Below are 55,395 nucleotides of genomic sequence, written 5' to 3' on the forward strand. Positions count from 1 at the left end.
CCACGACACCGTCGCCGCGACCATCCAACGCCTGGCGCGCAACGTCCGCCTCGTGTTTGACTACCTACGCATGACCGAGAACTCCCGCCGCCGCCCGCGGCCGTTCCCAGCACTAGCGGGCTAGAACGGATCTCCCGTGGCCCCGAGGCGCTGCCCTATTGCGGCGACGCCAAGCGTCTGGCCTATATCTACGCGCGGGCGCGTAACCGGTACAAGGACACGCCGGTGTTGGGCAAGGATGTCGGCGCCAAGGTCCGTAGCTTCTGGATCTATACCAAACTGGCCGAGAAGGACCGGCTGCATCGCCAGGTACCGCGCAAGCAATTCGTGGACGGCGAGGGCTTTCTGTATCTGCGGCGCAGCCATCGGCTGAAGTTGGTCGATGAAGAGGCGCTGGCGCTGAAGCTCGCGAACGGCCGTTTTGCCCTGCGCCGCGATGCCCTGTCCCGGTGCCCGCGAGCACTTCATCCGCTGGTACAGTGAGCATGCACGCGCCTGGCTGGGGGGCCGGGTCGCCGACGATCAGTCGCGCATGGAAGTGGCACCTGCCGGCGTGAAGGTGCAGGACCTGGGCTACCGCTGGGGCTCTTGCGGCAAGGGTGATTGGTTATACTTTCACTGGAAGCCCATCTTGCTGCCGGCGCGCATCGCGGAATAGGTGGTGGTGCATGAGATCGCCCACCTGCGCGAGCCGCACCACACACCCGCATTCTGGCTGCGCGTCGAGCGCGCCATGCCTGATTATGTCCAGCGCAAGACCTGGCTGGCTGAACACGGAATCGAGGTTGAAGGGATCTGAGGTTGATCGTGCAGCGAATTTCCAACCTGCGACTAGCGGATGACGGAGGGTTTCATGAAGTCTGACAACGAACGTGGGTCGACGATCGGGCGCCGGTCCGTGCTCAAGGGGGTGGGTGCACTCACCCTGGCCCCGTTACTCTTGGGGCTGGGCGGCGATAAGGGGTATACCCTGTCCCCGGCGGTGGATGCGGACCGAGACATGGCAAAATACCGCACCAGGCTCGTGCTCCTGGGCACGACCGGCGGTATGACCTGGTGGCCGGGCTCGAAACGCGCCAGCGCCTCGCAGGTCCTGATGGTCGGGGACGCGATCTATATCATCGATCTGGGGTTCGGCTCCCTGGCCCGCTTGGCCGAGGCCTTCAACTTTGGGCAGTTCATCACCTACGAAGGCCACCCCATGCAGTTGGAGCTCAGCTCCTTTCTCACCAATCTGCGGGCGGTCTTCTTCACCCACATGCACATGGACCACCTCGGCGACTACCCGACCTTTCTGGAGATCGGGGCCAGAGCCGGTTTCGGCTCCAAGGAGAAGCTCCCGATCATCGGTCCGGGCAACCGGGGGCGGCTCGAGGAAAACCACTCCGGCTACACTGGCACCATCATCGAAGCGCAAAGCCGCGACCCCGCACTGGTCACCCCCAGCCCCGGCATCAAGCGGACCACGGAGCTCCTGTTGCAGGCCTTCGCCACGACCTTCAATGACAGTGCCCGCGACGAAGGGTATCCGGATATCCCGAAGATCATTGATGTGCGAGAGATCGGCGATCCGAAGGTCATCCCCTGGCCACCCGGCTTCAAGGTTCCGGACCCGGGCAAGCCCTGGTCCAGGGACGACACCTGCCCCGCCATGGAACCGTTTGAGATTTATCGCGACAACCTGGTCAAGGTCAGCGCCATCCTGGTGGATCATTACCAGTTGTATCCGACGTTCGCCCTGCGCTTCGACACGGCTGACGGCTCGCTGGTGATCTCCAGTGACACCGGACCGGACACCAAGGGCAATCTGCAGAAGTTGGCCAAGGGCGCGGATGTGCTGGTGCACGAGGTCATCGACGAGGCCTGGGTGGATGTCGCGTTCAAGGGGGTCAAGGAGGGGGACCCGGCGTATGCGCTCTACCACCACGCGCTCACGGCGCATACCCCGATCAAGGACGTGGGCAAGGTCGCCGAACAATGTGGGGCCAAGACCTTGGTCTTGAGCCATATCGGTCCGGCCAATACACCCATGGCGCGACTTAAAGAGGCGCAGCAGGGGTTTTCCGGAAAGCTGATCATCGGCGAGGATCTATTGCAGGTCGGCGTGGGCAAGCCGCGCGGCTGAGGCAATTTCGGTCGCGCACCAACGAAGCCATTGCCTGCGTCATCAATTGATGGGCCTGCGAGTCATCTCTCAGGCCCTTTTTTTGGCGCGCTGATCTTGCGCCGATGGGCGCTCCAGTTCATGCGCCGGGGTCCGGACTGCCGGGTCGGGTATCATCGCGCACACGCCGCTTCCCCACCCCTGGAGTACCGCTGATGCGACGCCTGATGATCCTGCTGTTGCTCTGCTGCTGGATCCTGCCCAATGCCAGTCATGGCGCCACACCCGGCCCCGCAGCCTACCCGCGCATCGGGCTGGTGTTGAGCGGCGGCGGCGCGCGCGGGGCGGCCCATGTGGGGGTGCTTAAGGTGCTGGAGGAACTGCGCATCCCCATCAGTGTGGTGGTTGGCACCAGCATGGGCGCCCTGGTCGGTGGGGCCTTCGCGAGCGGCGTGAGCCCGGCGCAGATGGAGCAGCACTTGAGCTCCGCGGACTGGAACCACCTGTTCGTCGATGACCCGCCGCGGGCCGATTGGCCCATCAGGCGCAAGGAGCAGGACCAGCAACCGGCCTTCGACTTCAGCATCGGCGTGAATGCCAACAAGCGCCACTTACCCAAGCACACCGTGACCGGGCAAGCGCCCCAAAAACCGGCCGGGACCTTCTTGAGCGACCTGATCCAGTTGCCCCAGGGCGCCCTGGCCGGCCAGAAGGTCGAGCTGTTTTTCAGCGACCTGGTGAATAACGCGCAGGGGGTGCGGCGCTTCGATGACCTGTCGATCCCGTTCCGCGCCGTCGCCACGGACCTTGAGAACGGCGACATGAAGGTCTTCGACTCCGGTGCGCTTCCGGAGGTGATGCGCGCCAGCATGTCGGTCCCCGGGGTCTTCGCCCCGGTGGAGATCGACAACCGCCTCTATGTGGACGGCGGCCTGGTGCGCAACCTTCCGATCGATGTCGCGCGCCGATTGGGCGTCGATCTGGTGATCGCGGTCAATCTGGGGAGCCCCCATCTGCCGCGTCGGCAACTCAATTCGGTGGTCGGGGTGATCGGGCAAATGGTGAGGCTCTTCACCGTGCAGAATGTGACTCGCTCGCTCAAGACGCTACGCCCCGGCCGTGACATTTTGATCTCACCCGACCTGGGTGACATTGGCGCCGGCGACTTCGCTCGCGCCACCGATGCCATCCGCATCGGGGTCGCCGCCGGACGCGCCGCTGCCACGCGCCTGCGGCACCTGAGTCTGAGCCCGGAGGACTGGGCCGCCTGGCGGACGAGCCACCGGCTTCCCGCCCCGGATAGCGCCCCGATCACTGAGGTGACGGTCGCGGGCCTGAACCGGGTGAATCCGGCGATATTCAAGGCGCTCATCGAGCACCAGCAGGGGCGGCCACTGGCGCCGGCGCAGTTGGATGCGGACATCTCCGCGATCTATGGGCAGGGTGACTTTGCCAACATCAACTATCACCTGGATCGCCAACCTGGGCGGCCGGGAGAGGTGTCCGGGAACGCCAACCGCCTGATCGTCAATGCCCGTGAGAAGCCCTGGGGACCCGGCTATCTCACCTTCGGGGCCGGGATCATGACTGATTTCGAGGGCTACACCGCGGTCGGGTTGCATGGGACCTATCGGCGCGCCTGGGTCAATTCACTCGGTGCCGAGTGGTACACAACCGCCCAGCTCGGCAACACGGCCGATCTCTACAGCGAGTTCTACCAACCGCTCGGAGTCGCCGGCCGGACCTTTATCGTGCCGAGCCTGGGGATCACCAGCACCCCGCTCAGCGTCTTTGCGGGCAATTCACGCATCGCGCGCTATGACGTGACCCGCAGCACACTCGCTCTGGATTGGGGGATGAAGCTGTTCGGCCCGAACGCGCAACTGCGCCTGGGCCTGGCCCTGAGCACGGTCATCACCAGGAAGGACACCGGCACCCCCGTGCTCCCCGAGGCGACACGCAACGAGAGCGGGCTGCGCGGGCGCTTTGTCTATGACACCCTGGACAACGCCATGTTCTCCCGCCACGGGAACCGTCTGGTCTTTGATTCATGGGCGCCCCAGCGGGCTATGGGGGCGAATCAGACCTTTAACCGGGTATCGGGTTCCTGGACCGCGGCCGTCAGCCGGGGGGCCAATACCCTCAGCACACAGGTCATGGGCGGCGCGGCCATCGGCAACCCCATGCCCTACTACGACCAGTTCGCACTGGGTGGCTTCCTGCAATTGTCCGGTTATCCCATCGAGCAATTCCGCGCCAACCGGTTCGCCTTCGGCTCGCTCGTCTACGCGCGCAAGATTGCCAGCCTGACACCGCCGCTGGGTCGCGGCATCTATCTCGGCGGCTCGTTGGAGGTCGGCACACTGGAGCACACCGATGCAGGATGGACCCGCCCCGGGACCCGTTTCGGCAGCAGCCTCTTCCTCGGGGCCGATACCTGGCTTGGCCCCGCGTTTCTGGCCCTGGGTATCGCCGGGGACGGGTCCACGACTACCTACATCATGGTCGGACGACCCTGAGCCCAAGACTGCCCCGTGAAATCCATCCAGCATTTGGCCTCACCACTGCTGCGCTGATATGAGCGGTCGGTCCTTGGACATTCATCCGGTCAGATCCCGGCTGACATTCGTCGCGGCCTGGGGGCCGCTCCGACGGCGTAGGAGCGGCCCCCGGCCGCGACCAGGCACCGCGAGGTTGGCGGTCAGAGTATTAGTCAAAGCCATCCCGTCCAGGGGTCGGGGTTCGCATCGCCGGCTCGGGTATCATCGCGCAGATGCGCCCTTGCGCCACCCTGTCCCTGGAGTACCGCTGATGCGACGCCTGATGATTCTGCTGTTGCTCTGCTGCTGGCCCCTACCCAATGCCACACATGGCGCCCCTCCCGGCCCCGTCACCCACCCGCGCATCGGCCTGGTGTTGAGCGGCGGCGGAGCCCGCGGCGCGGCCCACGTGGGGGTGCTCAAGGTGCTGGAGGAACTGCGCATTCCAATCAGTGTGGTGGTCGGTACCAGCATGGGCGCGCTGGTCGGTGGAGCCTTCGCGAGTGGCGTGAGCCCGGCCGAGATGCAGCAGCGCCTGAGCTCCGCGGACTGGGACCAACTGTTCGTCGATGACCCGCCGCGGGCCGATTGGCCCATCCGGCGCAAGGAGCAGGACCAGCAACCGGCCTTCGACTTCAGCATCGGCGTGAATGCCGACAAGCTGCGCCTACCCAAGGGCGCCTTGACCGGGCAAGCACCCAAGCAAGCGGCCGGGGCCTTCTTGAGCGACCTGCTCCAGCTGCCCCAGGGCGCGCTGGCCGGTCAAAAGGTCGAGCTGTTTTTCAGTAACCTGGTGACTGGCGCGCGGGGGGTGCGGCGCTTCGATGACCTGCCGATCCCGTTCCGTGCCATCGCCACCAACCTGGAGAACGGCGACATGAAGGTCTTCGACTCCGGTGCGCTGCCGGAGGTGATGCGTGCCAGCATGTCGGTCCCCGGGGTCTTCGCCCCGGTGCGGATCGACCACCACCCCTATGTCGATGGCGGGTTGGTGCGCAACCTCCCCATCGATGTGGCGCGGGGCATGGGTGTGGACCTGGTGATCGCGGTCAACCTGGGGAGTTCCTATCTGCCACCGGAGCAATTGAATTCGGTGGTCGGGGTACTCGGGCAGATGGTGCAGATCCTCACCCAGCAGAACGTGGATCGCTCGCTCAAGCTGCTGCGTCCCGGCCGGGATATCTTAATCTCACCCGACCTGGGTGACATTGGCTCAGGCGACTTCGATCGCGCCACCGATGCCATCCGCATCGGGATGGCCGCCGGACACGCCGCCGCCGCGCGCCTGCGGCACCTGAGCCTGACCCCGGAGGCCTGGGCCGCCTGGCAGGCGAGCCACCGCCACCCCGCCGCGGATACTGCCCCGATCACCGAGGTGACGGTCGCAGGCCTGCACCGGGTCAATCCGGCCGTGTTCAAAGGGCTCACCGAGCACCAGCAGGGACGGCCACTGGATCCCCAGCAGTTGGACGCGGACATCTCCGCGATCTATGGCCAGGGTGACTTCGCGAACATCAACTATCACCTGGAGCGCCAACCGGGACGCCCGGGAGACCCGCCCGGCAACGCCAACCGTTTGATCGTCAATGCCCGCGAGAAGCCCTGGGGACCCGGCTATCTCACCTTCGGGGCCGGGATCATGACTGATTTCGAGGGCTACACCGCGCTCGGGGTGCGTGGGACCTATCGGCGCACCTGGGTCAATCGACTCGGTGCCGAGTGGTACACGACCGCCCAACTCGGCAGCACGCTCGATCTCTACAGTGAATTCTATCAACCACTCGCGGCCTCTGGAAGCACCTTTATCGTGCCCAGCGTCGGTATCGCGAGCACCCCGCTCAGCGTCTTTGCGCGGGACACACGCATCGCGCGCTATGATGTCACCCGTACCATACTCGCCCTGGACTGGGGGACGAAGCTGTTCGGCCCGAACGCGCAACTGCGCCTGGGCGCGGCCCTGAGCACGGTCGTCAGCCGGGAAGACACCGGCACCACCCCATTCCCCGAAGGGACGCGCAACGAGAACGGACTGCGTGGGCGCTTTGTCTATGACACCCTGGACAGCGCCTTTTTTTCCCACCACGGAAACCGTCTGGTCTTTGAGGCATGGTCGCCTCATCGCGCCATGGGGGCGGACCAGAGCTTCAACCGGGTGTCCGGGTCCTGGGAGGCGTCCGCCAGCCGCGGGGACAACACGCTGAGCCTGCATGTCATGGGCGGCGCGGCCATCGGCAATCGGATGCCCTACGAGGACCAGTTCGCACTGGGTGGATTCCTGCAATTGTCCGGCTATCCCGTCGAACAATTCCGCGCCAACCGATTCGGCTTCGGCTCGCTCGTCTACGCCCGCAAGATTGCCAGCCTGCAAGCGCCGGTGGGCCGCGGCATCTATCTCGGCGGCTCACTGGAAGTCGGCCGACTGGAGCATACCGATCCCGGCAGGACCCGACCCGGGACCCGTTTCGGCAGCAGCCTGTTCCTCGGTGCCGATACCTGGGTTGGCCCGGCGTTTCTGGCCCTGGGTATCGCCGGGGACGGGTCCACCACCACCTATGTCATGTTCGGACGACCCTGAGGCAAAGACAATGAGCATCAAAGAATACCGGACGGCAATCCAGGCCCGCGGCGGACTCCTGGTGGTCAAGGACGCCCCGGGTATCGCCTTCGGCGACCGGGTGCGGATCGAGAACCACGCGGGCGCAGTGCGCAACGGGCAGGTGATCCGCAGCGCCGACAGCGAGGTGCTGATCCTGGTCTTCGAGGGCACCGACGACCTGGATCTCGACCATACCTGGGTGCGTTTCCTGGACGAACCGGTAGAAATAGCCCTGTCACCCGAGCTGCTGGGTCGTGAGTTCAACGGCCTGGGCGAGCCCCGCGACGGCCGCCCGCCGATCCTCGCCAACCTGCGTCGGCCGGTGAGCGGTTCCGCCATCAACCCGGCCGCCCGCACCTACCCGCGCGAATTCATCCAGACCGGCATCTCGACCATCGATGGGCTCAACAGCCTGGTGCGCGGCCAGAAGCTGCCGATCTTCTCCGGCTCCGGGCTGCCCCACAACCGGCTCGCCGCCCAGATCGTGCGCCAGGCCAAGCTCAAAGACGAGGACACCAGCTTCTCCATCGTTTTCGCCGCCATGGGTGTCTCTTACGCGGACGCCCGCTTCTTCCGGGAGGAGTTCGCCAGCTCCGGCGTACTGCGCAATGTCGTCATGTTCATCAACCTGGCGGACGATCCGCCAGTGGAGCGCCTGACCCTGCCACGCACCGCGCTCACCGCCGCCGAGTACCTGGCCTATGATCTCGACCGCCATGTACTGGTGGTGATGACCGACATGACCTATTACGCCGAGGCCCTGCGCGAGGTCGCCACCGCCAAGGGCGACGTGCCGGCACGCAAGGGCTATCCGGGCTATCTCTATTCCGATCTGGCCGAGATCTATGAACGCTGCGGGCGCATTCACGAGCGCCACGGCTCTATCACCATGATGCCGGTGGTCTCCATGCCGTCGGATGACATCACCCACCCCATCCCCGACCTTACCGGCTATATCACCGAGGGTCAGATCGTACTCTCGCGCGAATTACACAATCAGGGGATTTACCCCCCGGTGCATATCTCACCGAGCCTGTCGCGCCTGATGAAGGACGGCATCGGCAAGGACGACACCCGCGAGGATCACCCACGGGTCGCTGGCCAGATTTATGCGCTCTATGCCCGCGCGCAGGAGACCCGCAACCTCGCCTCCATCATCGGCGCGGATGAACTCTCCGAGCGCGACCGCCGCTTCCTCGCCTTCGCCGACGCCTTCGACCAGCGCTTCGTCGGCCAAGGCGAGTCCGAGGACCGCTCCATCGACGCGACCCTGAACCTTGCCTGGGAACTGATGAGCGCCTTCCCGCGCGACAGCCTCACGCGTATGAACGAGACCGATCTGGCGAAATATTACACGGGGACGGATTGAGCGCCCCGTGCCGCTTGCCCCCCACGGGCATCTCAAGCCCCGAAGGGGCGCGACATAGCAGCCCAGGGCAACGCCCTGGGGTAACACCAGCCAACCCATCAGCCCTTAAGGGGCGTGACATTTGGTGTCGAACATGACCCTGGTCCCAACTCCCATCACGATCAGCGACCTCTACGAGATCGACTTCAGCCGGTGGCTGTTCGAGAACGCCGCCCTGCTCCGCCAAGGGCGATTCGCCGAAGCGGACATCCCCAACATCGCCGAGGAGTTGGAGTGTCTTGGACGCGGCGAAAGACGGGCCGTCGAAAACCACCTCGTGGTGTTGCTCCTACACCTGCTCAAGTGGGAGCTTCAGCCCGAGCAGCGCAGCCGCAATTGGCGGGCCTCGATCTACAATGCTCGGGACGGTGCCAACGACCTGCTCCGGGACAGTCCGAGCCTGGTCAGCCGCGTCCCCGAACTGGTTGCGGAGAGTTATGAGGAGGCCCGCGACAACGCTATCCTGGAGACGGAGTTGCCGGAGTCCTCTTTTTCGGAGGTTTGCCCCTATACTGTCGAACAAGTGTTGGACGAGACATTCTGGCCGGGGCCGGGCGGGGCTGAGCTACCATAAGGACCAGACACGAAAAGGCCACGAATTGCCGCAGCATGAACGCTGGAAATTACTATGCTTCGAGTGCTCTTCTGGAACATCAACGGCAAACCGCTGGCCGAACCGCTACGGCAACTGTGCGATGAACACGAGGTCGACCTGCTGGTGCTCTCGGAATGTAACATGCCGGCAGAAATCTTGTTGCCAACACTCAACCGCGATAGTCATCGCACCTTCTGCGGTGTCTTCAGTTTGTGCGAGCGAATTTCGTTGTTCAGTCGGCTTCCGCCCGAGGCGATCATGCCGGTTTCGGATGATAGGCGCTACTGCTCGATCCACGCCGTCGCTCCGCCATTCGGGAAAGAAATTCTGCTCGTGGCCGCGCACTATCCCAGCAAGTTGCATATGTCCGATTCAGATCAGTCACACCTGATGCCGCGCATCGCCATGCAGCTACAGGAAGCCGAAGCGCGCCGCGGCCATACCCGAACAGTCCTTGTCGGCGACCTCAACATGAACCCCTTTGAGACGGGAGTCTGCGGCTCCGAAGGACTTCATGCAGTGATGTGCAAGCAGATCGCAAAAAAGAAAACGCGCAAAGTTTACGGCGAAGAACGCAGGTATTTTTACAATCCGATGTGGAATTTTCTCGGCGACGAGACGCGCGGCCCGCCCGGGACATATTATTACGATTCGGGCCGGCCCACGAATTACTATTGGAATATCTTTGATCAAGTCCTGTACCGGCCCGCCTTGCTGGAGGACTATCGCGATCATGACGTCAGTATCATCACCGCTGTCAACGGCGCAAGCCTGTTGCGCAACGGGCGACTAGCAAAGGAGTTTTCCGATCATCTGCCTATCACCTTCACCGTCAGAACCTAGAGCGAGGCCAAGACAATGACCCAAGCAGTTACCCAAACGGTAACCCCGGACAGTATCCGCCCCGTTGCGAATCTTTGGGGGGCTCTCCCCGAGGTCTCACCGGTTCTTGCCCCTGTCGCGATCCTGCGGGAACAGGGGCAAATGCTGGCACAGGCGACGAAAGGCTTACTGTATGCTGACGCCCGAATTCAGGCCGACCGTTCTGGTTTTGAGGTGGCGATGCGCATCGTCGCACCGAGCCTCAATAACTACACCTACGAAATCCTCCGAGTCGGACATGGCGTTGAACTTTACCCTGCCTGGGTAACAGCCGACGCCGAGCCAATCGAATGCCGCGACGAACGAGCATTTGAAGAGGCCGTGGCAAAGGTTCTCCAATCGGATCGCGTCCGCCGGGCGATTTCCGGACTATTGGCACAGATCCAAGCGAACTGATGTATATAGTCGTGACCCAGTGCGCACTATGCTCGATCCGGTCTGAAAATACGTAGCGTTGCAGCGTAGCGACCTCTAATCCATGCCCAAGACACCCGACGAACTCTTGTCTGCCGCGCCGCAGTCCCCCATCACCTGCGACACCTGCGCCGCCGTCTGCTGCCGGCTCGAAGTGCTGTGCATCACCGAGACCGGAGTCCCTCGCCGTTTCACCCGCTCGAACCCGGGGGGCGTCGCGTCGATGGACCGCCTGCCGGACGGCTGGTGCGCCGCGCTGGATCGCGACACCCTGCGTTGCCGCATCTATGCGCAGCGCCCGCTGATCTGCCGCGAATTCGATGAGGGCGGACCTGACTGTATTGATGAGCGCGCAAACTGGGCTGGCGACTAACCGCTGCATCACCGCCGAGACACCATGACCCAACCACTGATCAAAGTCCCACCCACTAAGAACACCCTGCTCAAACTCAAGAAGCAGGTCACCTTCCTCGAGAACGGACACGATCTACTGGAACGCAAGCGCGAACTCCTCACCCGCCTGGTCTACGAACGCATCGGCGAATACCGCAGCCTGCGCGCGCAGGCGCAGGAGGCACTGGCGGGTGCCTTCCGCTGCTTGAGCCTCACCCACCTGCGCATGGGCAGCCGCGGTATCCGCCAAGCGGCCTTCGGGGCCGAACCGGCGCTCAAGGTAGACATACTCCCGCGGCGCGCACTGGGCGTGGAATACCCCGCGGTGACGGCGCAGCGGTTGCCGCTGAAACCCGTGGGCCTGCTCGGCACCGACGCGAGCTTTGACACCAGCCGCGACAACCTGGCCAACGCCGCCGTCCTGCTGGCCCGCCTGGGGGAGGTGGAGACCGCCCTGCACCGGCTGATGGAAGAACAGCGCAAGGCGCAGAAGCGGGTCAACGCGCTCAAGTACAACATCATCCCGCGCTACCGCCGGACCATCCATTTCATCCAGTCGGCCTTGGAGGAGGATGAGCGCAACACCCTGTTCCAGGTGAAGCTCCTGCGCGAGCGAACCAGCGCCTGAGGTTCACAAGCAGGACGGCAATCCGTCGGCCAGACTCGGATAGCGCAGGCGCAGCCCCAACTCCTCGCGCAGCTTGCAATTGCTCAGTCGCCGAGACTCGGCGAGATAGGACAGCATCGCCGCCGAGACCTGGCCCGGCGCCTGCGCCAACGGGATCAGGGGCGGCCGCGGCAGGCCGGCGGCGTCCGCGATGGCAAGGAAATAGTCGGTCATGCTGCTCGGGGAGTCGTCACAGGCGTTGTAGACTGCACCGGGTTGGCCGCGCTGCATGGCGAGCATGCAAGCCGCCACCAGGTCATCGACATGGATACGGTTGCTGAAGGGCGAATCCTCCGAACGCACCATGGGTACCCCCTGACGGATGCGCTCTAGCGGCAGGCGCCCCGGGCCGTAGATCCCGGCGACCCGCAGGATCACGAGTTCACCCCCGCTCACCTCACTCCAGCGCCGCAGGGTCTCTTCGGCGTCCCAACGGCGGTGCGACCGGTCCACACCCGGGCGGGCGGGCCAGGACTCGTCGACCCAGGCCCCGCCGCAGTCCCCATAGACCCCGGTGGTACTGATATAGACCAACCGCCGCGGCTGGCCGGCCCGGGCGAAGGCGTCGACCAGGCGGCGCGTGCGCAGGTCCTCGCGCCCCTGATCCGGGGGGGGTGCCAGGTGGAAGACCAACGCACCATCCAACGGCAGCGCGTCCAGGTCGTCGCCCGCCAGGTCGGCGCGCCAGGCCGTGATCCCGGCCGCAGCGAGCCGCTGCGCCCCCGCCTGGGTCTGAACCACGCCGAGGACCGGCTGACCAAGCCCCAGGTATTGGCGCGCGAGCGGCGTGCCCACATATCCACAACCAACGATGATCATCTTGCTCACTCAATTCACTCCACAGCGCCGACCGCCTTGCTTTCGATGCCCTGAAGCGGTCAAACTCGTCGCCAGACCGGGGGTTGCCCCGACCAAGTCCTTAAGGATCGACCCGATGCGTCCAGCCCGAACCGGCATCGCCCTCTTGTTGATGTCCCTGCTCGTCGCCCTCCTGGGTGGCGGCTGCTCCTCGACCCCCATCGTCGCCTCCTCCTGGAGTGACCCCACGGTCACCCCCAGGCCCTACCGCAACCTGCTGGTATTCGGCATTGCCGCGAACGCTCGAGTCCGAGACGCCTATGAAAACAACTTCGTCGCCGCGCTGCGCCAACAGGGGGTCAAGGCGCGCGCCGGCCATCGCCTGCTACCCGCGGGCGGTCTGGGCGATGTCAAGGCGGTCAAGAAGGTGGTCGAACAATCGGGGGCCGACGGGGTCATCGTCACCCACCTGGTTGGCGCACGCGCCCAGACCGTCTATATCCCGGCCGGCACCTATGTGAATCCGAACCTCTACGGCAGCCTCTACCCTTATTACCAACGGGTCTATAGCTATGTCACCGAGCCCGGATATTACGCCACCTACCCGGTGCTGCAACTGGAGACCAACCTCTACGACGTCCCCCGTCAGAAACTGCTCTGGTCCACCCGCTCCGAGACCATGGACCCGGGCTCCGAGAAGACCACCATCAACGAGGTGATCGAGTCAGTGACGGACAGCATGGACAGGGCCGGCTACCTGCCCCATTAGTACCGCGAAGCGGAACTCCCGGTCCCACTTCGTCGGTCGAGCGGGCGGCGGGAAATTGGACTGGATTAACAGGATTGCGCAGGATTAACAGGATTCCCAGCTGCAATGCCCAGCACGAGCAGTTCCTGTAAATCCTGTTAACCCTTTCTATTTCTTGATCTCACGCTGACTCCCGGATGGTAGCGGGATCTGCGCTTCACTGTCTTCGTTCACACCTGCTCAACCGCTGGCAGCGCGTTGAGATCGAGCGGCGCACCAAGCGCCACCCCGTCGAACTGCACCTGCCCGTCGCCCCCCAGCCGCAGTCGTCCCTGCGCGAACCAGCCGACCGTGCGCGGGTAGAGCCGGTGCTCCTGCACCAGCACCCGCGCTGCCAGGGTCTCGGGCGAGTCCCCCGGCAGCACCGGGAGGCGCGCCTGCATGATCACCGGGCCACCGTCCAACTGCGCGGTGACAAAGTGCACACTTGCCCCATGCGCGCGCTCCCCCGCCTCCAGTGCGCGGCGGTGGGTGTGCAGACCGGGGTACTTGGGCAACAGTGACGGGTGGATGTTGAGCAGGCGCCCAGGATAGCGGGCGACGAAGGCCGGCGTGAGGATGCGCATGAAGCCGGCCAGCGCCACCAGGCCGGGGTCATGGCGGTCGATCGCCGCGGCCAAGGCCAAGTCATAGGCCGCCCGGTCCGGATAGGCACGATGATCAAGAACCTGCGCCGGGATACCCGCCGCGCGCGCCCGCTCCAACCCCCGAGCCCCGGGCTGGTTGCTGATCACCGCGACAATCCGATAGGGCCAGCGCGACTGCTCCGCGATCAATGCGCCCAAATTGCTGCCGCCCCCGGAGATCAACACGACCACCGGCAGCAGAGCGGCAGCCGCCTCAGTCATGGTCGGCCGCGTCACCGTAGACCACCCGCGGCGCCCCCGTGGCGGACTCGATCTCACCCAGCACCCAGGCCTCCTCCCCGGCAGAGCGCAACATGGTGAGCGCGGTATCGGTATCCTCACGCGCGACACAGAGCACCATGCCGATGCCGCAATTGAAGGTGCGGCGCAGCTCCGCCTCGGTGATGCCACCCTGGGTCTGGAGCCAATCGAAAACCGCCGGGCGCCGGAAGCTCGCCATATCCACCCGCGCCTGGGTCCCCGCCGGCAAGACGCGCGGCAGGTTCTCGGTGATCCCGCCGCCGGTGATATGGGCCAAGCCATGCACATGCAGCGCCCGGGTGAGCGGCAGCACCGAGCGCACATAGATGCGGGTGGGGGCGAGCAGCCGCTCACCCAGGGTCGCCCCGTCCAGGTCCGCTGCCAGATCCGCCCCGCTTACCTCGATCACCTTACGGATCAGGGAGTACCCGTTGGAGTGCGGCCCGGAGGCGGCGAGCCCGATCAATTGGTCCCCCGGGCGGACCCGCTCGGGCAGGATCAACGCCGAGCGCTCGGCGATGCCCACACAGAAGCCCGCCAGGTCATAGTCCCCGGCGCTGTACATCCCGGGCATCTCGGCGGTCTCCCCGCCGGTCAGGGCGCAGCCCGCCAGTTCGCAGCCGCGGGCGATGCCGGTGATTACCGCGGTGGCGACCTCCAGTTCCAGCCGGCCGGTCGCGTAATAATCCAGGAAGAACAGCGGCTCTGCACCACTCACCAGGATATCGTTGACACACATGGCCACCAAGTCGATGCCGATGGTGTCGTGGCGCTTCAGCGCGATGGCCAGCCGCAGCTTGGTACCCACCCCGTCGGTCCCGGAGACCAGGACCGGCTCCCGATAGTCCCGCACGGGCAGTGCGAAGAGTGCCCCAAAGCCACCCAGGCCGGATACAACCCCGGGGCGGGTGGTGGCGGCGGCCAGTGGCTTGATGCGCTCGACGAGGGCCGCACCGGCGTCGATATCGACGCCGGCATCGCGGTAACTGAGTGATCGGGAGGGTTGTGGTTCGGTTTCCTGGGACACGCGGGGGCTCCGGTGGGGTACATGGTGTGATTCTACCCGCAACCCGCGCCCGTCACCGCCTTGGACAGCGCGGCCCCATCGGGCTAGCATATCGCTTTAGAGCCGATTACCGGCGCCATCGGTCTATCCAACGTGAGGCCCAGCGACATCCCAAACATCATCAGTGCGTTGCGCCTGGTCGCCGTGATCCCGGTGGTGTGGCTGTTGCTGACCCAACAATTTGGCTGGGCACTGGTGCTGTTCGCGGTCGCCGGTATTTCCGATGGGGTCGACGGCTTTCTGGCGAAAGGCTACGGCTGGCAGAGCCGGTTGGGCGGAATCCTCGACCCCTTGGCGGACAAGGCCCTGCTGGTGAGCTGTCTGCTGGTCTTAGGCTCCATGGGCCTGATCCCGGTGTGGCTGGTGATGGCGGCCATCTTTCGGGACCTGCTCATCGTGGCCGGGGCACTACTGTACAACTACCGGGTCGAGGAGCTGGAGGCCGCACCGACCCTGAGCAGCAAAATCAACACCCTGTTTCAGATCGTGCTGGTGATCGCCGCGATCACGGACGCCGGACCCATGCCGATGCCCAACTGGGTGATCACGGCCCTGACCTGGGCCTGTCTGATCACTATCCTGGTCAGCGGCGTGCAGTATGTTCTGGTATGGTCGGCCAAGGCCCGCAGCCATGGTTGGCGGGAGGAGTAGACGGCGCTCCAGAATCGCGTGCGGGCTCACCTCCAAGAGGGCGCTGTCGTCGGCCATCAGAAGCGCAGTCGCACGAAGAGCCGCTCCGGGAGGTGGCGGATAATGAGCATGATCCCGCGCCAGAACCAAGGCGTGTAGATCACGGAGCGCCCCCGATCCATGGCCCGGACGATGTCTTGGGCGACCCGTTCGGGACTCGCCCACAGCGGCCCCTTGGCAAAACCCGCCGTCATCGGCGTGTCGACAAAACCCGGTTTGACCAGCAGCACCTGCACGCCGCTCTTATGCAGGCGTTGGCGCAGCCCCGACATGAAGATCTCCAGCGCCCCTTTGGCGGCCCCGTAGGCATCGTTGGCCGCGCGGCCGCGATCACCGGCCACCGAGCCGATGGCGACGAGCTGACCGTGGCCCTGGCGCTCGAAGTAAGCGGCGGCCGCGTTGAGCACCACCATGGCGCTGATGGCGTTGACCTCCAGCGTCAGGCGCAGCAGCGCCGGATCGGTCTCGACCTGGGTCTGATCCGGCAGCAGGCCGGCGGCAAACAGTACAGTGTCGAGGCTGCCGAGGGCTTGGGCGGCACGCGCGACGATACCGTTCAACGCGGGACGGTCGATGACATCGAGTTGCTCAATCGCCACTTCAGCGGCACCGCGAATCCGCAAATCCGCCGCGATCACTGTGAGTCGTTCGCCGCTACGGCCGGTGAGATAAAGTGATGCGCCCCTCGCAGCCAGGTGACGCGCCAAGTGCTCAGCAATCGCTGAAGTTGCTCCCAAGACTAACACGCTTGACGCACGCTTCAGACCAGAGATGCCGTGTAATCTCTTGTGATTTCCGCCAATGGCGATAACATTATGACGGTCATTTTTCATTAATTGAACCTCTGCACGCGCTCAATACTCGGATGATGCGCGAAGACGCGGCAAGAATCCCCGCGGATGTGTTCTGACAGACCGAAGACTAAAGCGGGTTGTGCCATACCTTTGCCTGTTGCAGTGGTCACGGCGCAACCCAGAGCGTGGCCAGGATGACAATGCCGGCGCTGAGTGCACCAATGAGGAGGCTCACGGGATCACGCAACGCGAACACCACCGGGTCATCGTGCATCTCGCCGCGGTGGGTCTTGAACCAGAGGCGGCTGATCCAGTAGAGCAGCAGCGGACAGACCAGCCAGAGCGCCTCGGGGGTCGCATAAAGGCGCTGCGCCGGGGCGCTGTCGATATAGAGCGCCAGCACCAGCACACAGGCCAGGCCGGCAGAAGTCCCCAGGCTTTGCACCAGCGGCAGGTCATCGACGTGCCAGCCGCGCCCGGCGGCGGTCAACTCACCGCGTTGCGGCAAACCCTGCAGTTCCGTGTAGCGCTTGCTGAGCGCCAGGCTCAGGAAGATGAACATGGAAAAGGCGAGCAGCCAGAAGGAGGCCGGAACCGCCACCGCGGCGGCGCCCGCAATCACCCGCACCGTATAGAGCGCAGCCAGCAGCATGACATCCAGGATAGGTTTGCGCTTGAGTCCAACGGAGTAGGCGCTGCTCAACAAGACATACCCCCCGAGTACCAGAGTAAAAGCCGGCGGTAAGACCAGCAGACTCAGGGTCGCGGCGGTCAACAGCAGAAGCGGCGTGAGCAGCAAACCCCAGGCCAGCGGCAGGTCACCGGCGGCGAAGGGGCGGCGGCACTTGCGCGGGTGGCGCCGGTCGGCGGCCAGGTCGAGCAGGTCGTTGAACAGATAGACCGCGGAGGCGCTCAGCCCGAAGGCGAGGAAGGCGAGAGCGGCGGCGAGCAGACGCGCTCCGTCGGTCGCCGCGTGCGCGGCAACCAGCGGCAGAAAGAGCAGCAAGTTTTTCACCCATTGGTGGGGCCGCATGGCGCGCAGCAGCGCCGTCGCGCGACCGTGCTGCGGCGCGAAGACCCGCTCGACCTCGGCCACGCGGCGCGCCGCGCGCTCCAACCCAGGCCCACCCACGACGATGGCCCGACGCGCCTCCCGCCACACCGGCAGGTCGGCATGGGAGTCTCCGACATAGTCGAAACCATCCTTGCCAAAGCGTTCAACCAACTCGAACGCCTTGGCCTCGCCCTTGAGATTGCGCCCCGCCTCGGTCGCCAACACCGTGTCGAACAGACCCACGCGCGCGGCCACCGCCTCGGCGATCCGCCGGTCGGCGGCCGTTGCCAGCACCAGCCGACGGCCGGCCGCGCGTTCGGCCTGCAACCAATCCAATAAGGGGGTATTGAGCGGTAGCACCGCGACGTCCAGTCGTGCGCTGTCGGCCACCCAGCCCTTGAATGCGGCACGTCCCCGCGCCAACCTCAGGACCCCGCGACCCAACGCCAGGGGGCGCTCACGCATCAACAAGAACAGCGATTCGAGCAAGCTGTCGGTGCGCAGCAGGGTGCCGTCGAGGTCAATGGCCAGAACAACATCGGTCATCCGTTCGTTACCTCATACTCCGTCATGGCAAGAAAAATGCCGTAAGGCGCTTGCGAAAATCCGCGTCTGATCGCAACGCCGGCTTGCGGAGCGTCCAACACACCCATCACACCGCTGGAGCGGTGGTCGTGAAGGAGAGCGAGAGCGGTTCACGAGGACGAAATCCACACAACCGCTAGGAAAACCGCTGGGAACCGCCAACAGCGGGGACTGCCCACCCCCGCCACCGGTACATCCACAGCCCCAGATACTCCCTGAGTGCGCGGGTGCTGGCGGCCAGTGCGTCGGCATCGGGCAACCAGCGCAGCAAACTGGGCGGTTCGGGCATCACCTCGAAATCGGTGGGGGCCGGGATCGCCTCGATCCCCACCGCCCGGAAGCTTTCCAGCGCGCGTGACATGTGCAGGGCCGAGGTCACCAGCAACACGCGCTGAAAACCGCGCGCGCCGATCAAGTCGGCACTGTAGAGCGCATCCTCGCGGGTACTGCGACTACGCCCCTCCAACAACACCGCCTGCTCGGGTACCCCCAACTCGACCAGGAAGGCACGCGTGGCCTCGGCCACCGAACCGCGCTCACCGCTCCAGGGCATCGTGCCACCCGTCACGATCACCCAACGGGCCTTACCGGCGCGCGCAATCCGTGCCCCTTGCCACACCCGATCGGCGGCCGCACCCAAGTCCGGATAGGGCCAGTGGGGCGGTCCGACGCTCACCCCCCCGCCCAACACCACCACCACATCGGCCTGCGGCAACCCGGCCACGGGATTGTTGGCAAACCGCCCCTCCAGCGACAGCCGCAGTGCATTGGAAACCACCGGCAACGACCAAGCCCCTAACCAGAGCACCGCGACCAGCACCGCACCACCCCCCAACCGCCGTCGTCCGAACACCAACAGCAGCAGGGCCAGCACGCACAGAGCGAGCGACAGGCCCAACGGATAGGCCAGCTGCGCAATCAGTTTATCGAGATAGAGCATCAACACCAGGCTCCCGCCAGTCCAAATCAAAGCGACATCCGTGCCCCGTGAACCTCAGTTCCAGACACCGCGTCGGCACCGCCCGACCGAACGCCGGATGCCACACGCTGGACGCCAGGCCAGCGTGACCACCGGTGAGCTGCCAGTCCACCAAATGACCGCCCGGCAAGCGCAGGCACCCCCGCCCGCCGTCATCCGCAATCTCGGCAATCACCTCTGGATGCAGATGGAAACGGGCCACGGCCGCGCCGCACTCACCCTCGATCGCATCGGTGACCGTCAGCCGCTCCGATGTCAATTCCCAGGTGCGCCGATGCAACGGCCGCCCCGGCAGGCGGCGATAACCGTCGTGGGCGGCGCAGACCCTCAGCGCGCGCTCCGCGGTGAACTCGGTGCGCGTCCCAGACCGCCGTGCGCCGCGGTCAAGCTCCGGCACCGAGTCCACCCGCACATCCAGGGGCCGCGCGCGCCGCGCCACCCGGAAGCCACCCCAGACCTCGCTCGAATCCGCGCCGTCGATCTGCACCGTACTGTGCGCCGCAGTGCCCCGCTGGGCCAAGCGCTCCGGACCGCTGCCGTAGCGCGAGGTCCCGCCGTTGACGATCACCCGCTGCCCGAACAGCGACAGCTCGAACGACAGCGTATCGGCGTGGGCATGACCCGGCAGATAGTCAGCTCCAAGCGGCGCCACGTCCAGCAGCGCCACCGCTGAGCCGGCCTCAAGACGGCAATAGCCGGAGTCACGCAGCCAGACCACTGCGCCATTGCTGGACATCGGGACGCAGAGCGTCCGCCCGACGCTCCCACGCTGGAGCGTGGGAGCGCGAGTGGCGAGCGTGGTCGCGGCGCCATCGAGACCCAGCCGCTGCCGATAATCAACCAACTGCGCCAGCGTCGGGGCAATGCCCAACGCCGCGTCGTTGAAAAAGCCGATCTCGCCATCGGGATGGCACATGACGGTGAGCCAACGCGTCATGGACTGCACACACTCACGGTATAAGCCCAGCATTGCCGGCACCGCCGTCTCCGGATAGGCAGCGACCAGATTGATCAGGTCCAGCACATCTTCCAGCACGATGGCGTGGTACATGGGGCTGCGCTCAAAATGCCCGCCGTCGGCCAGGGTCTGTTCGCGCAGCTCACGCGCCAGCAACCGCTCTGCACGGGCACGCCACGACTGCGCCTGCGGCCCAGCGAAAAAGGCCCCGGCAAAGGCCAGGGCCTTGGCATTCGCCAACAGATGGTTACCGAGTAGATGATGCTCCAGGCGTCGGCGCAGCCAGCGTGCCTGCACCGCCAGGCTCGCCACACACTCGGGTGGTAGCGCATTGCCCGCCAGCGACCACTTGACCCAATTGACGATGCGCAGCGAGGTCGGATAGGGCTCCCAACCGGTGCCGACCCCCGGCGGATTCTCCGCCACCCAGCGCCGCAACAGCCCCTGCTGCCAGGCGACCCGTTGCGGCCCAGTGGCCGCACTCAGGTCATCGAAATAGTGCAGGTTATACAGCCACAGCTTGTCACGGGCGGGATTGTTCCAGGCCCCCGGCCCAAGGAGTGCGTGCGTCTCGTTCAGCAAGCGCAAGCTCGCCGGCCCCAGCAGCGACACCGGCCGCAGCGCCGGGGCAACCCAGTGCGACTGCGCTCGCCGCAGCGGCGGGGCCGGGCGCGTATCAGGATGGGGTCGGTACAACCGAAACCAGACGCGCCCATAGAACTGCACCGGACGCAAATGGCGCAGCGTATGAAAATACCGCCGCAGCATCAGCCGCCCCGCGCGCCCACCACGCCTTTCAGCACCACCAACATGCGCCGCGCCAGCGCCGTGCGGTCATAGTGGGGCGCGGCCTGCAGACAGCGCGCACGCAGGTGTTGGCAGAGCATGGGGTCTTGGGCCAAGCGCAGCACGCCCGCGCACAGGGCCTGCGCATCCTCCGGCGCCAACACCAGGCCCACGCCCTCACGTTCGACGATCTGGGCAGACTCGCCCGCCACGCCGTGTAACACCGGCAGCCCCATGCCCATGCACTCGAACAGCTTCGAGGGAATCACCTTGGTAAAAGTATCACACTTTTTCAGATGGATAATCGCCACATCCAGCAGCGACCAGTAACGCGGCATATCGGCCTTCGGCACCGAGTCAAGAAACAGGACATTATCCAACCCCATCCGCGCGGCGGTCGCCTTCAGCGCCAGCTTGCGCGCACCGTCGCCCAGCAGCACGAAACGCACCCGAGCGCCCTGCGGATGCGCACGCATCAGCGCCGCCGCCTCCAGCACCGTCTCCAATACATGCGCCATCCCATGCGTGCCGATGTAGCCGGCGACAAAGCGACCAGTCAGCCCGAACCGCTGGGCCAACGCCGCATCCCGCTCCACCGGGTGAAAACGCGTCAGATCAACGCCATTGGTGACGACATGGACCTTGCTGCCGTCAATGCCGCGCGCGATCAAGTTGCGCCGGAACGACTCGGTCACCGCCACCACCGCGGCCGCTCGCCGATAAAGAAACAGCTCCACGCCCTCCACCAACCAGAGCAACGCAGGGTCCTTCATAGCCCCGACGGTCTTGATCGACTCCGGCCAAAGGTCGCGCAATTCGAACACAAACGGCCGCCAGTGGAACACCGACAGCATCCAGGCCGCACAGTTGGTGAAGAACTGCGGCGAGGTACCCACGATCACATCCGGCCGCCGCTGCGCCAACCCGACCAGCAAGCCCATCACCATAAAGGACAGATAATCGAGCGTCCGCCGCGTAAAACCCGCGTTGGCGATCATGTAGGTCCAGCCCCGTATGACCTCAATGCCGTCCATCGTCTCGCGCTGCCACAACCGGTTACGGTAACCAGGAAAGACCTTCCCGGTGGGAAAATTCGGCACGCAGGTAATCACCGTCACCCGATGCCCCGCCCGCACCCACTCGCGGCAATGCTCAAAGGTGCGTGACGCCGGGGCATTCACCTCCGGCGCAAAGTTATCGCTCAGAAACAGGATGTGCACGTCCACTCCGCAAGATCGGTTGAGTGTTAACTTTTCTTGGTGTTAACTTTTACAATTCGAGTACCACTTGCCGCCCGAGCGACAAGGATCACATCCCGTGGATGGGGTCATCCCAACTGGAATGACGGACGGCGATGAACGCCGTTGACAATTAAGCCTCAACCGCTAAGACGTCCTCAAGCCCTGCCACAATCCGTGCCCCCGCCCGCCCATCCCAGAGCGCCGGAATGCCGCCCCGCGGCCAGTCCCCGGCGAACAGCCGCTCCAGCGCGGGCGCCAGCTTAGCCGGGTCGGTGCCGATCAATGCATTGGTACCGATACTCACCGTTTCCGGCCGCTCGGTGCTGGCGCGCAACGTCATGCATGGCACGCCCAGCACCGTCGTCTCCTCGGTGATGCCGCCGGAATCGGTGATCACGGCCTTGGCGTGCCTGACCAGATAATTGAACTCCAGATAAGCCTGGGGTTCAACCAGCTGCAGGCTCGTCGGCAGGTCCGCCAATGCACGCAACGTCTTCGCCGTACGCGGATGTACCGGAAAGATGACCGGCAGACCCCGTGTACCCTCACCGATCGCCCCCAGCATCTGCGCCAGGGAATCGGCCGAATCCACGTTAGCCGGTCGATGCAGCGTAACAACAAAATAGCCGCCTGGCCGCAACCCCAACACCTCCCAGAATGCCGGCGGCCGCAGCCGCTCCAGGTTGGTCAGCAGGGAGTCGATCATGGTGTTACCGACAAAAAAGATCCGCTCCTCCCCCACCCCCGCGCGGCGTAGATTCGCGTTGGCGAATTCACTGGTGGTGAAGAACCAGTTGGTGATGGCATCCGTCACCATCCGATTGATCTCCTCCGGCATGCTCCAGTCTCCGGAGCGAATTCCCCCCTCAACGTGCGCCACCGGGACCCCGAGCTTTTGCGCCGCAATCGCACAGGCCATGGTCGAGGTCACATCGCCGACGACCAGACACAGGCGGGATGGCGCCGCCAACAGCAGCCGCTCGTAGCCGAGCATGATCGCCGCCGTCTGCTCCGCCTGGGTGCCCGACCCTACCTCCAGATTCACATCCGGCTGCGGGATGCCAAGCTGGGAAAAAAAATCGCCCGACAAGCGGGCGTCATAGTGCTGACCGGTATGCACCAACCGGTACCTCAGGCGCCCGCCCGCCGCTGCCCTGGCCTCTAAGGCACGGATGATGGGCGCGATCTTCATGAAATTCGGACGGGCGCCAGCGATGATGTCGATCAGCACAATTTCAGAATCTTCAGTGTCAACGATTCGTGATTATACCGCGGCTGTGCTAAACAGCTTGTGAACCGTGCAGCAAAGTACGGCAGGCAGCCGACAGCGCTAGCCTTAGGCGGCCACCTCAAGCGTCACCCGACTGACCTCCAGGATCTCCGCCAGCGGGATCGGCGCCGACCCGCCCGTGCGCAGGGCCGTCACAAAGGCTGCCGCGCAGGCACGCTGGCCCTTGTCCTGGCGCCATAGATTGAGCCGCTTGAAACCCGGCCAACCGAAACCGGTCAGGCGACGGAAATTGTCGAGTTGCAGCACCCTCCCGGCGGCGAACACCTCCAGCCGCTCCTTGGGAAAGGCCTTACTGCCGTTGGCCAGATAGTGGATGGTCCCGAGCGAGCCGTCGTCAAAACCCAGGCTGATGCTCACGCAATCCCCCGTGGCCGAGTCCATGACCAGCCGTTGTGCCCGCACGATCGGCACCCCGGCCAGAAATCGCAGCAGGTCGATAAAGTGACAGGCCTCGCCGATGATCCGCCCACCGCCCACCGCCCGGTCCTGGGTCCAGTGCCCCGCCGGGATGGCCCCGGCGTTGACCGTCATCACGAAGGCCTTGGGCCCGGTCACGCCGGCCAGCAAGGACTTGATCTTCTGCACCTGGGGCGCGAAACGGCGGTTGAAACCGACCATCAGCAAAGGCGCCTCGTTCTGGCTCCCACGCGCCAGCGTGGGAGCCAGCGCGGACGCTCCAGCGTCCAGTTGGATGGGAGCGACCGCCGCCTCAATGCGACACAACTCATCAAGGGTCAGACACAGCGGCTTCTCCACAAACACCGCCTTGCCCGCGGCCAGCGCCTGCAACACCAACCGCGCATGACTGTCATGCCGCGTGGTAATCACCAGCGCGTCGGCCTGCGGATCGGCAAATAGCCCCTCGGTGTCCGTCGTGGTGTGCGCAAAGCCAAACTTGCGCCCGGCATGCACCCCGCTCACCCCGCCGCTGGAGGCCACCGCCACCAGCCGTGCGCCCGCCGCCTTGAACGCCGGGATCAACACCCCGGTCGCGTAATTTCCCGCACCGATAAAGCTCACCGCCCCAGCCGCTGCCCCCACGCCGGGGTGCAGGGAGGCCGGGGTAACCTGCACGGTGCGCGCGCGTAACCGCTGCTCCTCCCCGCCCGGGTACTCCAGCACAATCCCCAGCGACGGCTCGGCCCCGCCGACCACCGCGTAGGCGCGCGGCGCATCCGCCAGCGCGAACCGATGCGAGATCAGTGGCGCCACATCAAGGCACCGATCGGCCAGCATATCCAGCACCGCCTCGAAATTGCGCTGTTCGGTCCAGCGCACAAAGCCCACCGGATAATCCTGCCCCTGCTCCTCATAGCGCGGATCATAGCGCCCCGGCCCGTAGGAGCAAGAGACCTGAAAACTCAGCTCTTTCTCGTAGAAATCCGCCCGCGACAGCTCCAGCCCCACGACCCCGACGAGCACGATCCGCCCGCGCTGGCGACACATCAGCGCCGCTTGGTGCACCGGCTCATTGCTGCGCGTGGCCGCCGTGATGATCACCGCATCGACGCCCCGCCCGCGCGAGAAGGTGTGCGCCACCGCCACCGGGTCCTGCCCAGCCTTGAGATCGACCGTCTCGGCACCGAATTGGCGGGCCAGCTTGAGCTTCGCCGGGTCCATATCAATGCCCAGCACCCGACACCCCTGCGCGCGCAGCAGCTGCACCGCCATCAGCCCGATCAGCCCGAGCCCGGTCACCACCACCGCCTCGCCCAGCGACGGTGCCACCAGCCGAATACCCAGCAACGCGATCGCCCCGATCACCGTAAAGGCCGCTGACTCGTCCGACACGCCATCCGGGATGCGGGCACACAGGTTCACCGGCACGCACGCCATCTCCGCGTGCCGGCCGTTGGAGGCCACCCGATCACCCACCGCGAAGCCCGTCGCCCCGGCACCCAACTCGGCCACCACCCCGACGTTGCAGTAGCCCAACGGCAACGGCTGACCCAGCTTGTTGAGCACCGCCTCCACGGTCTGCACCAGGCCGTCGGTGCGCACCTTCTCCAGCACCTGCCGCACCTTGTCCGGCTGCTGGCGGGCCTTCTCCAGCGGATTGGCCTTGCCGAAATCCACCAGCATCCGCTCAGTCCCGGCGGAGATCAGCGTGCGGGTGGTGCGGATCAACAGTGCACCGCGCCCCAGGCGCGGGCACGGCACCTCCGCCAACTGGGTGTGGCCGTCCTTGAGATTCTGCAGAATTTGTTTCACGGTACAACCTAGATCACATGAACACCCACCGACGGCAGCCGTCCTGCGGCCACGCGACAGATGCAAGAAATCGGGATGAGTGGCCGCCGTCCTTCGGGTATCTGAGCGTCCCAGCCGGTTGGCACGGACTCAGATCTGGCCGCCACGCCACAGCACGCAACCCACAACTTGAACGTGTATCCCTTGATCTGCGCGAGGGACCGTCTCGTCCGGATAGCGCTCGCGATTTTCGGAGCGCAAGATGAGGCATCCATCATAGCGGCGATAGAGGCGCCGCACCCGCAACTCGCGGGCGTAGCGAAGCGCGAAGATCTGTCCATCCCGGACCGCGCGGTCACCGAGATTGACGAGCAGCACATCACCCTCATGGATCAACGGCGCCATGCTGTCTCCCTGGGCGTCAATGACAGCAGCATTGTCCACGCTCAGTCCGATCCGGCTGAGCCAGTCAGCGTCAAATGCCAGTGGGGGCGTCTGCGGCTCAAACACCAGCTCGCCGCTGCTCGCGGAAAACACTAACCGCCGCCTGGGAATCAGCACCGAGCGATCGGTCGGCACGTCCCCCGATGCCAGGGAACGACCGCGCGCATCCGGATCTGCGGTAGCCACCTGGCAGCCACTCACGGGCTCCGCAATCGCCGGCCCAGGCGCGCACTCGGTTGCCGGCGGCGAGGTGATCGAGCACGCGGCGTCGTCAACGAGCAGGTGGTCCAGGGTCCAGCCGAGCGCGTCGGCGACCAGCCTTTGTCTGGTTCTGGGGAGCCCTCGCTTCTTCCAGTTATTGAGGTCCTGACTGCGCACGCCGATCCGCGCCGCAAACGCGGACAGGGATTCACCCCGCGCCCGAAGCGCCGCCTCCACTTTGATCATGGCTGTCATGGACCCTCAGTCTAAACAGTCTGCACACGGCAGCAACAAACATCATGTTTACATTATAAACACAATGAGATGATCTAAGACCGGCCGCTTCTCTCGCCCCCCTCATGGAGGAGGGTTGGGGTGGGGGCTGAACGGTCACGTGGCGTCCAATCCAGGTCCGTAAGGCGGATGGCATCGTCTCAATCGCCTGATCGAGGCGGTCAGTTCCAGGTCGGCAGGCACCCAACTCACTCCAGACCAATGACAATGCGGACTTACTTCGGCGCAACCTGGCGGGCAGCGGCGCGGTTGGGGAATAAATTGGCGAACGCAGGCCCCTTCGGCAGGCCTACCCGCACATCTGCCGATTCGGTATGGACGATGTTCACCTGGAATTCAGTACGGCGGTGCGGATGCCCGGCCACTGCCAAACTTAGTGCTTGTACTCACGGATAACCTTCTTTACGGAGTCTGGCGAAAGTGGTGCGCCCTCATGGACTGCGGCCTTTGATGCGCCAGCGCCAACACCAAGCTCAACAAACACACGGCACTCCACTGGCGTCACTCCACCTTCCATGAGTTCCATCGGGTGAACTAGCACCTCTGGTGCCCTAAGCCCACGGCGGACGGACTTCACCGCCTCCTTGAGTTGATGCTGCGCCATGGTAAAGTCTGCAATCAACATCCTGGGTGATGCATGGCTCATGTCGCGGCTGACCTCTTTGGCAGCGCCGGTGTCCATATTCTTGACAACGAATCGGTCACGGAAGACTTGGACGTAGATCGCATCGCGTGTAAGCATGAGGTATCCAGTGGTATTGGCTAATGTTTGTCACCGGGCTCTAGCGACTACCCAGGTGGGAGTTCCACCCACTCGATTACGCGACCTTGCCGAGCCGCACCGGCCCCTTTTCCTCCCTTTACCAGCTCAAGGATCGGGATGAGTCAGATGTGCACCATGGTGCCTGGCTTCAATGAGATCCTGGACATCCTGAATGACTTCCAGCTTTCGGACATGTTTACCAGGGCAAGCATGCGTGGTCTTCGGATCCTCGCGATGTATCTTCATCGTTCCGGCATCAAGCCCAAGAACAGCGGATAACGTGGCGATGGCGGAAACAGTATGCTTACGTACCGCTAATCCGCGGCCACTATCGAATGCCTCCGTATCATAATCGCCCAACATCTCTATACCGATGGAAACAGAATTCCAAGACGGAGAGTGGACGCCAGAAACCGTTAAAGGCGTGAACACCCATATCTGACGGTCGTCGATAAAAAGGTGGGGGCCGGCGCTCCACTTCTGTGTGTCGCGATAGAAAGCTTCAAGGTTTTGAATATGCTTGCCCGTCAACCCGTCAGGTCGTTGCGCCAGCGACGGAGCCCCCGTGTTATGTAAGACAATGAATGAAGGACGCCATGCACTCCAGTGCAGCGTGTGGCAATAGGCATCGAATTCATCCGATGTATAGCTCTTACCGACGATACCTTTCCAAGCAGCCATGTCTCGTTTCACCTCTTTGTTGAAGACAGGATCTTTATGGCCAAAAGGGCCCAGGCCAAAAGCACCAAAAGGGCACCAAAAAGGGCCAGGCTCAATTCTTGCGATACTTGCCGCATGGCCCGCCGCCGTGTCCATCTCGATGCCGTCCCGCTGCACACTGTGCAGCGGGGACATAATCGTGGACCGTGACTCTTCGACGAACAGGACGACCATGCCTGCTTGCAGTGACTCGTGAAGACGTGCTCGCACGCGAGCGCTTCGCGCCTACGTGCGGATGACCAAGCACGTCCATTTGCTGGTCACGGGCGCAATCGCCGAATCGATTCCGCGGGTCATTATCGCCGCGGAGCGCCGGTACCAGCGATACATCAACCACAGCGACCGGCGCACGGGAACCCGCTGGGACAGCAGGTACAAATCCTCCCTGATGCAGGCCGCGATGTATCTCTTGTTGTGCCAACACGACATCGAGACGAACCCGGTGCGGGCGACCATGGTCGCCGACCCGGCGCAGTATCGCTTCGTTCCTACTGGAGATAGTATACTGTGCCGTGGTAACGACGTTGACCGACGATATTGCTCTAATTCGTATTCAATGCCGGGCTGCAGACAAAGGTATTCGTCTGAGGATCTAACCCGATCAGTGCCTGTTGCCCCGAAGGGCACACATGCATCCCATTCCTTTGCGTCGGTATCGGTTGCGTTGGGTTGGCGGGGCAATCGATACGAAATGTCTTACATAGCCAACCCGGCGGCCCAGGCAGAATTGGATCACCCGGGTCTCTTGTCAATCGTTCGTTCGAAGGCTTCGCGAACGGAGCACAAAGGAACTGTTGCCGGTCGAGCCGAATGCCGGTAATCGCAGATCCGATCGGGCAGGCCGGAATACCATATTCAGCGTGCGTGGCAAACGACACAACAGCTTCCGCGCCAATTGTCGACGCAATGCTGTATCCAAGCGGTCCATCGCAGAGGAGTATATTATTCGCCGCGTGCAAACCGGTGACATACCGGAGTGCGCCGTTGGGTTGTGGAAGGCAAGCGTGCATATCGTGGCGCTGGGTCCCAGGAGATCCATCAACACATTCGCCAGGTGTTCCATTTGCATTTGCAGCCGCGCAGGTCGGCGGCTGCGCCGTCGCCATCGTGGCAACGAGCAGCAGATTGATGCCGCAAGCCCAGCGCAACGCGCCTCGAAGGAGAGGTTTCATAGTTTTCGCCCTGCCCGCGACAACCGGTTATATTGCCGCCAGCCTGTTTATGATGAGTGGTGCCATGACAAAGGATCGGGAAGTAACGGCATCGCTCGTCAAACTGCAATACCGGTTGCTGCCTGCCAAAACGGGAGTCGCGTACCCCCAATAGACTACGGGTTAGCACATGTCACAAGAAGTCCGCTGGCCGCGGGTGACTGCCGGCGCTGCTGAACATTCTCTTGTCACGACGCAAACGTTTGCTGATGCACGAAAGGTCAGCGCCCTCGTCCATCCCCGTTGCCTTGCCGGTCACTCCGCTCATCGGCACACATGTCGCACATCGCCCGTCGCAGGCGAGACACCGCCGCAGCGGTGTCTCGCGCGGGTCGGGGTGCCGCGACCGGGATAATGACTAAGGTCGCCCCGGGCAATTGCAAACGAGGCTAGACTATGGCTTAGAGCCTGTCAAGGAGCGAAGCGACAATCGGTTCTTTCTGCGCTCGGTGTATTAATAGATTTAATGACTCAGGCGTCAAGCCCCCCGTCGACCGCTGGATGGTAATCCGGGCCGAGCAAGGCCACCAAGGAAAATGGCTGGCTGGCTGAACTCGGCCGCAATCCGGGCCGCAAGCCCTGGCAGTTCCACGCGGCGGTCGGTGCGATCCAGATCGGCGTGTAAACTCGCGCCGAACCATCCGAGGCTGCTGCCGGACTGTCAGCCGGTACCGAGTGTTGTGGGCGCAGCCGCCCCCCCGGTCTTTCCCCACGAGCGCGACGGGAGAAGAAGCCGCCCCTTTTTCCGTCTGTTACCTGCGAGCAGGCAGGCGCGGAAGGGGACTCGGTGCCGTGCCATCGCCGCATCCGAGCGGTCAATGCGTTTAGCGCTTACCCGGCCGGACATGCCGCCTGATTAAATTTCCAACGGACCCCATATACTAGCGGCTAGATTCCTGTCCGCTGATCTTTCGGCATCGATGTAGGCAACCCTAGGCATGGCCGGTACCTCTGAGCGACGACTGACCGCACACAACCCACCGACACCACCCTTCGACAACACCCGCGACACACGCTATTTCTTCCCGTCGGCGGGACATGCGGAGGCCTTGTCGCGCCTGATGTTTCTCGCGGAGGACCGCAACATGGGCATGGGTCTGCTGACCGGCGAGATCGGCTCGGGCAAGACCATGCTGCGCACCGTGCTGCACGCCCGCCTCTCACCCGAGACCCACGCCCGGGTCAGTATCGAGAACAGCCTGCTCGGCTTCGACGACCTGCTGCTGGAGGTCTTAAGCCAGATCCAGGGCCAGCGCCTGCGCGCCGCGGACTACCCGGACCGCTACAGCCGCCTGGCCGCGTTCAAGCGCGTGCTCACCGAGCAGGTCGCCGGCCGCGGGCGCCATCTGGTGATCCTCCTGGATGAGGCCCAGCAGCTCGACCTACCCTGCCTGGATGCCATCAAGGGACTGACCAACATCGCCTCAGAACGCCAGAATTTCCTGACCGTTATCCTGGTCGGCCAACCGGAACTGCGCGAGCGACTGCAACGTCTGCCCCAGGTGGACCAGCGGGTCAGCCTGCGCTTTCACCTCGGCGCCCTGACGGCGGACGAGACCCGCGAGTATGTGCGCCACCGCTTGACCGTCTCTGGTTATGAAGGCGAGTTCCCCTTCGACCCGCCGGCCCTGGATGCACTGTATCGCGCCAGCCGGGGCATCCCCCGCGAGGTTAACCGCATCTGCAAGATCGCGCTGACGCATGTCCTGGGCGAGGGACTGGGGCGCTTTAGCGGGTCCGCCATCGCCACCGTCGTGGACGATCTGCGCCGCCATGGCGGCCTGTTCGACGGTGGGATCGATCCGCCGTGAGCCAGGAACTGCGCATCCGCGACAGCGTCCCGGACCAAACCGGACGCGGGGGTGACGCCGAGCGGTCTAGCCCGGACCCGGGCGAGGCCGCCTGGGACCTGCCGGAGCCTGCCGAACCCGGCTTCAGCTTGGCCCCCCTGCCCGTCGCTCCGCAAGCCGCGGGGGACGAGCGGGACGAGCCTCCCCTACCCTTCGCCGGCTTCCCGGGCATGGGGGGTGACGAGGAAGAGGAGCCGCCGAAGGGCCCGGGGCTCGACCTCCAGCGCCTGGTCCGCGGCATCGTGAAGCGCCTCTGGCTGGCGCTGGGGATCGCCTTGGCCATCGCCAGCCTGTTCCAGGTGGCCGCCAGCAGGATCAAGCCCAAGTGGGAGGCATCGGCCTCCGTCATCCTGCACACCCGCCAAGACAAATTCTCCCTGGGCGGGACCACGCCCTACGAGATGCAGAACTACAACGTCAAGACCCTGCTCGACACCATCAAGCTGCCAACCGCACTGCAGGAGGTCTACGACACACTCAAGCTCAAGGCCCCCCCGGGCGCCCTCGGCCCGGCCATCAACGCGACGATCACCAAGGATTCCAATATCTTTCCGATCACCGTGGTGTGGGATGAGGCACTCGGCGCCGTCAACATTGCCAACACAGTGGCCAAGCTGCTGGTCGAGCGCAGTCGCGACCGGCGACGCGAGGAGGCCGCAGCCGCCTACGCCAACTACAGCGAGCAGGTGGCGTCCGCCCGCACGAATCTCAGCGCCGTCACGGATGAGATGCGCGCCTTCAAGGCCAGCCACCAGGTCGTCGACTTCAAGGCCGAGATCCAGGTCCTGCTCGGCAGCCTGAGCGGCCTGGAGACGGACCTCAACACCAAAATGGCCGAGGTGCAAGCCTACAAGGAGACCTTGGCGGAGGTCGAGAAGGCGGTGAAGGGGGAGCCGGAGATGGTGGTCACCTCCAGCGTCTACCGTAATCCACTCAAGAACCGGTTGAGCGAGTACGAATGGCAGTTGCAGGAGGCGCGCAGCCGCTACACCGAGCAGAATCCCAAGGTCATCAAACTGCAGACCCGGGTGGATACGCTCAAGCAGATGATTACCGAGAGCAAGGATGAGGGCGCACCCGAGAACCTCTACTCCGCCAACATCAAGCTGAAAGACCTCCTGGAGCGCCGACGCGGACTCACCAATGACATCCGGATACGCGAGGCGCAGATCGCCGCACTGACCGAGACGCTCGCGCGCAACCGCACCAAGCTCGCCGCCCTGAGCGCCGCGGAGAAGGACTTCCAGTTACTGCTGGCGCGCATGATGTCGGCGGAGAATCTGGTAACCGGCTTGGTGGGGCGGCTGGATGAGGCCGAGATCATGAAGAAGCGCAACGAGTCGGCCTTCGAAGTGTTAGAGCCGGCCCGAACGGCTGCCCCAGTTCCAACGAAGAAGAAGCTCATCGCCATCGCCGGGGTGGTGCTCGGCGGGGGTATCGGGCTCGCGGTGGTGCTGGTGCTGGAACTGCTGGACCCCTTGGTGCGCACCCGCCGCGACGCCCTGGGTATTGCGGGGATCGAACTCGCCTGGGAGTTCCAACAGGTCCCCGTGGGGGAGTCGGCGGTGATCGACCGGGACCGCAGTGCCGATCCGGTCGCCGATCTGTTCCGGCGCCTGCTCAACGAGCTCGACACCACGTTGGAGCCAGAGCAGTGGCGCTGCCTGGGGGTGAGCAGCGCCGACCCCGCGGCCGGCCGCACCCTGATCGCCACCAACCTGGCCCAGGCATTGGCGCTGAAGGAATACCCGATGATCCTGGTGGACGCGGACCTGCGTGCGCTGGCCGGGAAGCGCCCGGCGGCCTTGTTGGGTCTGCCAGCGAGCCAACCCGGGTTGCTGCAGGCACTGCGCGGCGAGGCCCCGCTTACCAGCCTGGTCACCGTCACCGGGACCCCGGACCTCGCCCTGCTCACCGCCGGAGACTTACAATCTGATCTGGCCCTGGAGCGCCGCACCCAAGACACCCCGGCAGTCACCCAGCCGCCGGTTGACCCCGATCCGGATCAGCTCGCTACCCAGCCTCCAGACCCCAACCTGACCGCGCTGGGCAGCCGGCAATTTCGCGCCACTCTCGATACGCTGCGCCAAACCGGGCGCCACCTGGTCTACGATCTACCACCCATCGGCGCCCAGGAGACGGTGTTGGAGGCCGCCGCCAGCCTGGGCAACCTGCTATTGGTGGCGCGCAGCGGACAGACGACGCGCACCCAGTTGCGCGAGGCGGTCGAGCTATTGGACGAGCGGGGGGCCAAGGTCCATGGCATCCTGGTCACAGACGTCCCGCCCGAACTGCTGGAGGACAAGCCGCTGTTCCCGCCCAAGCCTGACAAGAAGACCCGCAAACACTGGTTCGGCCGCGCCGCGCCCCAAGCGCCGTCAACCGCCGCACCGGACCCCCAACCCGATCCCGAACCGCATGCCAGCTAACCGCCACCCGCCATCGCCCCCGTTCGCGATCCTCGTCCTGTCCGCCGCCCTGCTGGCGGGCTGCCACGGCATCCCCACGGCACCCGCGGGCGCTGCCCCGCCCCCGCTGGCGGCCACGCCAGCCCCCCCGACTCAGATCAGCCAACACAAGAGCGTTGACGAGCAACTGGCGGAACTGCAACGGGTGGTCGCCGAGACGACGATGGTGCCTCACCTGGGCAAGGGCGACGTGTTGAGCATCTCGGTCTATGACGAACCGGAGCTGACCATCGCCGGGGTGCCGGTACGCCCCGACGGTATGATCTCCTTCCCCTTGGTCGGGGACGTGCAGGCCGATGGTCGCAGCGTCGACGAGTTGACCGCGGACCTCACCACGCGCCTGCACCAGTTCCTGCTCGCCCCAAAGGTCTCGGTGATTGTCACCGCCTTCAACAGCCTCTCCTATGTCATCAACGGTGAGGTGGCCAAACCGGGCGTCTATCCCCTGGTCACCGACGTGACCCTCACCGCCGCACTCGCAGCGGCCGGTGGACTGAGCAAGGGGGCCTTTCGCGGCAGTTCGGTGGAACTGGCCGACCTCACCCATGCCTTCTTCTCACGCCAGGGCAAGCTGCTGCCGATCGACTTCGTCCGCCTGGTCCGCGAGGGCGACCTGCGCTTCAATGTGGCCATGCAATCCAGAGACTATGTCAGCATCCCTTCGGGTCTGTCCAAGGAGGTCTACATCATCGGCGAGGTCAACTCCGCGGCCGTCTTCGCCTTCCGCGATGAGATGCCAATGTCCAAGACGGTCGCCCTGGCCGGGGGCTTCACCCATGATGCGGACCTCTCGCGCATCCATGTCATCCGCGGCTCCTTAAGCAACCCGACGCTGATCGTCACCGATTTCAACAAGGTGAACGCCGGCCAGGAACAGGACGTACCGCTCCAGCCCGGTGACTTGGTCTATGTCCCGCCCACCGCGCTGACGACTTGGACCCGGATGCTCGACAAGATCGTGCCGACCGTGACCGCCCTCCAGACCGGCATCATTCTCGGCAACACAGTGAAGACGACCAAGCCTTAATCATGGCGCCAGCCACGCCCCCCCAACGGCGCGGCGCGGGCTGCGCGCGCCAATGATCAATGATCGGTCCTGCGCCCCCCCCCATCCGAAGCCAGCACCAGTGGCCGGAGCGTTGATCAAGGCCGGCGCAGGCTCACCACGAAAACAGCTTGCGGATTATATTCCATACATCCACCAAGTGCAAACTGGTAAAAAAATCAATCCCGAGCGCCGATTTAACCAAATAGGCGAATAAAAAAATCACAATGCTTATCAGTAAGTTGAGCACCGCCAGTACAATCATAGCGGCGATCAGATTCGCGATTCGCACCAGCGGTTCCGGCAGCGACCGGAGTCCTTGCCGGCGGCGATCTTTCCCCACCAACAGCACGACATAGAATCGGGAAATCAGCAGGTCGACACTGAATTTCAAATTGAGCAGTTTCGGCGTGGACTCGGGAATCGCCGCCGCCAACAACTGCGTCATGGCTTCGAGTTGCGGCGCGGTAAAGCTTGATCGCATCTCCGGAGCCAGCGACGCCAGGTAATGCGCCGGTGTCTTGTCCAGGTAATGCGGTTGACTGCTAACGTCTTTAGTCAAAGGACTGGTCTTCATTATTGCAGCACTCGCCCACACTAACGCCAGTATACCAAGCGGCCACCCGCCATCGCCGCCACCACCAATAACACCAAGGCATAGGCAACATGTTTACCGGGTCGCCCGAGGGCGCGGGTTACAAATTGCGGGGCACCGGCCAATAGCACAACACAGCCGATTGCACCAATCCAGATACCCAGCAGCCCCAGCGCCCACAATTGCGCGTTGCTATAGGGTAAGCGGCTGTTCCCTAGCGGCGTCCATGCCTTCATTACCGCCGCGACGAACATCACGCCCGTCACCCACGTGCTTGCCAGCGCAATGGCCGCCGGACCTGAGCGGATCAGATGCAGTGTCACCGCAAACGTCACCAACCAAATCCACCAAGGAACCTGAAAGGCCGCCAGCATCCACCCGACCAAGGTATAGCTCAGCAGCAAAATACTCAAATATCCCCAGCCCAGCAGGTCCGGGGAAATGAGCCTGTTGATGAACTTGGCGGTCTGCGCAATCATTTGGTATACGCCGGAGTGCTGGATCGCCGTCATGGTACGCGCCGGCCCGGCACCTTTCAACACGGGTCCCAGCACCCGCTGCTGCCGCGGGACTCTTCAGCTGCACTCGACCCAGGAGCCTGGAACCTGGAAAGCGTCGTCAAGCCGCAGATGAACGCGCAACAACACACCATAACACCACGGCTACCGGGTGTATCTCGAACAAGCTCGGCCCGCCCGCCGGGCGAACTGCCTCCTTCAGCATGCAACGGATAACCTATTGTATTCCTTATCGTTCGTTTCGGTTCATTAGCGCTCTAATACGCGTTCCAGGTTGCGCAGCTATGCCAAATCTAACCTTACCCCGTGTGCGATCGCTCCCTGCCCTTACGCGCGGCCGGTCATGCCCCAGGCGCCGTGCCGCGGCGCCCATTGCGATAACCTCGGGCGCACTGGCGACCAACTTGCGGTCGGACAGGTGGCGCGAGGTGTCGCGAATGACCTTGCTCAGAACGCCCCCCGTAAGGTCTTAGACTTGGAGCGGATGGAGCCTTGAGGCGGCCGCCGAGCGGGCGTAAGATTCACGCTATCCGCACGCCCGCTTGGCTACCCGGCGCAGACACGCTAGGCCGCCGCCAAACGCCGCCCGATGCTGGGCGGGTATCTCGTTGTTCCTCCCGCCAGACCGTTGGCCCGAGCCGATCGCCGCCCTCCCAGTCACTCACTGACCGGAAACTGCAAATGTCAATCTTCAGTGCCTACGCCAGTGTTATTTCCACACACCGGACGAGAATCCAACTGGCTATCGGCGTCATTCTGCTGGCAGCAACCTTGCTGCGGCTCGGCAGCCTCTTCCAGAATACTATTTTCATCGATTATCTGGCCTACTGCGACACCACTCAAGCCATCATGGGTGGGCGCAATCCCTACGTGTTACAGAATCTGCGCTATCACGACTGGGGCGAGGTCCCGATCGTCTATCCCGGTTATGTCTTATTTTTCCAGTTGATCGCCAAGAATCCACAACAATTTCAAATTACATACCTCCTTCTATCAATCATTTTCTTATTCGGTACTCTAACGTTACTGCTAACCAAGACCTGCCTACGAAACGAAATCCAGCCGCTGCGCCAGGCGCATGGTTTTCTCATTTACAGCCTCGTGATATTCGCCTTTTTCAACGCCAGTCCGACGCTGGCCACGCTGCGCCAAGGGCAAACCACGTCCATCATTTTCTTCTGTTTATTTATGATGCTGATTGGCCCTCGACAATTCCCCCGCTACCTCCTCTTTGGCACCGCCGCGATTATGAAGTATTCCCTTCTGACCATCTGGGCGCCGCTCCTTTTTTTTAAGAAATACTATACACTCTGCCTCATCGCTTTTCTCTTTTTCATCGGCGCTGGTCTTTATTGCGTAGTGTATTACCCCGACATCATCGCGCTGATCGCGGCCTATCTTCATGAGCTGACCCAGAGCACCAGCGGCGGACTGAACACCTACAGCGTCAGCGGCTACAACATGCTGCACCTTGACTTCATAAAGAGCAGCGGGCTTGCCGCAAGCTTGAAAATCGCGTTCCTGATCGGCGGCATCGGGCTTTTTCTCAAAGAAAGAAAGCAGCAACAGATTTCGCTGTATCTGCTGTTTTCAGCCACCTGTTTGACCATGCTGATATCCTATCATCGCGTCTATGACGTGATCATTCTGCTGCCGTTTCTCAGCCTGTTTTGTTATGAGTTTCTAGTAACAAGAAAATACCGTCTGCTCGCGATCTGCTTGGTTTTTCAGGTCTATTTTCTGATCCCGGAGAGCATGGTCTTCAAGATCAGCGATCTGCTCGGCATGCACGTGATATTTCTGGAACAATGGCTTCATCTCAGCCATTATGAAGAATGGCATCACCTGTTACCGACCCATGCCATCGTGATGCTGCTGATGACCGGCTTTGCCTATTATCTGAACCTAGCTCACACCGGGCTTTACTGCTTCGATCTGGTGGGCAGCGGCATAAAATGCGCCGCGACTGCGCCGCACGACGAGCACTCAAACTTCCACGCAACGCCAGTCGGTTAGACTGACCCGTGTCACCATCACGAGGATTTGCCGAATGACTGCGCGGTCAACGCCACTTTCTGAAGCTGTATCAGAGCGGATAGGACACCTGCGATGTTGAGCTGGCCGTCACGACCATCGCCAGTCATGACGGTCTTGCCTTGCCAAGGATAGTCCCATCCGTTTACCGGACATTGACCGGTTCCCGTTCAGTCCGCCAGACCAGGACCCGCACACGATGAATGCCAACTCGAACCGTCTCGACGACCGCCGCCCGCTGGCGAGCACCAATACGACGATGCTCATTGCGGGAGTCCTGATCCTGGCAGGGCTCCTGTGGTGGGTGCTGGAACCTGCGATCCCCACCGTATGGTACTTGGCCGCCATCAAGTTGCAACTGGCTGCGGCTTCGGGACTCTTTCTGCGTGGGCTGCGGCGGCGGGTGTTTTTCGGCCGCCGCCTGTCGCTGCACCAGTCACTGTCATTCGAGGTGGTGGTCCAGATCCTCCAGTGTGCGAGTCCGCTCCTACCGCGCAAGGCCTTCGAGGCTGAATTCATCGTCCGCGAGACCGCCCTGCCGCGCGCACTGGCCCACGCCTGGATTCGCAGTCGCAGCGCCAGCGTCTGGTTGATCGCACTTGCCGCACTGAGCATATTGTGCTTGCTCCATGGCGCCCCGGCAGCGGCCGCCTTGGCCGCGGCACTCGCTGTGGGCGGATTCTTCTATAGCCTCCGGGCCTTGGCACGCGAATCGGGCGAGGCAAGCCCACCGGTGGGTTTCGCCCGACACGCCGCCAACGTGGCGATGGGCGCACTCACCTGGGGCCTGGAGGGCGCATTGTTTGTATGGGCGGTCAGTGGCTTGCTGCCCGCTGCGGGTGCACTCCTGCTGTATGTCGCGTTCACTGGCATCGTCGAGCTCTCGCCCGTGCCCTATGCCATCGGGGTGGCAGAGCTTCCCGCACTGCTCGGTATGTTCTCCGGCCAGGGGCCGGTGGCCCTCGGCGCCCTGCTGGTCTTTCATGTCGCCCGCCTCTGGCCCCTGCTGCCGCTGGGCGTCATCTACCTGGCCCGCTACAAATTGCAGGTCGCCGACTTTCAGGATGCCGGCATCATCGGCCGCATCACCCGCAGTCAACGCCCCACCGCGGGCTGGACCTTTGCCGGGCAGGACGCCGATCTGGACGCGCAGCTGGTGAGCCTGGTGATCCCCGCCTATAACGAAGAAGAGCGGCTACCCGCCTATTTGAACGACATCCGGGCTTACCTCGACCTCAGCCCACAGCGTGCCGAGGTACTGGTGGTCAACGATGGCTCCCGCGACGGCACCGCAGACTATGTGCGCGGCGTGGCCGCCGTGGACCCGCGCGTGCGCCTGGTCGAGCAACCCACCAATCAGGGCAAGGGTAACGCGGTCAAACGCGGGGTGCTGGAGGCCCGGGGCCGCTACGTGCTCTTCACCGATGCCGACGGCGCCACCCCAATTGAGGAACTGGATAAACTGCTCGCCGCCATCGGCGAACGCGCGGAAATCGCCATCGGCTCGCGACGCCTGGTGTCCGCCGAGGCCGAGCGGGAGCGCACTGGGCTGCGCAACCTCATGGGGAAGGTTTTCTACTCGGTCGTCAATTTCCTCGCGGTCCCAGGCATCCACGACACCCAGTGCGGCTTCAAGCTGTTCCGCACGGACGTCGCCCGCGAACTGTTTCGCGACCTCAACGAGTCCGGCTGGGCCTTCGACGTCGAACTCCTGTACCGCGCCCAGTTGTTCGGTTATGGGATCGCTGAGGTCCCGGTCAACTGGCACGAGGTGGCGGGGTCCAAGGTCAACCCGATGAAGGATGCGCTCAAGATGTTTCTCGCCATCTTCCGCATTCGCCGCCGCAATGCCGGGCTGTTACGACACGCCCCGAGCGGACCGGCAGCCACGGCGCGCTGAGAGGCCCAGGATGAACCCCTTCGCGCAGCTTGCGGGCCAACTCACCCGATTCGGTTTGGTGGGGGTGTTCAACACCGGCGTCGATTTTGCCATCACCAATGCACTCTTCCTGCTACTGCGCCCGGTCGGTGACCTCGGGCTGCTGACCATCTCAGCGATAGCCTGCGCGGTGGCGGCCGTCAACTCCTACTGGATGAACTCGCGCTGGACCTTCCAGCAAGGCGCCGGGGAAGACCGGTCCGTGACCGGCTTCGCCTTGGTCGCGGCGCTCGGACTGGTGGTGAACTCCGCCACGTTTCTCTTTTTGGTCAAGTATCTCCACCTGTTGGTCGAGACTGGACCGGTGCTCACGATCAATCTCGCCAAGCTCGGCGGCGTCGGCGCGGCGATGGTCGTGACCTTCCTCGGTTATCGGTTGGGTGTATTTCGCACCGAGGGCACGCGCACCTTCCGCCAGCTCACTCGGCTGGAACCGGCTGACGGGCCACCGCGCTGGCATTGGCTCGGCGGCATGATCCTGCTCGCGCTGCTGGTGCGACTCGGATTCCTCGCCCTGGCCCCGGTCGCCTATGGGGATGCGATCAGTTATTCCTGGGTGGCCTGGTTCACGGCCCACGGCGAGTTCGCCCAGGTGGACACCTTCTGGCATAGCCTGTTCGACTTCTGGCAGGCGCTACTGATCGTTGCCGGTCTGGAGCGCTACCCGGCACTCGTGGTGTCATCCCTCATTCCAGGGCTGTTACTTGTACTGCCGGTTTACCTCATCGGCCGGCGTCTGTATGGCGAGACCGCGGGGCTCATCGCGGGGCTCTTGATCGCGCTGCATCCGCGATTGGTGGAGTATTCGGTGAACGGCTACCCCGAGTCGTTCTATCTGTTAGCGGCGGCCTGGGGAATCTGGGGATTGACCGCGCTCTATCAGGGGCACCGGGGCTGGGCATCGGTGCTGGCGATCGGCTGTGGCCTGGGGGGGTACTTCCTGGTACGTAACGAGGGGATGCTGCTGCTTGCCCTGTTGCTCGGGACGGCGTTCTATCAGGTTGGCCGGCGAGATCCCCGCGCCCGCCGCGCACTGCTCTTCAGCGCCGCCATCATCGCAGCCATGACCATTGGTTACGTGGGGGCGACGCAATCGTTCTGGGGCTCTTCGGGACTCTTCGCCAAGAGCAGCGATCTCGCCAAGCAACACCTTGAGACACTCGACATCGGGACGGCCGCCCGTGAGACCTATGGCGGTGGGGAGCGCCCGGTCACGGCAGCCGGCTGGAGCGCTCAGTTCCCCAATCTGCTGGAACGCTGGCCGCGCAACCTGCGTTACGCCGCCGAGCGACTGCCCGGAGTACTGCTCTCGCCGGTGGTGCTGTTTGCCCTGGCCCTGCCGCTGCTGGTGGCAAGGCGTGGGGGGGCGCGTCACGCCGAAATGCCGTTACTGCTCTTCACCGTCTGGCCGCTCGCCTTCTATCCCTTGCTCCAGCTCGAGCCTCGACTCCTGTTTCCCACCCTGATCGGGGCCTGTCTCTTCGGCGCCGCGGGGGTGGTCGCCGGCGGGCGGTTCCTGGCACACGAACTGGCGGCTAGACCTCGCCTGGCCGCCGCCACGACCTCCGCATTGGCCACCGCCATCCTGGTCCTGCTACTGCCCCTCACGCCACTACTGGCCTGGAACTCCGAATCAGAGCGCGGATATCACCGGGCGGTCGGGCATTGGATCGCCGAGCATCTATCGCCGGACCTGAAGATCGCGGGCGACGGCTATGGCTATGTGAGCGCGTCCACCTTCTGGGCTGGCCGCAAAGGTGAGCCGCGACGCTGGACCGAGACTCCTGAGGAATTGGCCACCTGGGCCCGGGAGCATGACTTCACGGTGCTGATCTGTTACGAAGATTATCTGCGGCAGGCCAATCCGCAACTCCTTGCGACGCTCGATCAGGGCTTTCCCGGTATGACCCAACTCCACCAATTCGAGTTTCCACGGGTCGGTCGCGTAACTCTGTGGGGCAGCGCGTCAGCGACCCCCGAGGCGTTGAAGCCATGAATCTAGTGCCGCGAAGCGCAACTCCAGATACCACTCTGGCGGTCGCACAGGTGGCGGCAATTCCAAATTTGGGCTGCATCGCGCGACCTATGGTGGATGCGGCGCGCGCAACCCACGCGCCCGGTCCCGAAAACCGCGCGGCGCGCCTTATCCACCCTATGATGGAGCCGGTTTCGTAGGGTGGATAAGCGTAGCGCATCCACCGTCAGCCCCGCCGCCAGCACGATGCTGGCGGCGGTCGCGCAAATTTGGAATTGCTGAACAGGTGGCGGGAAATTGGACAGGATTAACAGGATTTGCCAGGATTAGCAGGATTACTGGTTGGGATTTATATCCACAACACATCTTGTAAATCCTTAGAAATCCTGTACATTTCTTGATCTCACGCGCAGTCCAAGCGGGTTCGCGCTATTTGCGGCGTTTGAGGATACGGGTCAAGCGCACCCATGGCCCGTTGAAACAACGCAAGCCGAACTTGTGGGTGAAATAGCTCGGCCATTCTGCCGCCACGTCACGCTGCACGCCGGCCCGATCGCAGATGTCCTGCAGGATGGCGATCAGTCGGCCGCGATGGGGGCGAAACTTGTCGATCGTACGCTGCCGGATCTCCTCGGGGGTCAAGGCACAACGCGTCATCGCCTCGACCCCATCGCGGACCGACTCGACGCTGTCCTGCGCAATGTACGCATAGGCCGGCTCAAAAAAGGCGTCCCGGCCCCCCAGGTTCCGTGTCGAAACCAGCGGGCGGCCGGACAACAGATACTCGGCACTAACAAACATGGCCCCCTCTTCCGCCGACAGGCACAGCCCGCAACGGGCCTCGCAAATGGCGCGGGAGACGAACCGGGAAAAGACCTTGCGCTGCCAACTCGCGTGGGGGAACTGGCGCATCACCTCGGCAAAATAGGCCGCCTCCTGCGGCGAGTGATCCCCGATCAGCCGCAGCGACTTAACCCCCAAGGCCAAGTGATGACGCTTGAACGGCGTGATGCGGGCCAGGTAGATGGCATCGAATTTGATCGGCCGGTCGTAGATACGATACTTGCGCTCATCGAGAAAGGCGTTCTGATGGCAATACTCGGCCCGCAGCCCGACACCCGAGATCAGGGCGACCTCGCGCTCGGAATTGCACAGGAAGACCAACTCCGCCTCCGGACAGAGTCGGCGCACCACGGCAGCCTCCGCCGCCACCTCCTGCGCTCGCGCCTGCGTCTCCCGGTGCCAGCCGAACTGGAACAGCAGGTGCGGCTTGGACCCGCCCAGGGCCTGGAGGATCGCGTCGCGATGTTTGACGAAATCCTCAAAGTAACTGATGACCACCGCCGGCTCGCGAAAGATCACGTAAACCGGCAGGGCGTCGCCCTGGATGAGTTGCTTGATGAACTTGGCGGTCTGCGCGATCATGTGATTGACGCCCGGGTACTGGATCGCTGGCATGGTACGCGCCGGACTTGCCGCTTTCAACATTGAGACGCCCGGCGCGCGGGCGTAAGATCAAAGCAGCCACCCTCCCAACGGCGAGCCTGGCCGCCGCCGAGCGCCGCCCCACGACCGACGGGTATCCCAGTTGACGCTCCCACCCGAACTCTGGTCCGAGCCGATCCTCGCCAAACACGTGGTCTTCGTGGCCTTGACGATCGGCTTCCTGTCCTTCGCCATCCCGCTAGCCATCAAGCACGCGTGGATGGACCGGGTGTGCATGGCCGGGATCTGGTTCATGGCCATCAACCCGGTGAAAATGACCCTTTTCAGCTATACGCTATATCGCGGCGACATCCGCGGCCTGGAGTTCGGCGTCACCGATTGGCTCGCCATCACCATGGTCGTGGCGATGAACAAGGCGCCGCGCTGGCGCAAGCGCAAGCTCTACACCCGCAACCCCAACGAGATCTTGTTGGCCCTCTACCTGGCCTATTGCATCTTCACCATCAGCACCGCACTGATACCGCAGTTCGCCGTCTTCGGCGTCAGTAAGATCATCCGTGCCTACGTGACCTTCTGGGTGGCTTATAACTTTATCCGCAGCGAGGACGACCTGCGCTTCGTGATCTGGACCGTGATCGGGATGACCTTCTACAGCTTCACCCAGGTCCTAATGGACAAATATACCCGCGGGATCTTTCCGCCGCGCGGCTCTTTCGACCATCAGAACGGGCTCGCTACGTTCCAGAACATACTGAATTTTATCATTTTCGCCGTGCTCATGCAGGACAGCGAGAAGCTCTTCGACAAGCGCACCCTGATCTATTGGGCCGGACTCGGGGCGGGGGTCCTGACGAGCGTAGCCACCCTTTCGCGCGGGGGCATGGCCACCACCGTCATGGGCTTTACCATGATCATCGCGATGGCCTTTTTCCTAAAGCAGAAACCGGTCAAAATCAAGAAGAAGCTTTCGGCCATCGGCTTGCTGATACTGCTCGCCATTCCGGTCTTGATCATCATACTGCCGCCCATCATCCAGCGCTTCGAGACGGCCCCGGAGGAGTCCGGTGAGTCCCGCAAAGAAGCCAATAAGGCCTCCGGCCACATGGGTCACGACTATTTCTTCGGCGTGGGATTGAACAACTATTCTTATGCCATCAATTATCTGCCATACGGCGAGGACCTGGCCCCCCTGGATCGCGGTATTGCCCACCACATCTTCTGGCTCCATTATGCCGAGTTGGGCATCATCGGCGTCATCCTTTTTACCCTGCTGACCGCCGGTTTCATGTTGATCGCGTTGCGTTTTATTCTGAAACGCCGCGATGGCCTGGAACGGGTCTTCGCGATCGGGATACTGACGGCCTTTGCAATCAATTGGCTCGTCGGCACCCTGGAGTGGAACTTCCGCACCCTCCAGATTACCCTCACCTATTTCATGCTCGCGGGATTCCTTACCTCCCTGGACCGGGTGGAGCGTGAGCGGCTCAAACTGGATCAGGACAAGAAAAATCGGCTGGCCATGTTGTACTTGGTGATGACTCAGCGACGGGGCGCGTCGCCACCTGGCCAACGGCCCGCTACCAAACCCCAACGGCGTTGAACCCGGGAGACTGACTCAATGCGCGACCTCTCACTCGATCTACTCAAGGGCGTCGCCTGCATCCTGATGCTCCTGGCGCACACCCAACTCCAGATCGATCTGCCGTCGAAGGCAATGACCTTCCTCGGCAGCTTCGCCCCTATCCTGTTCTTCGCCGTGTCCGGCATCACGGCCAATTTTCAGGCACGTAAGTACCCGGTGACCGGGATCGTCATCACCTATGCGATGATCTTTCTGTTGGGTCTGAGCTTCGCCGCCATGGTCACCGGCAACGTCTGGGTCCCGTTCGACATGGACATCCTCCAGATCATCGCCGTCGGTGTACTCACCCTTTACCTGGTGCAGCGCTTTCTCAACCCGGGGCACTGGTATTACCTCGGCGCTGCCGTCCTCCTATTCGCGCTCAAGCTTGTCACCGATTCACTGCGTGATACCTGGTGGATGGCCTCGCTGGCCTATGTCGTCGTGGAACCAGGTAACTTCGTCATCATCCCCTGGCTCTTTCCCTTCTTCCTCGGCATGTTCTGCTACCTTGCCCCCAACCGGCACAATGTTATACTTGCCGGGACCGCGCTACTCGCGATGGGAGTCGCCTGGGGGTTGGGTCTGACGCTCGGCATCGACAACCGCTGGGACATGACCATCGGCTATTTCCTGTTCGCGCTGTTCCTGACCTCGGCCACATTCTATAGCGCCCGCCGATTACCTCACGAATTCATGGCGCGGGCCTTCCCGCCTTTGATCTGGCTAGGGAAATATTCGCTCCTCTTCCTGTATGTGCACATCGCAGTGATCTGGCTGGTGCGGCACTATACCCATGGAATCTGGGGGACCTATTGGGTCTGGGCGGTGGTCGGGGCGGCCTCCATCGCGCTGATGTGGGTCCTGCCGCCGCTGCTCGGCGCCCTGCGCATCCCGGCCCTGATGGCCCGGTTCCCGGCCTGGATCGCACTGCTCATACTGGTCCTCGCCGCCCCGCTGGTGATGCCCCCCGGGACACCGCTGGTATTAACCGAGTTCGCCCTGGGACTGGTCTTCTCCTTGTACTATGCCACCATGACCCAGGTCCTCAAAGGCGTCACCTGGCCCGCGGCCCGACCGACACAGAGCAATTAAACCATGGCACAAGCACAACACGACGCGGCCGGCGGTCGCGACGCCTGGGTCGATTACGCCAAGGCCATCGGCATCGTCCTGGTGGTCTATGGTCATGTGGCGCGCGGTGTGTTCAACGCCGGCATCCCGATGGACGGGCCGCTCTACCGGCTGGTGGACAGCATCCTCTACAGCTTTCACATGCCCCTGTTCTTCTTTCTCTCCGGGCTGTTCTTCTTTCACTCACTGCGGCGGCGCGGCCCAGTGGCCCTGGCGGCGAACAAGGTCGACACCATCCTCTACCCCTATGTACTGTGGTCCCTGATCCAGGGGTTGACCGAGGTCGGGCTCGCCAGCTACACCAACGGCAACGTGACCCTCCCCGAGGTACTCGCGCTCTGGGACCCCCGTGCCCAGTTCTGGTTTCTTTATGCACTGTTCATGGTGATCATGACCGCCATCCTGGTCTACCGCCGCGATACCCGGGGGCTGCTCTGGGGGTTACTTGCCGTCTCGGCCCTCGCCTATGTCTTCCAGGCCAGCATCCCCTCTTTGCTACACTCCTACTTCGTCGTCAAGAACTTCGTCTTTTTTGCGCTGGGAGTCTGGTTCTACACTGTCAAGGACCGCCTGATGCTGCACCCGGGGGCTTGGGCGGCGGCCGGGGTCGCCGCCTTCGTGGCCGTGCAGTACGGCTTCCACGCCCAACTTGGACTGATATGCTCCGACACCGGGGTCGCCTCACTCGTGGTGGCCGTGGTCTCGATCCTGGCCGTGGCGAGCCTATCGATCTGGCTTGCCCGCTTCCCGGCACGCTGGGTGCTGGCCCTAGGCGGGGCCTCCATGGCGATCTACCTGATGCACGTCCTGGCCGCCAGCGGTGCCCGGATTTTTGTTTCGCGATTCCTTGGGATACATGACGCCAGCGTCCATCTCATGGTCGGGTGCCTGGTGGGCATCGGACTTCCCATGCTGGTCTTATTGATCATGGCACGCCTCAAAGTCCAGGGGGTGTTCGAGACCCCAACACGGCTCTCGCTCGAGACCTGGTACCGACGTCACGCCAGAGAATTATGATCATAAAAAAGGCACTTACCTCAACCGCCCGGTCTGGCGCGTTATTCGCTCTTGCGTTAATGGTCGCACCGGCCAACGCCGGCACGCCTGAACCCTTCAAGTACCTCTTTGGGATGGGGGCCGATCTGCATGACGGCGGACAGCTTGAAGTCGTCAACAAGGACTTGACGATCGACCCAAATGTCCCAATCGGCTGGCCTGAATACAATGCCGTCAGTGGTGAGGCGCGGATCGCCACCGGTGACATCGACGGTGATGGCAAAGATGAAATAGTCATAGGCTTTGCCCCCGTCGGTCAGAGCGGCCTGCCGGGCGGCCGGTTTGAAGTGCTTGATGACGATTTTTCATTCTTGACCTGGGGTCAGGTCGAGTGGGCTGACTACAATTCCAGCAATGGTGAAACACGTCCCGCCGTGGGTGATATCGATGGCGACGGCAAGGCCGAGATTGTGATCGGACTCGGACCCGGTGGCGGTGGGTTGGTCGAAACCTTCCGCTTCGCCAATGGCGCCCTCTCACCGATCGGCTGGGCCGATGTCAACTGGCCGGAATACAGTCAGGCCAATGGCGAGACCTGGCCGACACTCGGCGAACTCGATGGCGATGGCCGGGCCGCGCTGGTGATCGGTTTGGGCCAGGGCGGGGCCGGCACCTTCCTGGTCAAGAAGGGCTTCGATGCGGCTCGCTTTGCCGCGGGACAGGACCCCTGGATCGAGGAACTCCGGGGTACTCTGTCGTGGACCGACTACGCGACCGCAATGGGCGAGACTCGTCCTGCGGTTGGCGATCTCACTGGCGATGGAACCCGGAAAATCGTTGTCGGTCTGGGAAAGTCCGGCGGTGGTAATCTCGAGATCTTCGATTATGTCGGGTCCTCCCTCGTACCCAGCGGATCGCTGAAGGTCGATTGGCCGGAATATAATGCAGCCAATGGCGAGACCCGTCCGGTCATTGGGGATAGCGACGGTGACCGACCAGCCGAGATCATGGTTGGCCTCGGCCGCGGCGGCGGCGGCTACGTCGATCTGTTTGATGATGCCAAGGCGCAATTTGTCGGTCTCGACCGCTTCCAGTTGGGTACGCCGGCCTATCAGGCAGCGAACGGCACCATTTGGCCCGCCTTCAAACGGGAACGCCCGCCCGTCTTGTACCAGCTCAGCGTGCTCAAGAACGGCACCGGGACGGTCGGCGGCGGGGGGCGTTACGTGGCCGGCACCCGGGTGGCCCCCACCGCGACCGCGGCGGACGGCTCGGCCATGGCCGGCTGGACGCCCAGCAGTTGCGGTGTCACGTTCGCCCTCACCGCCGATACCACCTGCTCCGCCACCTTCACGCAGCTGCCCGCCTACACCCTTGCCGCAAAACTCAGCGGGAGCGGAGCGGTCACCAGCACACCGGCGGGGATTTATTGCGGAGCCGATTGCACCGCCCCCTATGCCAGCGGCACGGCGGTGGCCTTGACCCCCACGCCCGCCATCGGCTACACGTTTTCCGGCTGGAGCGGTGCCTGCACCGGCACCGGGGGCTGTACCGTACCGATGAGCGCCGCCAAGACCGTCACCGCGACATTCAAGACGATCCCCGGATACATAGAACAAGGCACCACCGCGACCCTGGCCGACGCCTCCCAGCGCCAGGCGCAGCCACTGACCGCGGGATCGCCGCGCTACCTGGAAACGCGCTCCGCGCGCGCCCTGACCATGGGCTTCGACGCACTGGATCTCGCCGTCGCCACCCGCGACCCGGCGGCCTATAGGCTCATCGCCCAGACCGATCCGGCCTATGCCAGCCCCCAGCCGGCCACCCGGGTGGGCGGCGACCGCCAGGCCGTCGGCGTCGACGGCGCCAATCAGCCGGTGGCCGAGACGCGGCTGCACCTGCTGTTGCCCTACCCGCTGCGCCCCGGTGTCGACTATCGCCTGGACGCCTGCGCCGCCGTGGGCGGCAGCGCCGATCCGGCGGCGCCCTGCCACGCGCTTGCGGTGCGCTACGACCCGACGCTGGCCTCCGGCTCCATCCAGGTCGATCAGGTCGGCTATGCCCCGGGCACGACCAAAATCGCTTACCTCGGCAACTGGTTAGGCAGCGCCGGCCCCTTACCGGTGGATGCCACGGGTTTTGAGGTCGTTGATACCTCGTCCGGTGAGTCGGTCTTCAGCGGCCAGGCCCGCCTCACCGCCGCCGCTGACCCCTGGAGCGGCAACGACGTGTACCAGGCCGACTTCAGCACCCTGGAGCGCCCGGGACACTACCGGCTGCGGGTCCCGGGGCTCGGGGTATCCGACCCCTTCGCCATCGCCGCCGACGTCTATGACGCACCCTATCGCGCCGCCCTGCGCCTCTTCTACCATGCCCGCAACGGCACGGCGGTGGTCGCGCCCTGGGCCGAGCCTGGCTACGAGCGGCCCCAAGGCGGGGTCCCACCCGCCATGGATGCCGCCTTCCACGCCGCGGTGGCCGGCTCCCCCCTGAGCGCCGGCAGCACGACGGATACCGGGCCGACCGCCCGGCATGCGGTCCGCCATGGCTGGTTCGACTCCGACGACTATGGCCAGTACGTCCCCAACGCGGCCCCGGTCTGGTATCTGGTGGGCGCCGCCATGGACCTCGCGCCGCAGCGCTTCGGCGACGGCGATCTCAACATCCCCGAGTCCGGCAACGGCATTCCGGACGTCCTGGACGAACTCGATTGGGGCCTGGACTGGCTGCTCGGAATGCAGGACCCGGCGGATGGTGGCGTCTGGTTCCGGGTCGGCAGCCGCACCTGGGATTCAGTCCCGCCCTACCTGATCGCCACCCCGCGCCTGTTGTTTGAAAAGACCAGTCACGCCACTGCCGCCTTCGCCGCCGCCTGCGCGCTGCACGCCCGGCTGATCCGCCCCTACCACCCCGAGCGCGCCGATGCGGCCCTGGCCGCGGCACGCCGCGCCTGGGACTTCCTCGCGAGCCACACTGACTGGCCCGCCGAGGGACAACGCTACCTTGGCCCGACGGGCGTGCGCGCCGCCGACTACTCGGATGTCTCAGCACGCGACAACCGCCTCTGGGCCGCCGCCGAGTTGTACCGCACCACCGGCGAGGCGTCCTATCGAACCGCCTTCGAGACCCTGATGCCCCAGGTCAAGATCGACCCCACCGCGGGCATCGGCTTCCAGGACGTTTCACTGGCCGGGCTCTGGGCCTATCTGCTTAACGAGGATGCGGGCAAGAACACGACGCTGGTCAAGCAGGCCAGCGACGTATTCATCGCGGCGGCGGATTGGCGGGTGCGCAATGCGACCGCGCACCCCTTCCGCGCCCCCAGCCACCCGACCATCGGTGTCGTCGGCTGGGGTTCCTTCGGGGTCTCCACCCGCGCCACCTTGCCGCTGCTGCAGGCCTATCGGCTCACCGGCAAGATCGACTATCTGGACCGAGCCTGGCAGAGCCCCCACCCGCAGCTCGGGGCCAATCCCCAGTCGCTGAGCTATCTCCCGGGCTTCGGCGCCAGATACCCCCACTTCCCGCTTTCCAAGCTCACCAAGGGCGCCGGCGCGGGCCCCGGCGACCCCATCAAAGGGCTGCCGGTCCTCGGGCCCCAGTTCCAGTCTTCCGCTGAGATGACCGCGATGAACGCCGTCTACGCTCCCCCCGCGCAGATCGGCACGACACTGCCCACGAACCCGGCCGGGTACGCGCAACTCTACCCCGCGCTGCGCCGTTATACCGACGCCCGGGGTCTGCCGGCCATGTCCAAACCCACGGTAGTGGACTATGCCCAGGTGGGGCTAGCCTTCGGGCTGCTGCGCCGGGGCGGACTCAAAGAGGAGATCGACACGGCGGGTAAGGTCCAACACCTGCTCACCGTGACGAAAAACGGCACCGGTAGCGGTACGGTCGGCGGTGGGGGGCGTTATGCGGCCGGCACCGCGGCGACGGCGACCGCGATCGCGGCAGACGGATCGACCTTTGCCGGCTGGACGCCGTCGAGTTGCGGCACGGCCGTCGCCCTCAATGCGGACACGACATGCATGGCCACCTTTACCTTGCTCCCCAAATATGCCCTGACCGTCATCCTGAGCGGAAGCGGCACAGTCACCAGCATCCCGGCCGGGATCAACTGCGCAACCGATTGCGCTGAGGCCTATGTCAGCGGCACCGCGGTCAACTTGACCATGGCCCCGGCAACCGGCTATCTGTTTTCCGGCTGGAGCGGTGCCTGCGCCGGCACCGGCGGGTGTATGGTGGCGATGGGCGCCGTTCAGACTGTCACCGCGACCTTCAAGGCCATCCCGGCGACCGTCGAGCGGGGCATCACCTCGGACCTGGCCGACGCCTCCACGCGTCAGATCCAACCCCTGACCGCGGGGCCTGCCCGTTATGTGGAGACGCGCTCGGCGCGTGCCCTGACCCTGGGCTTCGACACCCTCGATCTCAGCGTCGCCACCCGTGACCCGTCCCTCTATACCCTTACGGATCCGAGCGATGGCAGCCCCCAAGCGGCCACGCGGGTGGGCGGCGACCGCCAGGTCGTCGGCTTCGACACCGCCAAGCAGCCTCAGCTGGAGACGCGCCTGCACCTGCTCTTCCCAACCCCGCTGCGCTCCGGTGTAGACTATCGGCTGGACGCCTGCGCCGCCCTGGGCAGCAGCGCCGATCCGGCGGCACCCTGCCACGCAATGGCGGTCCGCTACGACCCGACCCTGGCCTCGGGCTCCATCCAGGTCGATCAGGTCGGCTATGCCCCGAGAACGACCAAGATCGCCTTCCTCGGCAACTGGCTGGGCAGCGCCGGACCCCTGCCGGTGGACGCGACCGGGTTCGAGGTTGTCAATGCCGTCACGGGCGAGTCGGTCTTCAGCGGCCAGGCCCCCCTGACTGCCCCCGCGGACCCCTGGAGCGGCAACGACGTGTACCAGGCGGACTTCACCGCTCTGGACCAGCCGGGGCGCTACCGGCTGCGGGTTCCGGGGCTCGGGGTGTCGGACCCCTTCGCCATCACCGCCGACGTCTACGACGCCCCCTACCGCGCAGCGCTGCGCCTCTTCTACCATGCCCGCAACTCCACGCCGGTGGTTGCCCCCTGGGCCGAGCCTGGCTATGAGCGGCCACAGGGCGGGGTCCCGCCCGCTATGGACGCGGCCTTCCACGCCGCCGTGGCCTCCTCGCCCCTGAGCGCCGGTAGTTCGACTGACACTGGTCCGACCGCCCGACACGCGGTGAGCCACGGCTGGTTCGACGCGGGCGACTACGGCCAATACGTCCCCAACGCGGCACCGATCTGGTACCACGTCGGTGCCGCCCTGGATCTGGCCCCGCGACGCTTCGTCGACGGCGATCTGAATATCCCTGAATCCGGCAACGGCATCCCGGATGTCTTGGACGAGCTCGATTGGGGCATGGACTGGCTGCTCGGGATGCAGGACCCGGCCGACGGCGGGGTCTGGTTCCGCGTCGCCAGCCGCAACTGGGACGCCGTACCGCCCTACCTCATCACCACGCCGCGCCTGCTGGCCGAGAAGACCAGCCATGCCACAGCGGCCTTCGCCGGCGTCTGCGCACTGCACGCCCGGTTGATCCGGCCCTACCGGCCGGCGCGCGCCGACGAGGCCCTGGCCGCGGCGCGGCGGGCCTGGGACTTCCTCGCGAGCCACCCCGACTGGCCCGCTGAGGGGCAACGCTACAAGAACCCCGCGGACGTGCATGCCGGCGACTACTCGGATGCCTCAGTCCGGGACAACCGCCTCTGGGCCGCCGCCGAGCTGTTCCGCACCACCGGCGAAGCGGCCTATCGGAGCGCCTTCGAGGCACTCCTGCCGCAGGTCAAGATCGATCCTACCGCGGGGGTCGGCTTCCAGGGCTTTGAACAGGCCGGACTCTGGGCCTACCTGCTCGCCGATGGCGCAGGCAAGAACCCCAGTGTGATGGCCCAGGCCCGCGGCGTCTTCATCGCGGCGGCGGACTGGCGCATACGCGAGGCCAACACCAATCCCTTCCGCGCCCCGACCCATCACACCCTGGGTCTGGCTGGCTGGGGTTCATTCGCGGTCTCCACCCGCGCCACCCTGGCCCTGCTTCAGGCCTATCGACTCACCGGTAAGACCGACTATCTTGACCGGGCCTGGCAGAGCCCGCATCCGCAACTGGGGGCCAATCCACAATCACTGAGCTATCTCACCGGGTTCGGCGCCAGGTCGCCCCACTTCCCGCTCACCAAGCTCAATCGCAACGGCGTCCCCGGCGACCCACTCAAGGGCATCCCGGTCCTCGGGCCCATGTTCCACCTCCCCGCCCTGTGGGCCGAGATGATCGCGGTGAACGGCGGCTACTTCCCGCCCGAGCAAATCGGCAGCACACTGCCCACAGACGCGGCCGGGTTCGCGCAACTCTATCCGGTCCTGCGCCGCTACACCGATGCCCGCGGGGTACCGCCCATGTCGGAACCCACCGTGGTGGACTACGCCCAGGTGGGGCTCGCCTTCGGGTTGCTGCGCCGGGGCGGGCTCAAGGAGGAGATCGACGCACTGGGCCCGCTGCCCCATTGACATCCTCGCCGGCCTAAAGGCCAGCTGGCTAACGTGCGGCGCGCGCCCATCATGGTGCCTTGATCATCCCTCCGGCCACAGAGGCGGGTCGGTCGGCTTTCAGGCCGACCGACGGGCATTGCTTGCCCTATTGCTTATGGCACCCGACACGGGACTTCTGCATCCAGTAGTAACTGCGGAATAGAATTCAGTTGCGCTTGGCCCTTTATCTCCAACGCAAAGACGGCTCAGTGGCCGTCGATCGGCCGGTAGTAATATTTCAATGCGGTTCCCTGGATCTCCAAATCGGAATTATCCATCAGTCGAACGGGGTCTCGCGACGACTCGCCGTTGATCCGTACCCGCCCCCGCTTGGCGGGAATCAAATAGTGGCCGTCCTGGCGCCGCTGGATCGTGGCCGCCAATCTGGGGGCAAGCCAGCCGCCGCAGCGCAGGTCGCTGTAGCGTCCGCGGCCGAGGGTGAAGTTGATTTTTTCCAGCAGTATTTTGACGCCCGAGGCGATAACGACAATCTGCCCCATGCGCTGCTTCTCCAATTGCTTCCACCGCGAAGCCATGGCACCAGGCTTCATAACGACCGTGCCCAAGTGCTTGAGCTCGGAGCGTTCGCTGATTTCGTGTCCCGTCGTCTCTCCGGACAATCTGGCGCCCGACATAAACACCAACTTGTAGGGGTAGATTTGAATCTCGTCCCAAAATTTCAGGATGTGTCTGGATACCTTCTGTTGATTGACGAAGACGCCATTCGCACTGCCGTCGTCCACCAGGACGTAGTGGCTCCCATCGGCTTCGATGTGCGCATGACGCTTGGAGATCCCGGGGTTCTCGAGCACGATATCGTTGTCCGCCGCGCGGCCGATATTGAGATCCTCGGCTCCCAGTTCCCACTGATCTTCGAGGTTGTCGCCGGAGTAGAGTCGCAGAAAAGGCATGGGTCAAAGCCCTCTTAAGGTTGGATGCGGTCGCCGAAGGCCGAGCGCTCGATAGCGACGCGGCCACAGACCGCGAGGCGTCGATGGCATCGGGAGAAACCGGCGGGAGAAACCGGGGACCGGCCACAGTTTACTGCTACTTTGAAGCCAAGCGATCGTTTCCGTCAAGGTCTCAACATGCCCCGACAGGCTCGGATCGAGGCCGCCGGTTACCCCAAGCATGCGACTCTGCGACGCCTACCTGTTCGCTTGCCAGCGCCACATCGAGCCTAGATCGGAAACCGTGGTCTGCCCCTGAGGTATCCCCACGAATCGCTCCTCCGCTTATGAATCCAACAATAGCGCCTGGTGGAATTGGGCGACCAATTCTTCCGAGCGTACCAAGACCATCACGGCAGGCCATGGGTTGCTTTTGGCGCAATCGCCGATGCCGAGTCGAACGGGCTTGGCCCTTGCCTTCGGCAACAACGATTTGCCACTGATCCAATCGGCATACAGTGCGGATGTAGTCGCGCCCCCTCAAGGGTCCAACCCAGTGCCAACCAAGTGCCCCGCTAAGCGCGCAACGGCCGCCCCACGCTGTTCCGCCCGCTCCAGGCGCGACCGGTGCTTTACGACCAACCCCCGGCCCCCCGCGGTACCACGTCCGATGACATCAACCCGGAGTTGCCCCGACGATGACTTGCCAAGGGTAATAAGGCGTAACTCTCCAGTGCGGTGCGACGCATCACCTGGGGGGTGCCGTTGCGGTCCGGAAACCAGAACAGCTCGAAACCCAAAAAGGTGACGCGCCGCCTTATGCTCGGATGAAAGCGGCTAAAACGCAAGATCTGCGTCTTCTCCGGGGCGACTTCGAGGCCGAATTTCTCCAGCCGCTTCGGTAGCACCGCGAAGAACCGCTGTGCATCGTCACGCAAGCGGAAGGCGCAAACGAAATC

At 64.0% G+C, this 55,395-nt stretch carries 39 protein-coding genes and 2 pseudogenes; 23 read left to right on the forward strand and 18 right to left on the reverse strand.

Features of this window, described 5'->3' with window-relative positions:
- Positions 1–225: 225 nt before the first annotated feature.
- The 11 genes and pseudogenes from QZY44_RS24110 (at position 226) to QZY44_RS24160 (ending at position 11,560) form a co-directional block, all read left to right on the forward strand.
- Positions 226–483: a hypothetical protein gene (locus QZY44_RS24110; RefSeq protein ID WP_295454052.1), complete on the forward strand. Its 258-nt coding sequence runs from the start codon at positions 226–228 to the stop codon at positions 481–483.
- Positions 437–799, forward strand: a pseudogene (locus tag QZY44_RS24115) (YgjP-like metallopeptidase domain-containing protein). The gene QZY44_RS24110 and the pseudogene QZY44_RS24115 overlap by 47 nt, the downstream one beginning before the upstream one ends.
- Before the next feature lie 54 nt (positions 800–853).
- The gene (locus tag QZY44_RS24120; RefSeq protein WP_295454055.1) at positions 854–2,125 is read left to right on the forward strand and encodes an MBL fold metallo-hydrolase; all 1,272 of its coding nucleotides are present in this window, start codon (positions 854–856) and stop codon (positions 2,123–2,125) included.
- Between the two features lie 194 nt (positions 2,126–2,319).
- Complete coding sequence (locus tag QZY44_RS24125; RefSeq protein WP_295454058.1) at positions 2,320–4,623, forward strand: patatin-like phospholipase family protein; 2,304 nt, start codon at positions 2,320–2,322, stop codon at positions 4,621–4,623.
- A 292-nt stretch (positions 4,624–4,915) separates the two neighbouring features.
- Positions 4,916–7,219, forward strand: a complete 2,304-nt coding sequence (locus QZY44_RS24130) for a patatin-like phospholipase family protein (RefSeq protein WP_295454062.1) — start codon at positions 4,916–4,918, stop codon at positions 7,217–7,219.
- Between the two features lie 10 nt (positions 7,220–7,229).
- Complete coding sequence (locus QZY44_RS24135; RefSeq protein ID WP_295454067.1) at positions 7,230–8,609, forward strand: V-type ATP synthase subunit B; 1,380 nt, start codon at positions 7,230–7,232, stop codon at positions 8,607–8,609.
- A 133-nt stretch (positions 8,610–8,742) separates the two neighbouring features.
- Positions 8,743–9,222, forward strand: a complete 480-nt coding sequence (locus QZY44_RS24140; RefSeq protein ID WP_295454069.1) for a DUF29 domain-containing protein — start codon at positions 8,743–8,745, stop codon at positions 9,220–9,222.
- Positions 9,223–9,276: 54 nt separating this feature from the next.
- The gene (locus QZY44_RS24145) at positions 9,277–10,086 is read left to right on the forward strand and encodes an endonuclease/exonuclease/phosphatase family protein (protein WP_295454074.1); all 810 of its coding nucleotides are present in this window, start codon (positions 9,277–9,279) and stop codon (positions 10,084–10,086) included.
- Between the two features lie 15 nt (positions 10,087–10,101).
- A complete protein-coding gene (locus QZY44_RS24150) occupies positions 10,102–10,521 on the forward strand; it encodes a hypothetical protein (protein WP_295454078.1) in 420 nt (139 codons plus the stop codon).
- 82 nt (positions 10,522–10,603) lie between these two features.
- Complete coding sequence (locus QZY44_RS24155) at positions 10,604–10,912, forward strand: YkgJ family cysteine cluster protein (RefSeq protein WP_295454080.1); 309 nt, start codon at positions 10,604–10,606, stop codon at positions 10,910–10,912.
- A 24-nt stretch (positions 10,913–10,936) separates the two neighbouring features.
- On the forward strand, positions 10,937–11,560 hold the full coding sequence (locus tag QZY44_RS24160) for a V-type ATP synthase subunit D (RefSeq protein WP_295454083.1): 624 nt from the start codon (positions 10,937–10,939) through the stop codon (positions 11,558–11,560).
- Positions 11,561–11,563: 3 nt separating this feature from the next.
- On the opposite strand, the gene QZY44_RS24165 is transcribed toward QZY44_RS24160, so the two are convergent.
- Complete coding sequence (locus QZY44_RS24165) at positions 11,564–12,427, reverse strand: SDR family oxidoreductase (protein WP_295454085.1); 864 nt, start codon at positions 12,425–12,427, stop codon at positions 11,564–11,566.
- Positions 12,428–12,533: 106 nt separating this feature from the next.
- Between QZY44_RS24165 and QZY44_RS24170 the strand changes: the two genes are divergently transcribed.
- Entirely contained in the window at positions 12,534–13,166 is a 633-nt protein-coding gene (locus tag QZY44_RS24170; protein WP_295454088.1) for a hypothetical protein, read from the forward strand.
- A 209-nt stretch (positions 13,167–13,375) separates the two neighbouring features.
- Here the strand turns inward: QZY44_RS24170 and purN are convergent, their stop codons facing one another.
- Positions 13,376–14,053 (reverse strand): phosphoribosylglycinamide formyltransferase, encoded by a 678-nt coding sequence (purN, locus tag QZY44_RS24175; RefSeq protein WP_295454092.1) that lies wholly within the window; start codon positions 14,051–14,053, stop codon positions 13,376–13,378.
- Positions 14,046–15,119 carry a phosphoribosylformylglycinamidine cyclo-ligase gene (purM, locus tag QZY44_RS24180; protein WP_295454097.1) on the reverse strand — a complete coding sequence of 358 codons (1,074 nt, stop codon included), beginning with the start codon at positions 15,117–15,119 and terminating at the stop codon, positions 14,046–14,048. Before purM ends, purN begins: the two co-directional genes overlap by 8 nt.
- A gap of 132 nt (positions 15,120–15,251) precedes the next feature.
- Between purM and QZY44_RS24185 the strand changes: the two genes are divergently transcribed.
- Positions 15,252–15,809, forward strand: a complete 558-nt coding sequence (locus QZY44_RS24185; RefSeq protein ID WP_295454100.1) for a CDP-alcohol phosphatidyltransferase family protein — start codon at positions 15,252–15,254, stop codon at positions 15,807–15,809.
- A gap of 56 nt (positions 15,810–15,865) precedes the next feature.
- On the opposite strand, the gene QZY44_RS24190 is transcribed toward QZY44_RS24185, so the two are convergent.
- From QZY44_RS24190 to QZY44_RS24235, 10 genes are all read right to left on the reverse strand, one after another.
- Positions 15,866–16,612 carry an SDR family oxidoreductase gene (locus QZY44_RS24190; protein WP_295454192.1) on the reverse strand — a complete coding sequence of 249 codons (747 nt, stop codon included), beginning with the start codon at positions 16,610–16,612 and terminating at the stop codon, positions 15,866–15,868.
- Positions 16,613–16,808: 196 nt separating this feature from the next.
- Positions 16,809–18,242: a UbiA family prenyltransferase gene (locus QZY44_RS24195; protein WP_295454103.1), complete on the reverse strand. Its 1,434-nt coding sequence runs from the start codon at positions 18,240–18,242 to the stop codon at positions 16,809–16,811.
- Positions 18,243–18,417: 175 nt separating this feature from the next.
- Complete coding sequence (locus QZY44_RS24200; protein WP_295454107.1) at positions 18,418–19,221, reverse strand: YdcF family protein; 804 nt, start codon at positions 19,219–19,221, stop codon at positions 18,418–18,420.
- The gene (locus QZY44_RS24205) at positions 19,205–20,986 is read right to left on the reverse strand and encodes an alginate lyase family protein (RefSeq protein ID WP_295454111.1); all 1,782 of its coding nucleotides are present in this window, start codon (positions 20,984–20,986) and stop codon (positions 19,205–19,207) included. The genes QZY44_RS24200 and QZY44_RS24205 overlap by 17 nt, the downstream gene beginning before the upstream one ends.
- Complete coding sequence (locus QZY44_RS24210) at positions 20,986–22,224, reverse strand: glycosyltransferase family 4 protein (protein ID WP_295454114.1); 1,239 nt, start codon at positions 22,222–22,224, stop codon at positions 20,986–20,988. Before QZY44_RS24210 ends, QZY44_RS24205 begins: the two co-directional genes overlap by 1 nt.
- A gap of 151 nt (positions 22,225–22,375) precedes the next feature.
- Positions 22,376–23,476 (reverse strand): UDP-N-acetylglucosamine 2-epimerase (non-hydrolyzing), encoded by a 1,101-nt coding sequence (gene wecB, locus QZY44_RS24215; protein WP_295454119.1) that lies wholly within the window; start codon positions 23,474–23,476, stop codon positions 22,376–22,378.
- A gap of 105 nt (positions 23,477–23,581) precedes the next feature.
- Positions 23,582–25,747: a bi-domain-containing oxidoreductase gene (locus tag QZY44_RS24220; protein WP_295454122.1), complete on the reverse strand. Its 2,166-nt coding sequence runs from the start codon at positions 25,745–25,747 to the stop codon at positions 23,582–23,584.
- Between the two features lie 129 nt (positions 25,748–25,876).
- Entirely contained in the window at positions 25,877–26,626 is a 750-nt protein-coding gene (locus tag QZY44_RS24225) for a S24 family peptidase (protein WP_295454125.1), read from the reverse strand.
- A gap of 412 nt (positions 26,627–27,038) precedes the next feature.
- Entirely contained in the window at positions 27,039–27,407 is a 369-nt protein-coding gene (locus QZY44_RS24230) for a hypothetical protein (protein WP_295454128.1), read from the reverse strand.
- A gap of 126 nt (positions 27,408–27,533) precedes the next feature.
- The gene (locus tag QZY44_RS24235; protein WP_295454131.1) at positions 27,534–28,322 is read right to left on the reverse strand and encodes a peptidoglycan recognition family protein; all 789 of its coding nucleotides are present in this window, start codon (positions 28,320–28,322) and stop codon (positions 27,534–27,536) included.
- Positions 28,323–30,297: 1,975 nt separating this feature from the next.
- Between QZY44_RS24235 and QZY44_RS24240 the strand changes: the two genes are divergently transcribed.
- From QZY44_RS24240 to QZY44_RS24250, 3 genes are read left to right on the forward strand one after another with little or no spacing between them, the layout of a single operon-like run.
- A complete protein-coding gene (locus QZY44_RS24240) occupies positions 30,298–31,170 on the forward strand; it encodes an AAA family ATPase (RefSeq protein ID WP_295454136.1) in 873 nt (290 codons plus the stop codon).
- The gene (locus QZY44_RS24245; RefSeq protein WP_295454139.1) at positions 31,167–33,638 is read left to right on the forward strand and encodes a hypothetical protein; all 2,472 of its coding nucleotides are present in this window, start codon (positions 31,167–31,169) and stop codon (positions 33,636–33,638) included. Before QZY44_RS24240 ends, QZY44_RS24245 begins: the two co-directional genes overlap by 4 nt.
- The gene (locus tag QZY44_RS24250) at positions 33,628–34,704 is read left to right on the forward strand and encodes a polysaccharide biosynthesis/export family protein (protein ID WP_295454142.1); all 1,077 of its coding nucleotides are present in this window, start codon (positions 33,628–33,630) and stop codon (positions 34,702–34,704) included. Before QZY44_RS24245 ends, QZY44_RS24250 begins: the two co-directional genes overlap by 11 nt.
- A 133-nt stretch (positions 34,705–34,837) precedes the next feature.
- On the opposite strand, the gene QZY44_RS24255 is transcribed toward QZY44_RS24250, so the two are convergent.
- Together QZY44_RS24255 and QZY44_RS24260 are read right to left on the reverse strand one after the other, a co-directional pair.
- Positions 34,838–35,299: a hypothetical protein gene (locus QZY44_RS24255; RefSeq protein ID WP_295454146.1), complete on the reverse strand. Its 462-nt coding sequence runs from the start codon at positions 35,297–35,299 to the stop codon at positions 34,838–34,840.
- A 20-nt stretch (positions 35,300–35,319) separates the two neighbouring features.
- The gene (locus QZY44_RS24260; protein ID WP_295454149.1) at positions 35,320–35,829 is read right to left on the reverse strand and encodes a hypothetical protein; all 510 of its coding nucleotides are present in this window, start codon (positions 35,827–35,829) and stop codon (positions 35,320–35,322) included.
- A gap of 687 nt (positions 35,830–36,516) precedes the next feature.
- Between QZY44_RS24260 and QZY44_RS24265 the strand changes: the two genes are divergently transcribed.
- From QZY44_RS24265 to QZY44_RS24275, 3 genes are all read left to right on the forward strand, one after another.
- Positions 36,517–37,851, forward strand: a complete 1,335-nt coding sequence (locus tag QZY44_RS24265) for a hypothetical protein (RefSeq protein ID WP_295454155.1) — start codon at positions 36,517–36,519, stop codon at positions 37,849–37,851.
- A gap of 217 nt (positions 37,852–38,068) precedes the next feature.
- Entirely contained in the window at positions 38,069–39,769 is a 1,701-nt protein-coding gene (locus tag QZY44_RS24270; protein ID WP_295454159.1) for a dolichyl-phosphate beta-glucosyltransferase, read from the forward strand.
- 10 nt (positions 39,770–39,779) lie between these two features.
- Complete coding sequence (locus QZY44_RS24275) at positions 39,780–41,804, forward strand: GtrA family protein (RefSeq protein WP_295454164.1); 2,025 nt, start codon at positions 39,780–39,782, stop codon at positions 41,802–41,804.
- A gap of 408 nt (positions 41,805–42,212) precedes the next feature.
- Here QZY44_RS24275 and QZY44_RS24280 read toward each other — a convergent pair whose 3' ends face one another.
- Positions 42,213–43,241: a hypothetical protein gene (locus QZY44_RS24280; protein WP_295454168.1), complete on the reverse strand. Its 1,029-nt coding sequence runs from the start codon at positions 43,239–43,241 to the stop codon at positions 42,213–42,215.
- 130 nt (positions 43,242–43,371) lie between these two features.
- Here QZY44_RS24280 and QZY44_RS24285 point away from each other — a divergent pair, with 130 nt between their 5' ends.
- Genes QZY44_RS24285 through QZY44_RS24300 form a run of 4 tightly spaced genes read left to right on the forward strand, consistent with a single transcriptional unit; the run spans position 43,372 to position 53,525 of the window.
- The gene (locus tag QZY44_RS24285; protein WP_295454172.1) at positions 43,372–44,829 is read left to right on the forward strand and encodes an O-antigen ligase family protein; all 1,458 of its coding nucleotides are present in this window, start codon (positions 43,372–43,374) and stop codon (positions 44,827–44,829) included.
- Between the two features lie 18 nt (positions 44,830–44,847).
- Complete coding sequence (locus QZY44_RS24290; RefSeq protein WP_295454176.1) at positions 44,848–45,945, forward strand: acyltransferase family protein; 1,098 nt, start codon at positions 44,848–44,850, stop codon at positions 45,943–45,945.
- Between the two features lie 3 nt (positions 45,946–45,948).
- Complete coding sequence (locus QZY44_RS24295) at positions 45,949–47,001, forward strand: acyltransferase (protein ID WP_295454179.1); 1,053 nt, start codon at positions 45,949–45,951, stop codon at positions 46,999–47,001.
- Positions 47,002–47,060: 59 nt separating this feature from the next.
- A complete protein-coding gene (locus QZY44_RS24300; RefSeq protein WP_295454181.1) occupies positions 47,061–53,525 on the forward strand; it encodes a glycoside hydrolase family 9 protein in 6,465 nt (2,154 codons plus the stop codon).
- A gap of 227 nt (positions 53,526–53,752) precedes the next feature.
- Here the strand turns inward: QZY44_RS24300 and QZY44_RS24305 are convergent, their stop codons facing one another.
- Both QZY44_RS24305 and QZY44_RS24310 read right to left on the reverse strand, forming a co-directional pair.
- Positions 53,753–54,457, reverse strand: coding sequence for an FHA domain-containing protein (locus QZY44_RS24305; RefSeq protein ID WP_295454188.1), 705 nt, complete (start codon positions 54,455–54,457; stop codon positions 53,753–53,755).
- A 611-nt stretch (positions 54,458–55,068) separates the two neighbouring features.
- A pseudogene (locus QZY44_RS24310) lies at positions 55,069–55,395 on the reverse strand (hypothetical protein); the annotation flags it as partial.

This window comes from uncultured Thiodictyon sp., from assembly GCA_903837595.1.
In the GTDB taxonomy this organism is placed as follows: Bacteria; Pseudomonadota; Gammaproteobacteria; order Chromatiales; family Chromatiaceae; genus Thiodictyon.

Coding starts and splice junctions, on each gene's coding strand:
- QZY44_RS24120 (WP_295454055.1), top strand. CDS start 854: ATGAAGTCTGACAACGAACGTGGGTCGACGATCGGGCGCCGGTCCGTG.
- QZY44_RS24125 (WP_295454058.1), top strand. CDS start 2,320: ATGCGACGCCTGATGATCCTGCTGTTGCTCTGCTGCTGGATCCTGCCC.
- QZY44_RS24130 (WP_295454062.1), top strand. CDS start 4,916: ATGCGACGCCTGATGATTCTGCTGTTGCTCTGCTGCTGGCCCCTACCC.
- QZY44_RS24135 (WP_295454067.1), top strand. CDS start 7,230: ATGAGCATCAAAGAATACCGGACGGCAATCCAGGCCCGCGGCGGACTC.
- QZY44_RS24140 (WP_295454069.1), top strand. CDS start 8,743: ATGACCCTGGTCCCAACTCCCATCACGATCAGCGACCTCTACGAGATC.
- QZY44_RS24145 (WP_295454074.1), top strand. CDS start 9,277: ATGCTTCGAGTGCTCTTCTGGAACATCAACGGCAAACCGCTGGCCGAA.
- QZY44_RS24150 (WP_295454078.1), top strand. CDS start 10,102: ATGACCCAAGCAGTTACCCAAACGGTAACCCCGGACAGTATCCGCCCC.
- QZY44_RS24155 (WP_295454080.1), top strand. CDS start 10,604: ATGCCCAAGACACCCGACGAACTCTTGTCTGCCGCGCCGCAGTCCCCC.
- QZY44_RS24160 (WP_295454083.1), top strand. CDS start 10,937: ATGACCCAACCACTGATCAAAGTCCCACCCACTAAGAACACCCTGCTC.
- QZY44_RS24170 (WP_295454088.1), top strand. CDS start 12,534: ATGCGTCCAGCCCGAACCGGCATCGCCCTCTTGTTGATGTCCCTGCTC.
- purN (WP_295454092.1), bottom strand. CDS start 14,053: ATGACTGAGGCGGCTGCCGCTCTGCTGCCGGTGGTCGTGTTGATCTCC.
- QZY44_RS24195 (WP_295454103.1), bottom strand. CDS start 18,242: ATGACCGATGTTGTTCTGGCCATTGACCTCGACGGCACCCTGCTGCGC.
- QZY44_RS24200 (WP_295454107.1), bottom strand. CDS start 19,221: ATGCTCTATCTCGATAAACTGATTGCGCAGCTGGCCTATCCGTTGGGC.
- QZY44_RS24205 (WP_295454111.1), bottom strand. CDS start 20,986: ATGCTGCGGCGGTATTTTCATACGCTGCGCCATTTGCGTCCGGTGCAG.
- QZY44_RS24225 (WP_295454125.1), bottom strand. CDS start 26,626: ATGACAGCCATGATCAAAGTGGAGGCGGCGCTTCGGGCGCGGGGTGAA.
- QZY44_RS24230 (WP_295454128.1), bottom strand. CDS start 27,407: ATGCTTACACGCGATGCGATCTACGTCCAAGTCTTCCGTGACCGATTC.
- QZY44_RS24235 (WP_295454131.1), bottom strand. CDS start 28,322: ATGGTCGTCCTGTTCGTCGAAGAGTCACGGTCCACGATTATGTCCCCG.
- QZY44_RS24240 (WP_295454136.1), top strand. CDS start 30,298: ATGGCCGGTACCTCTGAGCGACGACTGACCGCACACAACCCACCGACA.
- QZY44_RS24250 (WP_295454142.1), top strand. CDS start 33,628: ATGCCAGCTAACCGCCACCCGCCATCGCCCCCGTTCGCGATCCTCGTC.
- QZY44_RS24255 (WP_295454146.1), bottom strand. CDS start 35,299: ATGAAGACCAGTCCTTTGACTAAAGACGTTAGCAGTCAACCGCATTAC.
- QZY44_RS24260 (WP_295454149.1), bottom strand. CDS start 35,829: ATGACGGCGATCCAGCACTCCGGCGTATACCAAATGATTGCGCAGACC.
- QZY44_RS24265 (WP_295454155.1), top strand. CDS start 36,517: ATGTCAATCTTCAGTGCCTACGCCAGTGTTATTTCCACACACCGGACG.
- QZY44_RS24270 (WP_295454159.1), top strand. CDS start 38,069: ATGAATGCCAACTCGAACCGTCTCGACGACCGCCGCCCGCTGGCGAGC.
- QZY44_RS24275 (WP_295454164.1), top strand. CDS start 39,780: ATGAACCCCTTCGCGCAGCTTGCGGGCCAACTCACCCGATTCGGTTTG.
- QZY44_RS24280 (WP_295454168.1), bottom strand. CDS start 43,241: ATGCCAGCGATCCAGTACCCGGGCGTCAATCACATGATCGCGCAGACC.
- QZY44_RS24290 (WP_295454176.1), top strand. CDS start 44,848: ATGCGCGACCTCTCACTCGATCTACTCAAGGGCGTCGCCTGCATCCTG.
- QZY44_RS24295 (WP_295454179.1), top strand. CDS start 45,949: ATGGCACAAGCACAACACGACGCGGCCGGCGGTCGCGACGCCTGGGTC.
- QZY44_RS24300 (WP_295454181.1), top strand. CDS start 47,061: ATGGTCGCACCGGCCAACGCCGGCACGCCTGAACCCTTCAAGTACCTC.
- QZY44_RS24305 (WP_295454188.1), bottom strand. CDS start 54,457: ATGCCTTTTCTGCGACTCTACTCCGGCGACAACCTCGAAGATCAGTGG.